We start from the raw sequence: 55,535 nt of genomic DNA on the forward strand, positions 1-55,535 counted from the left end.
GCCGCCGCCCCGCCCCCGCCCCGTACGCTCGTGGTCATGACGACTGACGCACCCCTCCCCTCCCCCGGGCGCGAGATCGAGACTCTCGACGCGCTCACCCCCGAGCAGGCCGACGCCGTCCTCGCCCTCCTCGGCGAGGCCGCCGGGACCGACGGCCGGGAGGCCGTTTCCGAGCAGGGGCGGCTGCAGTTGAGGGGCGGGCACCGTGAGGGCGTGAGGCATTTCCTGCTCATCGCCGATGGTGAGCTGGCCGGTTACGCGCAGCTGGAGGACACCGACCCCGTCGAGGCCCCCGCCGCCGAGCTGGTCGTGGCCCCCGCGCACCGGGGCCGGGGGCACGGCCGGGCCCTGGGTGCCGCTCTTCTCGCCGCGGCCGGGAAGCGGCTGCGGGTCTGGGCGCACGGTGGCAAGTCGGCGGCCCGGCATCTCGCGCAGGTGCTCGGGCTCTCCCTCTTCCGCGAGCTGCGCCAGCTCCGCCGCCCGCTGGACACGCTCGACATCGCCGAGCCGGTGCTGCCGCCCGGTGTCACCGTGCGCGCCTTCGTGCCGGGGCAGGACGACGCGGCCTGGCTCGCCGTGAACAGTGCCGCGTTCGCCCACCACCCCGAGCAGGGCTCCCTCACCCAGCGCGACCTGGACGACCGCAAGGCCGAGCCCTGGTTCGACCCGAAGGGCTTCTTCCTGGCCGAGCGCGACGGCGGGATCATCGGCTTCCACTGGACGAAGGTGCACGCCGAGGACCAGCTCGGGGAGGTCTACGTCGTCGGCGTACTCCCCGACGCGCAGGGCGGCGGCCTCGGCAAGGCGCTCACCGCGATCGGGCTGCGGCATCTGGCCTCCCGGGGACTGCCGACGGCGATGCTCTACGTCGACGCCGACAACCCGGCGGCCCTGTCGGTGTACGAGCGGATGGGCTTCGCCACGCACGAGGTCGACCTGATGTACCGCACGGAGTCCTGACCTCCCTCAACGCACCCGGGGGCGGCGTCGCTTGACGCCGCCCCTTCTTTCCGACACCCTTTCACTACTCAATTAGTGAAAGGGGGTTGCATCATGGCAGAGTCCGCAGCGGTCGAGTTCCGTATCGACCGGCGCAGCGGCGTCGCCACCTATCTCCAGATCGTGCAGCAGACCAAACAGGCCCTGCGCCTCGGTGTGCTGGAGCCGGGCGACCGGCTGCCCACGGCCCGCGAGGTCGTCGAGGCCACGGCGATCAACCCGAACACCGTGCTCAAGGCCTATCGCGAACTGGAGCGCGAGGGCCTCGTCGAGGCACGGCGCGGACTGGGCACCTTCGTCCGCCGCACCCTCGGCAGCGCGGCGGTCACCACGGACGCGCCGCTGCGCGCCGAACTCACCGAGTGGACCCGCAGGGCCCGCACCGCCGGACTGGACAAGGACGACGTGAGCGCGCTCTTCACCGACGTACTCGACAGCACGTTCAAGGGGGATCAGGACTCATGACAGGCGCCGTGATCGAGGCGAACGGCCTCGGTATGACGTACGGACGAAAGCGCGGGTGGGCGCTGCGCGACTGCTCGTTCCGGCTGCCCGCAGGGCGCGTCTGCGCACTCGTCGGGCCCAACGGCGCGGGGAAGTCCACACTGCTCGCCCTCGCCGCCGGCCTGCTCCGGCCGACCGAGGGCTCCCTGCGCGTACTCGGCACCGGTCCGGGAGACGCGCGGCCCCGCATCGCATACGTCTCCCAGGACAAGCCGCTGTACCCGCAGCTCACCGTGGCCGACACCCTGTGGGCGGGCCAGGAGCTCAACCCCGCCACCTGGGACCGGGAGGCCGCCGACCGGGTCGCCGGGCCCCTCCCGCAGGACGCGAAGGTCCGGACGCTCTCCGGCGGGCAGCGCACCCGGCTCGCCCTCGCTCTCGCGCTGGGCAAACGGCCCGAACTGATGCTGCTGGACGAGCCGATGGCCGACCTGGACCCGCTCGCCAGGCACGAGCTGATGGGTCTCCTGATGGTCGAGGCCGCCGAGAACTCCACCACCATCGTGATGTCCTCGCACATCCTCACCGAGCTGGAGGGCTCCTGCGACTACCTCCTGTTCGTCGACAACGGCCGGGTCCGCCTCGGCGGTGAGAGCGACGACATCGTCGCCGCGCACGCCCTGGTCACCGGTCAGGCCCGCGACCTCGCCCCGCACACGGTGGTCGAGTCGCGCACGACAGGGCGTCAGCTCACCGCGCTGGTACGGAAGGAGGGCCCGCTGGACACCTCGGCCTGGGAGGTCACGGAACCCTCCCTGGAGGAGCTCCTGCTCGCCCACCTCCGCTCCCCGGAGGCACCGCCGCTCCTCACCCCCAGCGCGTCCGACGAACCGGCCAGGACGGTGGCAGCAGCATGAGCACCCTCACCCCTCTGCGCGGCCCCGCCCGCGTCGTCGTACGCCAGCACCGCAGCACCCTGCGCGTCGCCGGGCTCCTCGCTCTGGCGGGAGCCGTCGCCGTCATCGGCTTCGCCCTGTGGTCGTCCCATCTGATCGACGGCTTCGAGGCAGGCTCCTGCAAGGCCGCAGGTACTTCGGGGCCCGCGTGCGACCAGCAGCTCGTGGACTTCAACGGGTCGATGTCCCTGTTCAGGGGCGTGCTCTCGTACTCAGGGCTGGTCCTCACGGTCCTGCCCGTGATCGTGAGCGCGTTCGTCGCCGGCCCTCTGATCGCCAGGGAGCTGGAGAGCGGCACCTACCGCATGGCCTGGACCCAGTCGGTGACGCCCGCCCGCTGGCTGGCCTCCAAGCTCGCCGTACCCGCGGTGCTCCTCGTCGCCGGTGTGACCGTGCTGTCCGCGACCCTCACCTGGGCACAGACACAGACGGCCGACGACTTCTCGGTCGACTGGTTCGACCCCCAGTTCTTCGGCACGACCCTCCCCCTGGTCATCGGCTACACCCTGCTCGGCATCGCCGTGGGCGCGCTCACGGGTCTGCTGGTGCACCGCACCGTGGCCGCGATGGCGATCGCCGTGGTCGTCACCGGCACCGTGGTGAAGACCCTCAGCAGCTTCCGGAGCGACCTCTGGCCCCCACGGACCGCGACCGCCGCGGCCCCCGAGAACCTGGGTATTCCCCTCAATTCCTGGGTGCTCGACGGCGGCCGCGTCACCGCGAGCGGCGACCGGGTGCCCGACAACGTGTGCTGGGGGCAGGTGAGCGAGGCCCAGCAGGCCCGGTGCATGGCCGACCACCACATCACCGGCTGGTTCTTCGACTACCACCCGGCCTCCCACCTCTGGCCCCTCCAGCTCGTCGAGACGGGCATCGTGCTCGCACTCGCCGCCCTCGCCGTCACCGTCGCGTTCCGCGCCCTGCGCCGCCGCACGGCCTGAGAGCCGGAGCCGCCCCTGTCCGGGCCCCGGGGCCCGGGCAGGGGTTCACCGACGGTGAGCAGCAAGTACGCACCGCAGCCACACCGCTTCCTGTACGTCATGTCACCGTTACCGGCCATTCAGACGGGCTTGCGACCCTCACGGGATGCAGCCAGCTGTGCCCACCCCCCGCAACGGGAGCGGCCCCGGTCCAGGGGCCATGCCCGCTTCTTCCGCGATCTTTACGGGCTCCGACGCGCCCCACGGGCGGAAGGCGCGGAAGAATAGGTCCATGAGCCAGCAGCCCAGCTCCGAGGTCCCGGTCCAGCCCGCCCAGCCGTCGGTCGGCTCTCTCGCCGCCCACCGGCCCCACGCGGTCGCGGGCGCGATGCCCACGGAGCTGTCCACGGCCGCCGACCTGGACCCCGATCTGGACAACGACCCCGACGCCTACGAGCCCGAGCCGGACGGCGACGAGCTTCCGCAGGGCAGGTTCCTCGACCGGGAGCGCAGTTGGCTCGCGTTCAACGAACGCGTTCTGGAGCTCGCCGAGGACCCCGCCACGCCGCTACTCGAACGGGCCAACTTCCTCGCGATCTTCGCCTCGAACCTGGACGAGTTCTTCATGGTCCGGGTCGCCGGCCTCAAGCGACGTATCGCGACCGGCGTCGCCACCCGGTCCGCGTCCGGACTCCAGCCGCGCGAGGTCCTCGACCTGATCTGGACCCGCTCCCGCGAGCTCATGGCCCGCCACGCCGCCTGCTACCAGCAGGACGTCGCGCCCGCCCTGTCCGACGAGGGCATCCAGCTGGTCCGCTGGCCCGAGCTGACCGAGAAGGAACAGGCCCGGCTGTTCACCTTCTTCCGGCAGCGGGTCTTCCCCGTGCTGACCCCGCTCGCCGTCGACCCGGCGCACCCGTTCCCGTACATCTCCGGGCTCTCGCTGAATCTCGCCGTCGTCGTCCGCAACCCCGTCAGCGGACACCGGCACTTCGCCCGCGTCAAGGTGCCGCCGCTGCTCACCCGCTTCCTTGAGGCGTCACCGCAGCGCTACGTCCCGATAGAGGACATCATCGCGGCCCACCTCGAAGAGCTCTTCCCCGGCATGGAGGTCCTCGCCCACCACATGTTCCGGGTCACCAGGAACGAGGACCTGGAGGTCGAGGAGGACGACGCCGAGAATCTGCTCCAGGCCCTGGAGAAGGAGCTCATGCGGCGCCGGTTCGGCCCGCCGGTCCGCCTGGAGGTCGAGGAGTCCATCGACCCGTACGTGCTGGACCTGCTCGTACGCGAGCTCAAGATCTCCGAGACCGAGCTCTACCCGCTGCCCGGCCCCCTCGACCTCACCGGGCTTTTCGGTATCGCGTCGCTGGACAGGCCGGAGCTGAAGTACCCCAAGTTCATCGCCGGCACCCACCGCGACCTCGCCGAGGTCGAGTCCGCGTCCGCGCCCGACATCTTCGCCGCCCTGCGCGAACGTGATGTGCTGCTGCACCACCCGTACGACTCCTTCTCCACCTCCGTCCAGGCCTTCCTTGAGCAGGCGGCCGGCGACCCGGACGTGCTGGCGATCAAGCAGACGCTGTACCGGACCTCGGGCGACTCACCGATAGTGGACGCCCTGATCGACGCGGCCGAATCCGGCAAGCAGGTCCTCGTCCTCGTCGAGATCAAGGCACGTTTCGACGAGCAGGCCAACATCAAGTGGGCCCGCAAACTGGAGGAGTCCGGCTGCCACGTCGTCTACGGCCTCGTCGGTCTGAAGACCCACTGCAAGCTGTCGCTGGTCGTCCGTCAGGAGGGCGACACGCTGCGCCGCTACTCCCACGTCGGCACCGGCAACTACCACCCCAAGACGGCCAGGCTCTACGAGGACCTCGGCCTGCTGACCGCCGACCCGCAGGTCGGGGCGGACCTCTCCGACCTCTTCAACCGGCTCTCCGGCTACTCCCGCCGCGAGACCTACCGCCGGCTGCTTGTCGCCCCGAAGTCCCTGCGCGACGGGCTGATCGCCCGTATCAACAAGGAGATCACCCACCAGCGGGCGGGCCGCCCCGCCTACGTCCGCATCAAGGTCAACTCGATGGTCGACGAAGCGGTCATCGACGCCTGCTACCGGGCGGGACAGGCCGGGGTGCCGGTCGACATCTGGGTGCGCGGCATCTGCGCGATCCGCCCCGGCGTCAGCGGCCTCTCCGAGAACATCCGGGTCCGCTCGATACTCGGCCGCTTCCTCGAACACTCCCGGGTCTTCGCCTTCGGCAACGGCGGCGAACCCGAAGTGTGGTTCGGGAGCGCCGACATGATGCACCGTAACCTCGACCGCCGGATCGAAGCACTGGTCCGCGTCACCGACCCCGCGCATCGCGCCGCCCTCAGCAGGCTCCTGGAAACAGGCATGTCCGACACCACCTCCTCCTGGCACCTGGGCCCCGACGGAAACTGGACCCGGCACTCCCTGGACGCGGACGGGCAACCGCTGAGGCACGTACAAGAGATGCTCATTGACGCCCGGAGGCGCCGGCGTGCGACGCCCTGACCACCAGACGACGACCGTGCCCGCGGAAGCGGTCCTCGCGCCCTATCTGCGCGAACAGGCCGCCTGCTTCCTGCGGGGCCTGCGGCTGCACCGCGAGCACAGCGCCCCCGCGGACGCCGGCACGCAGGGCGCCGACGAGGCCGCCCGCGCGCTGCGCCACGCGGCGCGCCGGATCAGCGGCACCCTGCACACCTTCCGGGATGCGCTCGACCCGGCCTGGGCCGACCAGCTCCGCACCGAACTGGCCTGGCTCTCCGGCACCCTGGCCCGCGAGCACGCCTACGCCACCCGGCTCGGCCGGCTCCTGGAGGCCCTGCACCAGCTCTCCGGCGCCTCACTGCCGGCGGCCAGGCCGCCCTCGGGAAGCGAGCCCGACACCGGCGACAAGGAGCGGGCCGCGCTCGGCGTCGGCGCGGCAAGGGCCGGGGCCCTGCTGGAGCGCCGGCTGACCCTCGCCAGGACCCGCGCCCACTCGGCGGCGCTCCAGGCGCTGGGCTCCTCCCGCTTCCACGCCGTCGCCGACGCCGTCGCGCTGCTCGCATCGGAGGTTCCCCTGGCGTCATCGGCGGCCGGGCCGGCCCAGGCGGTGCTGCGCGCCCCGGCCGAGCTGGCCGAACAGCTGATGCTGGACGCGGTGGCCGCGCTCCCGCCCGACGAGGCCGTCGAGCCGTACAACGAGGCCCACGACACCCTCTGGCACCAGGCCCGTCTGCTGCTGCGGCTGCACCGGTACGCACACGAGATGCTGCGGGGCGCCCCCGATCCGGCACTCGCGGGCCCTGGGCACGCCCTGGACCTGCACCGGGACGCGGCCGAGGCCGCCGCGGCCGCTTCGGCCGCGGCGCGCACCCCGCGCATCGCCCCGGCGACGGCCTACGCCCTCGGGGTGCTGCACGCCGACCAGCGGCACGAGGTGGAGGCGGCGCGCGCCGTGTTCCGGGAGACCTGGCCGTACGCGGCGGCCGTGACGGCGACATGAGCGGTTCGCCCGTACGGGCCGCGGGGTGCGTCCTGTGGCGGCGCGCCCCGGACGGCGACGGTCTGGAGATCTGTCTGGTCCACCGGCCCCGCTACGACGACTGGTCGCACCCGAAAGGCAAGCTGAAGCGCGGCGAGACGCCCCTGGAGGGCGCCCTGCGCGAGGTTCTGGAGGAGACGGGCCACCGCTGTGTGCCGGGCGCCCCCCTGCCGACGGCCCGGTACGCGGCGAACGGGCGCCCCAAAGAGGTCAGCTACTGGGCGGCGGAGGCGACGGGCGGCGCGTTCGTCCCCAACGACGAGGTCGACCGGCTGGCCTGGCTCTCCCCGGCTTCCGCCCGGACCCGGCTGAGCCGCCACGGCGACCGCGTCCAGCTGGACGCCCTCCTGGAGCACGGCCCGCACGCCTGAGGCGCACCCGAGCCCTGCGCCGTACCCACGGGTGCCCGAAGGCCCCGCGCCGTACCCACGCACGCCTGAGGCATGCCCGAAGGCCCCGCACCGTACCCACGCGTCAGAGGGCCCTGAGCGGCCGGAACCAGCCCGCCCCGCACGGTTCACCTGTCGTTCACTCTGCCCCGTAGGCCGCTTCACCTGTTCTGCCTAATTTCGGACGTGCAAGGTGCACGGCGCCAAGCCACGCACCACTCCTCATCGCACGCCGCCTCGCCCCCACCAGCCGCGGCGGCTCCTGGAAGGAACACCCCGAAAGTGAAGCTTCAGCGCAAGAACCGGCTTCGTGCCACCGCGCTCGGTGCCCTCGCCGTCTCCGGCGCCCTGGTCCTCACGGCGTGCGGTTCGGACGACAACACCGGCGCCGAGAAGGAAGGCAGCGGCAAGACGACCACCGCCGCGTCGGACATCAAGTGCGACGACGCCGAGGGCCAGCTGCGCGCTTCCGGGTCGAGCGCCCAGAAGAACGCGATGGACCTCTGGGTCAAGAACTACATGGCCGCCTGTTCCGGAGTCGAGATCAACTACAGCTCCTCCTCCTCCGGCGAGGGCATCGTCGCCTTCAACCAGGGCACCGTCGGCTTCGCCGGCTCGGACTCGGCCCTGAAGCCCGAAGAGGTCGCCGACTCGAAGAAGATCTGCAAGTCGGGCCAGGGCATCAACCTCCCGATGGTCGGCGGCCCGATCGCGGTCGGCTTCCACCTGGAGGGCGTCGACAGCCTCACGCTGGACGCCTCGACCCTCGCCAAGATCTTCGACACCAAGATCAAGAAGTGGAACGACCCGGCGATCGCCGCGCTCAACGACGGCGTCGACCTCCCGGACAAGGCCATCCAGGCCTTCCACCGCTCCGAGGACTCCGGCACCACCCAGAACCTCGGCAAGTACCTCGGCGCGGCTGCCGCGGACGACTGGAAGTACGAGGCCGAGAAGAACTGGCCCGCCCCCGGCGGCCAGGCCGCGTCCGGCTCCGCCGGCGTCGCCAGCCAGGTGAAGGCCGTCGACGGATCGATCGGCTACTTCGAGCTGTCCTACGCCTCCTCGCAGGACCTCAGCACCGTCGACATCGACACCGGTGGCTCCGCCCCGGTGGAGGCCACGTCGGAGAACGCCTCCAAGGCCATCGCCGCCGCCAAGGTCGAAGGCACCGGCAAGGACCTGGCGCTCGGCCTCGACTACACCACCAAGGCCGACGGCGCCTACCCGCTGGTCCTGGTGACGTACGAGGTCGTCTGCGACACCGGCAACAAGGCCGACACCCTCGGCACGGTCAAGTCCTTCCTGACCTACACCTCATCCGAGGACGGCCAGAAGGTCCTGACCGACGCCGGCTACGCCCCGATCCCCGAGGCGATCAACGCCAAGGTCCGCGAGACCGTCGCCGGCCTGAAGTAGCCGACACCGCACGACACGCACGCGAAGACGGGTCGGTCCGGCGCACCCCTCCGGACCGGCCCCCACCGCCCGACCCATCCGGTGCACCGCCGCCAGGGGAACCCCCGGTTCCCCCACACAGACCGGAAAGACCATGGCATCCACGACACCGCTCGACATCCCACCGGCCCCGCCGGCGCCCAGCGGCCGCCCCAAGTCCAGCGGGCAGGCCGGCGACAAGATATTCCTGGGCCTCTCACGAGGCTCGGGCATCCTGCTGCTCGTGATCATGGCGTCGATCGCCGTGTTCCTCACCTACCGCGCCGTCCTCGCCATCTCGAAGGACGAGGGCAACTTCCTCACCACCCTCGAGTGGAACCCGGCCGGCGACCCGCCGGTCTTCGGCATCGCGGTCCTGCTCTTCGGCACGGTCGTCAGCTCGATCATCGCGATGGTCATCGCGGTTCCGATCGCTGTCGGCATCGCCCTCTTCATCTCGCACTACGCGCCGCGCAAGCTGGCCGCCCCCCTCGCCTACGTGATCGACCTGCTCGCCGCGGTGCCCAGCATCGTCTACGGCATCTGGGGCGCGCTCGTCCTCGTCCCGTACCTGGAAGGCCTGAACCTCTGGCTCGACCGGTTCTTCGGCTGGACGTACGTCTTCGAGAAGACCGAGATCGGCGTCCCCCGGTCGCTCTTCACCGTCGGCATCCTGCTCGCGATCATGATCCTGCCGATCGTGACCAGCGTCAGCCGCGAGGTCTTCCTCCAGGTCCCGAAGATGAACGAGGAGGCGGCACTCGCCCTCGGCGCGACCCGCTGGGAGGTCATCCGCCTCTCGGTGCTGCCCTTCGGCCGCTCCGGCATCATCTCGGCTTCGATGCTCGGCCTCGGCCGCGCGCTCGGCGAGACGATGGCCGTCGCCACAGTCCTGTCGCCGAGCTTCCTCATCTCGCTGCACGTGCTCAACCCGGGCGGCGGGACCTTCGCCCAGAACATCGCGGCGAAGTTCGGCGAGGCCGACGAGTTCGTCGGGCGTGACGCCCTGATCGCCTCGGGCCTCGTCCTCTTCATCCTCACCCTGCTGGTCAACGGCGCGGCCCGGCTCATCATCGCCCGCCGCAAGGAGTACTCGGGGGCCAACGCATGAGCCACGCCACCACCACCGACGTCCAGGACGACCGTCCGCGGGTCTCGCCCGAACCGGGCAGGACACCCCTCAGCAGCCGCAGCCTCCCCCGCTGGTCCCCGCTCGGCTTCGCCGTCGTGGCGATCGTGCTCGGCGTGGGGCTCTCCCTGGCGGCCGGCTGGGAGAGCCGCGTCCAGTGGGGCCTGATCTCCGCCCTGTTCTTCCTGGCCATCTCGTACGTCACGACGACCGTGATCGAGAACCGGCGCCAGGCCAAGGACCGCCTCGCCACCAGCATCGTCTGGGTCTGCTTCCTCGTCGCCGTCGTCCCGCTCGCCTCGCTGCTCTGGACCACGGTCCGCAACGGCTCCGAACGCCTCGACGGCTACTTCCTGACCCACTCGATGGGCGGGGTACTCAGCACCGACACCACCGGCGGCGTCTACCACGCGCTGATCGGCACTCTGGAACAGGTCGGTATCGCCACCCTGATCTCCGTCCCGATCGGCCTGCTGACCGCGGTCTACCTCGTGGAGTACGGCAAGGGCGGACTCGCCAAGGCCGTCACCTTCTTCGTGGACGTCATGACGGGCATCCCGTCCATCGTGGCCGGCCTCTTCATCCTGTCGATCATGCTGATGGCGTCGCTGGAGCCCTCCGGCCTGATGGGCGCGCTGGCCCTGACGATCCTGATGATCCCCGTCGTGGTCCGCTCCACCGAGGAGATGCTCAAGCTCGTCCCCAACGAGCTCCGCGAGGCCTCGCTCGCGCTCGGCATCCCGAAGTGGCGCACCATCCTGAAGGTGGTCCTGCCCACCGCGATCGGCGGCATCACCACCGGCGTCATGCTCGCCATCGCCCGTATCGCGGGAGAGACGGCACCGATCATCCTGCTGGTCTTCGGCAGCCAGCTGATCAACTCGAACCCCTTCGAAGGCGCCCAGTCCTCACTGCCGTTCTACATCTACGAGCAGTACAAGGTCGGCGAGGTCGCGTCCTACGACCGCGCCTGGGCTGCCGCACTGGTGCTGATCGCCTTCGTCATGATCCTCAATCTGGTGGCCCGCGGCATAGCCCGCTGGAAGGCCCCGAAGACCGGCCGCTGAGGCCACCCGGAAAGCAGTTGATTCACATGGCCAAGCGCATCGACATCGGCGGCCTCACCGCCTACTACGGCTCCCACAAGGCCATCGAGGACATCTCGATGACGGTGGAGCCCCGCTCCGTGACCGCCTTCATCGGCCCGTCCGGCTGCGGCAAGTCCACCTTCCTGCGCACCTTGAACCGTATGCACGAGGTCACCCCCGGCGGCCGCGTCGAGGGCAAGGTGCTGCTGGACGACGAGAATCTGTACGGCTCAGGCGTCGACCCGGTCACCGTGCGCCGCACGGTCGGCATGGTCTTCCAGCGCCCGAACCCCTTCCCGACCATGTCGATCTTCGACAACGTCGCTGCGGGCCTGCGGCTGAACGGCTCGTACCGCAAGAGCCAGCTGTCGGACATCGTCGAGAAGTCCCTCAAGGGCGCCAACCTCTGGAACGAGGTCAAGGACCGCCTGAACAAGCCGGGCTCCGGGCTCTCCGGCGGTCAGCAGCAGCGCCTGTGCATCGCCCGGGCGATCGCGGTCGAGCCCGAGGTGCTGCTGATGGACGAGCCGTGCTCGGCGCTCGACCCGATCTCGACCCTCGCCATCGAGGACCTGGTCGGTGAGCTGAAGGAGCGCTTCACGATCGTCATCGTGACGCACAACATGCAGCAGGCGGCTCGCGTCTCCGACCGGACGGCGTTCTTCAACCTCTCGGCGGTCGGCAAGCCCGGCCGGCTGATCGAGATCGACGAGACGGAGCGGATCTTCTCCAACCCGTCCGTGCAGGCGACCGAGGACTACATCTCCGGCCGCTTCGGATAACCCACAGACGGCCTTGGGGTGCTGCATGGCGGTGCCACCACAAGGCAAAAGGGTCCGCCCCCGCTCTCCACACGGGAGCAGGGGCGGACCCATTGAAAGCACAGCCGGTCCACAGCGGATCCGCCGCAGGATTCACAGCCGAATGCACAGGTTCGGGTCTCACGAATCCGGCGAACCGGACAGGCTCACCCGAAGAGCAGTACGACGATCCCGTAGCTCACCGCGGCCACCAGCGCAGCGGCCGGCATCGTGATGAACCACCCCAGGATGATGTTCTTGGCCACCCCCCACCGCACCGCGTTCACCCGCTTCGTGGCGCCGACACCCATGATCGCCGAGGTGATCACATGAGTCGTGGAGATCGGTGCGTGGAACAGGAACGCCGAGCCGAACATGATCGAGGCGCCGGTCGTCTCGGCCGCGAAACCCTGCGGCGGGTCCAGCTCGATGATCTTCCGGCCGAGCGTCCGCATGATCCGCCAGCCACCGGCGTACGTACCCAGCGACAGCATCATCGCGCAGACGAGCTTCACCCAGACCGGGATCTCGTCGTTGGGGCCCTCGACATCGGCGATGACCAGCGCCATCACCACGATGCCCATCGTCTTCTGGGCGTCCTGCAGACCGTGGCCGAGCGCCATGCCCGCCGCCGAGACCGTCTGCGCGATACGGAAGCCGCGCTTGGCCTTGTGCGGGTTGGACTTCCTGAATATCCACATGATCGCGACCATCACGAGATAGCCGACGACCAGGCCGATGACCGGGGACAGGAACATCGGGATGACGATCTTCTCGAGCACCCCGTCCCAGTGCACCATCGTCCCGCCGGCCAGCGCCGCCCCGACCATGCCGCCGAACAGGGCGTGCGAGGACGACGAGGGCAGGCCGTAGTACCAGGTGACCAGATTCCAGATGATCGCGCCGACCAGCGCCGCGAAGAGGATGCCCATCCCCTTCTGGCCTTCGGGCGTCGCGATCAGGCCTTCGCTGACGGTCTTGGCGACCCCCTGGCCCAGGAAGGCGCCTGCGAGGTTCATCACAGCGGCCATCGCCAGAGCCGCACGCGGGGTCAGCGCCCGGGTGGAGACCGAGGTGGCGATGGCGTTCGCCGAGTCATGGAAGCCGTTCGTATACGTGAAGCCGAGCGCGACACCGATGGTCACGATCAGCGCAAAGGTGTCCACGAGGTTCAGGACTCCTTGACCGCGATGGTCTCCACGGTGTTGGCGACGTGTTCGAACGCGTCAGCCGCCTCTTCCAGCACATCGACGATCTGCTTGAGCTTCAGCACGTCCATGGCGTCGTACTTGCCGTTGAAGAGCTGGGCCAGCAGCTTCCGGTGGATCTGGTCGGCCTGGTTCTCCAGGCGGTTGACCTCGATCCAGTACTCGGTGAGGTTGTCCATGGTCCGCAGACCGGGCATGGCCTCAGCCGTCAGCTCCGCCGCCCGGGCCAGCACCTCGATCTGCTGCTCGACGCCCTTCGGCAGCTTCTCGATCTGGTACAGCACGACCAGGTCGACGGCTTCCTCCATGAAGTCCATGATGTCGTCGAGCTGTGAGGCCAGGTTGTAGATGTCCTCGCGGTCGAACGGCGTGATGAAGGAGGAGTTCAGCTGGTGGAAGATCGCGTGGGTGGCGTCATCCCCCGCGTGCTCCGCTGCCCGCATACGCTCCGCGATCTCGACTCGGGAGGCAGAATCCGCCCCGAGCAGTTCCATCAGGAGTTTCGAGCCCGTGACGATGTTGTCCGCGGATGCGGAAAACATGTCGTAGAAGCTCGTCTCCCTGGGGGTCAGACGAAAGCGCACGTGGGGTCCTCGGGGTGCTTTGGATTCGGTCAGGCTGATGCTAGGCGCATCATCCGGCCACGGCTAACCGGCATTCTTCAGTGTCGCGCATCGGGCACAGTGATCCGCACGGCCCCCCGGTCACGTTTCGGCAGGATTCGTTACCATATACCCGGCAGGGGTATACAGACGGCACGGAACGGCACGCAACCGCAGGCCACGAGGACAACGGGAGGACCCCATGACCACCACCGAGGCCACCGACCCAGGCGGTACGGAAGCGGTCGTCACCGACCACGACCGCGGTATCCACGGGTACCACCACCAGAAGGAGGAGCACCTCAAGCGGCTGCGCCGCATCGAGGGCCAGGTCCGCGGCCTCCAGCGGATGGTGGACGAGGACGTCTACTGCATCGACATACTCACCCAGGTCTCGGCGTCCACGAAGGCCCTGCAGTCCTTCGCGCTCCAGCTGCTCGAGGAGCATCTGCGCCACTGCGTCGCGGACGCGGCCGTCAAGGGCGGCGAGGAGATCGACGCGAAGGTCGAGGAGGCCACCAAGGCGATCGCCCGCCTCCTGCGGACATGACCGAGGCCCCGGAGGGCGGAGGCGGTCATCCCCGGTGGCGGCACTGCCGGGGGATCGTCGGCACCGGCTCGGTGCAGGCCGCACCGACGTTGAGCACCTCGTCGATACGGTCGGGACTGAGCCGGTCCTCGTGCGCGTCCGCCGCCGCGATCATGAGCTCGCCGCACAGTTCGATCTCGGCCAGGGCCACACAGTCCTGAGCGTTCGGAGCGCTGAGCGTCACCACCTGCGTCACCTCTCTCTGCCGTCGCCGACTCCTGGCGCACCGACTCCCTAGAGTAGGGAGCGCGACACACACGGCGCATGGCACGGACGGACCATTTCGGCCCCCTCCCTACGGCGTTTCCGGGCCACTTCCGCTCTGCTGGACCCGCCCCGTGTAGATGTCCGCCTCGGGCGGCAGCTCCACGGAGACCCGCGTCCCGAACCCGTACAGCAGCATCGTCGAGACCACGGCCGCCGCCGGTCCCTCCGTCGCGAAGGTGAAGCGGTGGCGCACCTTCCGCAGCAGCCCGTCGTCATCGAGATAGGCGTCGAAGGGCACCGCGTCCGTGCTGAACCCCTTCGCCGCGGCGGCCAGCGCCCCGCGCGCGGACGGCGACGCCTCCCGCGCGGCCTGCCCGAGATCCGCCGTCCCCCGGTAGTGCCGGACCGCCACCCCGGCCAGCTCCGTCCGCCCGACGTACCTCACCTCGTCCGCACCGCGCAGCAGTTCGGCGGCGGCCGCCGGGTCGGTCACACCCCCGGTGACCAGATTGCCGTCCTCAAGGCCCGTCGTGTCGATCCGCACCCACTTGTCGTCGGGCACCCCGGCACCGCGGTTCTTCATGTACAGCGCACCGGGCGCGAGCAGCTCCGTGATCGGCCGGTGCTCCTCGGCGCCTGCGGCGTCCTTCGGCAGGACGACCTTGATCCGGCCCAGCTGCCTGCGGAAGTCGTACGTCCCCTCGCCCCTGATCGTCACCCTCGTGCCGCCGGCCGCGGTCTCCATCGACGTACGCGTCTCGGCGCTGCCCGCGGCGGCCAGCGCGTCGGCCGCCCGTCGCACCACGGCCGCCGAGGTGCCGGTGGGGCCCGCGCGTGCGACGCGCTCACCCGCCCCGTCACCCGGGTCACCGCCGGAGCAGCCGCTACCCATCGTCATCACACCCGCGGCAGTCAGGGCCAACACAGCCAGGGCCCCGCCTCCGCACCTGCGCTGCTGCACCACCATCGCCTGCCAACCCCCAACGACGCACACCTGACCGGGTTCCCGCCCGCCTCGCCTAACGACGGCCGGGGCACCTCGTCACGCCACCGGGTCCCTTCCGGACGCCGATGGGCCCACTCCCTGACGGCTGCACGCCGTCCCCAGTACCGTGGAAGGCGTGCACCAGGACCCCTCGGACTTCCCCGTCCACAGCCCCGCTCCACCGCACACCACCACGACCGTCGAACGGGGCGCGTTCTGTCTGGCCCGCTGTGACTGCGGCTGGTCAGGTCCTGCCCGCCGCGCCCGCGACCGGGCCCGCGCGGACGCGGCCGGGCACCAGGCCGACCCGGACCGCTGAGCCGCGTAGCCGGTACGCGGACCGCACCGGCTACGCGCGCCCGAGCGCCTCACTCAGCCGACGCACGAGCGGGTCGGTGCCGGGCACGACGGAGGGCAGGACCTCCCGCAGCAGCGAGAGGTCTTCCAGCACCTCCCGGATCACGTGCGGCTCCGGTGCACCTCCGAGAAGCACGTCGCACCGAGCGGTGGCACGCTCCCACTCCTGGAGCGCGCAGTGCATGAACAGGACGCATCCGAGCTCCAGAGCCTTCTTGGTGCTGTCCCCTGACCCGTCCGGGAGGAGCAGGCCGATCGCGCGGCGGAAATGCGTCTCGGCCTCCCGCTCGTTCCCCGTCAGACGTGAGGAGAGCGCGTACAGACCCACGTACCAGCCGTCCTCGGAGTCGGTCTCGACAGCCCGCACGCAGTCGGCGAGGGCTTCCTCGTAACGGCCGAGGCGCAGGTGCAGCTGGGCGCGTCCGGCGAACGACCACGCGGCCGGTGCCTCGGCAGCCATGACCTGCCCGTAATCGGCGACCGCGTCCTCGTACCGGCCGGCCCGCCGGTACATCTCCGCACGGTGGGGGACGAGTTCCCCTGGCCGGGGATCGACCTCCAGGGCCAGGGAGTAGTCGTCGGCCGCTTCCGCGTACCGGCCCAGCCGGCGGAACACCAGAGCACGGCTGAGAATGGGGAAGGCGGACCGGGGGTCGACCGCGATGGCCCCGGTGGAGTCGGCCAGCGCTTCCTCGTAACGGCCCAGCTCGAAGTAGGTGTTCGCCCGCCTGGCGAGCGCCCACCCGTGGTCCGGGTCTACCTCGATGGCGCGTGTGTAGTCGGCCAGAGCGTCTCCATGGCGGCCGAGCCTCGCGTAGGTGTCCGCCCGCCTGGCGAGCGCCCATCCGTAGTCCGGGTCTACCTCGACGGCGCGTGTGTAGTCGGCCAGAGCGTCCTCGTCGCGGCCGAGCTTCACGTAGGTGTCCGCCCGGCTGCCAAAGGCCCATCCGTAGTCCGGGTCTACCTCGACGGCGCGTGTGTAGTCCGCGAGAGCAGCCTCGTACTGGCCCATGAAGTGGTGGAACCGGCCGCGGCTGGCGAAGGCCCACGCATACTGCGGGTTGATCTCGACGGCCCGCGTGTAGTCGACGAGAGCCTCGGCGTGCCGGCCCGAGCTCTGGTGGACGAAGGCCCGGCTCCCCAGGGCCCAGGTGTACTCCGGCCTGATCTCGATGGCCCGTGTGTAGTCGGCAACGGCCTCGTCGGGGCGGCCCAACGCCTCGTGGACCTGGGCACGGCTGCCGAACGCCCATGCGTAGCCCGGGTCGAGATCGACGGCACGGTCGAAGTCCGCGAGGGCCTCGTCGTAGCGGCCCAGACTCCGGTAGGCGTCCCCACGGCTGCCGACGGCCCTTGCGTCGAGGGGATCGAGCTCCACAGCACGGGTACAGGCGATGACCGCGTCCTCGTGACGGCCCATCAACCGGTACGTCTCCCCACGGCCCGCGTGGGGGCGCTGGGCGGCCGGATCGATCTCCAGGGCCAGCGCGTAGTCCGCCAGCGCCCTTGCGTGGTCGCCCGCGATCCGGTACTCGCGGGCCCGGACGGAGTACGCCAGAGCGCGCCCGGGCGCGCCGAGTTCGGGCGCGGTCAGCAACAGGCCCAGCACCGCGGTGCTCGCCTCGTCCTGCTCACCGGCGGCTTCCAGGCGCCGGCCCCAGGAACTGAGGCCTGCCGCCTCCGTGTCGTGTCCTGCCTGTCCGATGATCTGTGCCCAGCGCCGCAGCGTGGCGAGGTCGTGATCCATGGCCTCGACGGCCTGGTGGAGAGCGTCGGGCAACGCGGCCCGGTGGTTCGCGCACAGTCGGTGATACGTCTCGTTGAGCCGGTGCTCGCGCCAGACGGAGTCCCCCCAGCATTCGGAGGAGTCGGTTCCGATGTCGGCCTCCGCCGCCAGGCGCCACTGCTCGAAGACATCGGCCAGCCGGGTGTGCGCCTGCTGCCAACGGGCCGGCGACCGACCGCGCTGCAAACGCAGCATCGCCGCCCGCACCACATCGTGATAGCGGCACCTGCCCGCCTGCGTGGAGACGAACGCGAGGCCGCGCAGCCAGGGGTAGCCGTCGGCGGCCTCCGGCGCGGCGGCCCGGAAGACGTCCTCGTCGATCTGCAGCGGAAGCGCACAGGCAAGCGCCGCCTCGCGCCGCCGGGTGTCCGGTTCCCACTTCAGGAACCTCTCGACCGCCGTCTCCGACGGGTCCCCGAAGCTGTCTTCGGCGCTCGCGCCACTGCGGGCCAGCATGTCGACCAGCAGCGGAAGCCGGCCCGACAGGCGCAGGACCAGCTCGACGCTCGGTTCGTCGGTGACCCCGTGGGTGGCGAGCAGCGTGCGGGCCTCCTCCTCGGTGAACACCTCCAGGCAGACGTCGGTGACCTGACCGAGGCGGTCGCCCCAGACCCGGGTGTCCAGGCGCAGCTGTCCGGACAGCACGATCTGCACATTGACCGGCAGCCCGCCGTACTCCTCGCCGAAGACGATGTCGTGCAGCCACCCGTCGAGCACCGGCCCGGTCCGCTCGTACACGTCGAAGAACAGCACCACCCGCTCGCACCGTTCCGCGACCTCGGCCAGGTCGTCGAGGAAGACCGGGGCGAGAACCGCCACCGGATTCATCACCAGCTGGACGTCGTCATGGCTGCGCAGCCGCGTGTTGAGGGCCGTCCGCAGCCGGTCGGCGCCCAGCGCGACCTGCTGCGGATCGACCGCCCCGACGAACGCCCCGACCCCGGGCACCATGCCCAGGCCGACCAGGCCCACCTGGGCCGCGACCGTACCGGCCGGCGAGGCGGCCTGGCCGCCCCCGAGGTCGGGCTGCGGTGCGGGGGCGACACTCTCGGCCTGGTGCCGGCGCTGCCGGTAGGCGGACAGCTGCTTGTCGAACCTCTTCAGCGGGTGGCCCTGCCGGCCCAGCCTGGCACTGACCGCTTCCATCGCCTCGAACACATCGTGCACATCGTCGTCCACGTACGCCGTGACAACGGAGGCCCGCTCGCGCGCCGCGCCCTCCCACTGCCGCACCAGCGTCGACTTCCCCACGCCGCCGTTGCCGCGCACATGGAACAGGAACGGGAAGTCGGGCTCCTCAGGATCCCTGGCGAACGTCTCGCGGAAGACCGCCAGCTCGCCCCGGCGTCCGACGAACTGCGCACCCTCGCGCCGCCGGTTGACCTCCTGCCGCGTCGGCCGCCGTCCGGCACCGGCCACATGAACCACCCCACCCCCGGATCTCCGGCCATGATGCCGCGCCGTCGGGGGATCGGGGAGCGAACACCCGAAGTGATCACCGCTCGATGCTCGGCACGCGTGAGGGGGCGCCCCTCATGGGACGCCCCCTCGAACCGCTGAACTCCTGTCGCCCGCGCCCCTCCGGCTACGCGGCGAGGTCCCTGTCGCCGGGCACACCGCCACGGCCGGACCCGGGGCTCGGCTCGGGGATCCCCCGCGACTCGTCCTGTCCGTCGGCCGGGGCGACGGCCCCGCGTGAACGGACGAGGAAGCCGACCGATCCGGTCCTGGCCACGGCCCCCACCAGGGGCGTCAGCATCATCATGGCGAGCGGGGCGAGCAGCAGAGCGACGGCCGTGCCGAGCGCGAAGCCGCCGATCACGTCGGTCGGATAGTGCACGCCCATGTAGACGCGGCAGAAGCCCTCCAGGAGCGCAAGACCGATGGCCCACAGACCGAACTTCCGGTTGGCCACGAAGAGCCCCACGGCGATGGCCATCGCCATCGTCGCGTGGTCGCTCACGAAGGAGAAGTCCGTCTTGCCCTTCACCAGGACCTCGACGCCCTTGTGGTCCATGAACGGGCGTGGCCGCTCCACGAAACCCCGGATCGGGATGTTGATGAGCAACGCGATCCCGGCGGCCAGCGGTGCCCACACGAGCCCGGCGACCGCCGTGACCGAGTCCTCGGCCGTCCCGCGTCGGCGTACGCTCCACCAGCACCACAGGACCGCCAGGACCATGCCGAACATGATCCCGAATTCACCGACGAATTCCATGACCCGGTCGAACCAGGTCGGAGCGGACTTCGCCAGCCCGTTGATGTCGTAGAGCAGGCTGACATCGGGGTTCGACCCATCGAGTGCGAGTCCAGCCATCTGCCGCGGCCCCTTGCCTTGTCTGCTGCTGCGACGCACGAGGATGTGCGCCGCTGTGGTCTGACCCCCGTGGTCGGTGCGGATTCAGTGCCGCGTCACGCCATGATGCCGTCACGCCGGGACCGGTCTGGTCAGTCACGCATGGTCATGTGCGCATGTTGTCCCAGTCCAGGGAACGGCCTGTCAGCTCTCTGCGTTCCGTTCTCCACCGAATGATCACCATGACGTTATCGAAGAGTGACTCATCGTCGCAGCTCAGGGCCTGGGCTTCACGGAGAGTTCCGGCCACGGCCGACTGCTCGTCAGCCCTCCGGGAGCGTGGTCGGAAGCGCCGCGGCCCCGTCCTTCGTGACTCTTGTCGCACCGAAGTAGTCGGGGGTGTCGATCTTGTCGAACCGGATCACCGCGCCGGTGTACGGGGCGTTGATCATATAACCCCCGCCGACGTAGAGCCCGACGTGGTGGATGGCCCGCGAGTTGTTCAGATCGTCCGAGAAGAACACCAGATCGCCGGGGAGGAGTTCCTCACGGGAGGGGTGCGGCCCGGCGTTGTACTGGTCGTTGGCCACCCGGGGCAGCTCGATGTCGACCGTCCGGTACGCGGCCTGGGTCAGCCCCGAACAGTCGAACCTGCCGCCCTGGTCGGACGTACCGTTCCCGCCCCAGAGGTAGGGGGTGCCGAGCTTCTTCTGAGCGAAGTAGATGGCCGCTGCCGCCTGCTGGGAGGGCTGCACCCGGCCGACCGGCTTGGCGAAGCTCTCCTCCAGGGACCGGATGATCTTTACGTAGTTCTGCGTCTCGCTGATCGCGGGGACCCCGCCGGACTGGATCACCCGGTAGGCGCCGGCGTTGTACGCGGCGAGCATGTTGTCGGTGGCGTCGCCCGACACCTTCTTGACGTACCCGGCGAGTTCGCAGTCGTAGGAGGCGGCGGACGGAATCGCGTCGGCGGGGTCCCATACGTCCCGCTTCCCGTCCTCGTTCCCGTCGATGCCGTGCGAGGCCCAGGTCCCGGGGATGAACTGCGCGATGCCCTGCGCGGCTGCCGGGCTCTGGGCGCGAGGGTTCCAGCCGCTCTCCTGGTACAGCTGCGCGGCCAGGAGGGCGGGGTTGATGGCGGGGCAGAGGTTGCCCCACTTCTCCACGATCGGCTGATACCGCGCGGGCACGGCCCCCTTGGCCAGCCCGACGGCACCGCTCGCCGCCCCGGACATCCCGGCGGCGGCGGAGTACGTCCCGACGAAGAGCAGGGCGATGAAGCACAGGCCGAGCCCGATCCCACCGCCGGCGAACACCCAGTATTTCCGCACACCCCAACCATCCCCCATTCGGGCGCGGTTCAGGGCGCGATTCGCTGGTGTGTACGGGTCGAGGGAGGCATGAGGGGGCGTCAGGGGCGGCCGGGCGGGGTCACGGGGCGCCCGCGGACCGGAAGAGCGAGCGGATGTCGGGGCGGGGGATGGGGCGGACGCCCTCGTAGGACGGGCCGTTCGGCGAGGTGACGGGATCAGCGACCTCGGACTTTTCCACACAGGGGCTGTCCACCTCGAAGAATGCCCGCCGGCACAGGCCCGGCCTCGGGCCGCAACCCTCGCCCCGGAACCCGACCGCGAACGCGACCCGGAACGCGACCCGGAACCGATCGGAGGAGGACACCGTCCATCCCGGCATCCACCGGACCAGCCGAAAGGGCGCCCATGGCCACCGCGACCGCACCCCGTTTCCTCTACGTCGCCCGGCACGGCGAGGCGACCCCCGACGAGACCGGACTGACCGAGCGGGGCCGACGCCAGGCCGCCCTGCTCGGTGAGCGGCTCCGGGGCGTACCCCTGTCCGCCGTCCACCACGGCCCGCTCCCCCGGGCCACGCAGACCGCCCGGCTGGTCCACGAGCGGCTCGGGCGGGACGTCCCCCTCCAGGTCTCGGAGCCGGCCGGGGACTACGTCCCGTACGTCCCGCGCCGGGAGGAGCTCCCCGAGGACTCGGCGGACCGGCTGCTCACGTTCGTGGAGCAGGTCCCCGAGGCCGAACGCAGCCGGGGCCCGGCGCTGGCCGAGGCCGCGATGGCACGGTTCACGGGGCCGGCGGAAGGCGATGAGCCCCGTCATGAGCTGGTCGTCACCCACGCGTTCCTCGCCGCCTGGGTGGTCAGGGACGCTCTGGACGCCCCCGCCTGGCGCTGGCTGGGCCTCAACCACTCCAACGCGGCGCTGACCGTCGTCCGTTACGCCCCCGGGAGGCCCGCGGCCCTGCTCATGGTCAACGACATGGGCCACCTCCCGGCGGACCTCCGCTGGACGGGCTTCCCACCGGAGCTCCATGCCTGAACCCGCACTGTCCGGGGGCCGGATGTCCCCCGGACGGATGGTTTACGGGCCACCACGCTCGCGGCCCCGGGTCAGGCGAGCCGCACTTCGTGATCATGCAAGGCGTGATCTCCGTACACCACAACTCATCGCGCACCCGCCGGTTGTTGACGGCCGCAGGGCTCGTCGCGGCGGCCCTGGCCGCAACACTGCCCGGCGGTACATCCGCACGGGCCGCCGGCTCCGCATCCGTGCCGGCGCCCCCGCCGAAGGCGCCTCAGGCTCAGGCGCCCCGGGCGGCCACCCCCGCGGAGGCCCGCACCGCCGCCTGGCTGAACGCTCACCCCAAGGACGCCGCCCGCTTCTTCAAGGACCTGCCCAAGGGGGGTGACCTGCACAATCACCTGTCCGGAGCGGTACGGACCGAGTACCTCATCCAGCTCGCGGCCGACGACGGCCTCTGCATCGACGCCACGATGACCGCCGTCGCACCGCCGTGCGGTACCGGCACCCGTCCCGCCGCCGACGCCCTCACGGACGCCGGCTTCCGGCAGAAGATCGTCCGGGCCTGGTCCATGCAGGACTTCCCCGAGGGCGAGTCGGGCCACGACCACTTCTTCGACACGTTCGGGAAGTTCGGCGCCGCGACGTCGCACCGGGGGAAGATGCTGGCCGATGTGGCGGGCACCGCGGCGGCACAGAACCAGACGTATCTGGAGACCATGGTCAGCCCCGCATCCGACGGCGCCAAGAAGCTGGCCGCTGACGTCGGCTGGGACGCCGACCTGGCCGCGATGCACCGCAAGCTGCTCGCAGGCGGCCGGCTGGACCAGCTGGTGACCGCCTCCAAGCAGGAGGCCGACGCCTCCGACGCCGAGTTCCGCGACACCGCGCACTGCGCGACCGCCACCCCCGGCCCGGCCTGCCGCGTCACGGTGCGCTGGGTCTCCCAGGTGTCGCGCAACAGCGCACCTGAGCGCGTCTTCACCCAGATCGCCCTGGGTCTGCGCCTGGCCGAACGCGACCAGCGGTTCGTCGCGGTGAACCTGGTCCAGCCCGAGGACGGCGAGATCTCCGTCCGCGACTACCGCCTGCACATGCGCATGCTCAACTACCTGCACACGGTCTATCCCCGCGCCCACATCACCCTGCACGCCGGTGAGCTCGTCGCAGGCCTGGTGAAGCCCGAGGACCTCACCTTCCACATCGACGACGCCGTACGCACCGGCCAGGCCGAGCGCATCGGCCACGGCGTCGACCTCGTGCAGGAGGACGACTGGCAGCGCCTCGCCCGCGACATGGCGCGCCGCCAGATCGCCGTCGAGGTGCCGCTCACCAGCAACGCCCAGATCCTCCAGGTCGAGGGCGACGAACACCCCTTCCCGGTGTACCGGAAGTACGGGGTGCCCGTCGTCCTGTCCACGGACGACCCAGGCGTCTCACGCGGTGACATCGGCCAGGAGTACCGCCGGGCCGCCCGTACGTACGCACTCGGCTACCCGGAGCTGAAGGACCTGGCCCGCGCGTCCCTGGAGTACAGCTTCCTGCCGGGCCGCAGCCTGTGGCGCTCCGACCCGGTCCGCCAGGGCTTCCGCCCGGTCGAGGAGTGCCAGGTCCCGCAGTCCGCGCGCTGCGCCCGGTTCACCGCCCAGAACCCGAAGGCCCAGCTGGAACGGCGCCAGGAGGCGTCCTTCCGCACGTTCGAGATCCGGTACGGCGGCTGACCTGCGTACGGGGCCGGCCTCCGTACGGCGCTGACCTCCGTACGGAAGCCGGCCTCACCCGCCCTCGGCCGCGTCAGTGGTCGAGGGCCAGGTGACGACGGCAGCCATCGAGATCGGCCCGCCCGCCCGGCACCGGCTTCGGCGGACCGTAGCCCACGCTCGCCCTCGGCGCCGGGCCCGCCGACGTCGGCCAGACCGGCGCCGAGAGCTGGCATGTCCTGGCCGACCCGGAAGGCAACGAGTTCAGCCTGCCGCGCGCCCCGGGTCGTGCCCCTCTGACCGGATCAGGTGGTGCAGTAAGGCGCGAGGTCGCGGGCCTCGTCGCGATGCACCCGCTCGATGTTCGCCAGCGCGGCACGGAAGCAGCGGACAACGGTGTCACGTGTCTGGGCAGCGCTGTGGGGCGTCGCGACGACATTGGGCGCCGTGAGGAGCGGGTCCGAGGGACTCACCGGCTCCTGAGCCCAGACGTCGACTCCCGCACCGCCGAGGTGCCCGCTCTCCAGGTGTTGCCGTAGCGCTGCTTCGTCGACGACTCCTGAACGGGAGACACTCACCAGTACCGACCCGCGCTTCATCGCCGCCAGCTCCTCGTGCGAGATCAGCATGGAGGTCTCCGTGGTGAGGGGCACGTGCACACTGACCACATCGGCCTGCGTCAGCAGCTCACGGAACGGTGTGTAGACGGCCCCTGTCTCGGTCTCCACCTGCGAGGAAGCACGGGCGACGTCGAAGTACCTGACAGTCATGCCGAAAGCGCGAGCGCGTCGTGCGACCTCACGTCCGATGCTGCCGAACCCGATGACGCCGAAGGTCTTGCCGCTGAGCTCGAAAGTCGACGAGAGCTGCTCGTTGGGTGCCCAACGGCCGTCGATCATGTTGGCGTGCAGAGCGCACAGATGGCGCGCGGACGCGAGAGCCAGAAGCATCGTGTGCTCGGCGACAGCGACGGAGTTCAGCGCGGGGAGGTTGGCGACACCGATGCCGAGCTCGCGCGCGGTCTCCGTGTCCACACCGTCGAGCCCCGCGCCCAACCGCTGCACCAGCTTCAGTTTCGGTGCCGACCTCAGCTCCTCCGCCCGGACGCTTCCGGAGCCGTTCAGGATGTACGCGGCCTTCTCGAGGTCTTCCCTCGCGGGGGTCTCGCCGTCAGGAATCAGCAACTCGAACCCGCTGGGGATCTCGCTCCGGAGGATCGCAAGGACGCTCTCGTCCTTTTCGCCGATCCAGAGAATGGTTTCGGGCACGGTTATTCCTTTTCCTTGAGCAGTGCTACGCGGTTCGCGGGAAGGCCGGGGCCCGACGGAGTACGCACGAACAGCACGAGCACGGCCGAGACAAGTGCCACGCATGACAGCGCCAGGAGCGAGGCCGTGACGGAGCCGGTGGCGTCGAGCAAGTAGCCGAAGAGGGTGGGGCCGACGAACCCGCCCAGTGCGGCGACGGCGTTGACGAAGGCGAGCCCGCCCGCTCCGGCCGCCGTCGTCCCGAGGTAGGACGAGGCGAGGGACCAGAAGGTGGACATCGTCCCGTAGCCGAAGAAGGCCAGACAGAGGGCGAGGAAGCCGATCACGGGGCTGACGACCGCGCCGACACCGAGCCCGAGGGCGATACACGCGCAGCCGAGCAGCACGTGGAGCTGATGTCGCCCGCGCCGGTCCGACGACCTGCCGAGGACGAACAGCCCGATGATCTGGAAGGCGTACGGAGTGACCGACAAGGAGGTGACCTGGAAGGTGGACAGGCCACCGATCCTCTCCGTCACCGACGGAAGCCAGAACACGAGGCCGGCGTTGGTGATCTGGGTGCAGGCGTAGACGGCGGCGAGGAGCAGCACCTTGGGCCGGCGCAGGGCCTGGAGCAGGCTCTCCTGGCGCGATTCGCCGGTGTCTCTGTCCTTCTCGATGCGCGTGGTGAGTTCTTCACGCTCGTCAGGGGTGAGCCATTTCGCGTCCGCGGGCCGGTCGGTGAGGACGAACCAGGCGACGACACCGACGACGATGGTCGCCGCGCCCTCGAGAAGGAAGAGCCACTGCCAGCCGTGGAGGCCGCCGGAGCCGTCGAATCCGAGGATCAGCCCCGAGGACGGGCCGGCGAGTAGGTACGCGGCCGGGCCGGCCGCGCTGAGGAGTGCCAGCGCTTTCCCACGCTCATGCGCGGGAAGCCAGAGAGCGATGTAGTAGACGGCCCCGGGGAAGAACCCCGCCTCGGCCGCACCGAGAAGAAACCTCAGAAGATAGAACGTGTATTCGCCCTGCGCGAGCGTCATGAGGGCGGTGACGACTCCCCAGGACACCATGATCCTCGCCAGCCACCGCCTGGCCCCCACCTTGTACAGAATGAGATTGCTGGGCACTTCGAAGATGAAGTAGCCGATGAAGAAGATGCCTGCCCCGAGCCCGAAGGCCGCGTTGCTCAGCCCGAGGTCGACAGAGATGGTCTTCTGCGCGAAGGCGAGGTTTCCTCGGTCGAACTGGTTGAGGAGGTACATGAGGGTGACGAACGAGATGATCCGTATCGTCACCTTCACGGTGATACTGCGACCCTGCGCCGCTTTTGTCATGAGCATCTGGGGGCTCCCTTGGCTGCTGCCGGGGTGCGTCGACACCGCCGAGCCCGAGTTATGTAAGCATCCTTTATGAGCCCAGTAAACCTATGTAAGCATCTTTTTAATTGTCGTGACCCTCGCCGGTACCGGCTACCGAACAGCGCCTCCGAAGGTCCTGGGCTCACGGGCCCATGCCTCTGCCGTCTCGGAGAAGACCGCACTGACCAGCTGGTTCGCGGCGGCGCGAGCCTCCTCCGGGCGCCGCCCCTGGATGGCGTCGGCAAGACTCACATGCAGCTGGAGGGACTCCTCGTCGGGGAGGTGAGGCAGCAACCCGAGATCGCTGCGCCCGGAGACGGTGTTCCCCACGGCGCTCTGAAGCTGCGCGAACATCTCGTTACCGGACGCCACAAGTACGACATTGTGGAAGGTCACGTCGATCTCGACGAAGCCGGCGATGTCCTGCGCCCGGACCACCGCACGCATCTCGGCGGCGAGTGACAGCAGCCTGCTGGACAGGTCCTCGGGGGCGTAGCGCGCAGCCAGCTCCGCCGCTGCGGGCTCGATCGCGCCGCGGAGCTCGTTGAGTGAGCGGAGCTGGGCCGGGTAGCCGTCGCTCTCGAGGCGCCAGCGCATGACCAGCGGATCGAAGTAGTTCCACGACGTTGACGGCAGAACCCGGACACCGACCCGTTTGACACTGCTGACGAGGCCGATGGTATGCAGCACCCGCACCGCTTCCTTGACGACGGAACGGGAGACACCGAAGTCCGCTTCGAGGTCTTGTGTGGGGACGACGTACCCCTCCGGCAGCTGACCGGTCACGATGGCGCTACCGAGCGAATCAAGAGTCTGCTGCAAGAGGGATTTCGGCATACCGATCAGACTAATCCGCAGGGTACGAACGATGCCCCCGCACTCCTGGCAGCAGCAGAGGGCTTCGTCCGAGGGATGCGGTCAGCTCTGTGCGGCGACCCTTCTTCCGATCTCCTTGAGCACGAGGTCCGGGCTGTCCTTCGGAACGTCGTGGGAGCTGCCCACGGTGCGGTTGACGCGCCTGGGCAGCCCTCCTCAGCGCCGTCCAAAGCGACCGAGGTCACCTCGTACGCCGCAAGCCCCGCCGGAAGCCCCGGGTCCAACTGCGGACGCGACCGCCTGATCGTCCCCGCGTGCTTGCCACCGCGCGTACGCGACATCACGAGGCGGCCTCCCAGGATCTGCGCGCGGGCCTGTCTCCCCTTCGAGCCGCACAGCGACCACGCGCAGAGTCAGCCCGCGCATTCGACCCACAGCACCTTGCCGCCCTGACCGGGCAGCCCGCCCCGGATCGGGTAGGCACCCCAGCTCTCCGCGCATTCGCGTACGAGGTGGAGCCCACGCCCTCGCTCGGCCAGGGCGCACGGCTCGGCCGGGGCGCCGCCGGCGAACGGAGCCGGGATCTCCGGATTGCTGTCCCACACCCCGACCCGCACCCGGTTCCGGCCCGCCCCGCGCAGCCGTAGCGAGTACGAACCCGAGGAGTGCCGGTAGGCGTTGGTGACCAGCTCGCTCGCCAGGAGTTCGGCGGTGTCGATGAGATCCCGCATCCCGTGCACGAGGAGCACGGTCCGCAGCGTCGCCCGGGCGATCCCGGGCCCACGGGGATCCTGCGGAAGTTGGAGGGTGTACGCCCAAGGCGGCATTACGGTGGCCATAGCCATGGAAGTCTCCGTTCAAGGAGGAGCGTTGGGGTGTGCGTCTCGCATGGCCCGGTGACCAGGTCGCTCCGTCGAGCGGGGTGCTTCCGGGCCGGTGGCCTGAGCTCCAAGGTAGCCAGTTGCGGCTAATGTATTAACCGAAAGATGGGTAATGAGTGAACTGCCACCCGTTCGGGTGATGAGGCGTTCAAGGAGGCGAACCGGTCAGTGAGGACCAACCCGACGGGTCGCCAGCTCCGCCTCGGCGGTGAGCTGCGCAAGCTCCGGGAGCGCGCCGGGCTCACCGCGACACAGGCCGGCCAACTCCTGGGCGTGAAGCAGAACCAGATCAGCAACATGGAAGCCGGCCGAGTGGGCGTGAGCCCGGACAGGGTCCGCACGCTGGCCGGCCACTACCGGTACGCGGACAAGGATGTTGTCGACGCCCTCTGCGACATGACAACGGACCGCGCGCGCGGCTGGTGGGAGGAATACCGGGAGATTCTTCCCGCGCCCCTCCTGGATCTCGCCGAAGTCGAGCACCATGCGCGGCGATTGCGTACGGCCGTCACCGTCCACATCCCCGGGCTCCTCCAGACCCCGGAGCACGCCCGCGAGATCTTCCGGCAGGACGCGCCGGAGCTGTCGCCGCCCGAAATCGAGCACCGCATCTCATTCCGCATCAAGCGTCAGGCCGTACTCTTCCGCGATCCGCCGACCTCTCAGCATGTGGTCATCCACGAAGCGGCCCTCCGCATGCAGTTCGGCGGCCCGAAGGTGACCTGCCGACAGCTGGAACACCTGGTGGAGATCAGCGACCGCTCTCATGTCGTGCTTCAGGTCATCCCGTTCTCCGCCGGAGCGTTCGCCGGGTCGGGGCAGTCGATCTACTACATCCACGGCGCAGTGCCGCAGCTCGACAGCGTCAACCTCGATCAGTCGCACGGCCCGGTTTTCCTCGACACGGAAGCGCAGTTGCAGAAGTACCGCGTACTGCTGAGCCGCATCGAGGCCATCGCGCTCACACCCACGGAGTCGCGCGACTTCGTGCACACCATCGCCCGGAATCTGTGAGGGGACCCGACATGACCGCACTCGACTGGCAGAAGTCGTCCTACTGCGCCCAGGGCAACTCGTGCATACACATCGCCGCCGACCACGGATCCGTCGCCCTCACCGAGAGCGGCGACCCCACCGGCGCGATACTCCGGACCAGCCCCTCCGCCTGGGCCGCCCTCATCCGTACCGTCAAGGAGTCCCACAGTCGTGGCTGACACCCCGCCGGATCTCACCTGGACTCGCGCCGCCCCGGAGGACGCGCAGGGTTCCGGGCCCTGGATCGAGATCGCGTTCGGCGCCGGAGAGCTCGTGTACCTCCGTGGGACCGGCGACCCCGGCACGGTCGTCACCACCACCGTGGAGAAGTGGGAGGCCTTCGCCAAGGGCGTCGTGGCCGGCGAGTTCGACCACTTCGCCGGGGACGACGCCCCGACTGCGGACGGCTGACCACGCTCGCAGACCCCGTCAGGCGGCGCGTGTTCGGGCCCACCTACACGCCCTCGCATAGGCTGGCCGCCGCCTTCCGACGCACCGTGACGAGGAATCAGTCCATGCCCAGCAGCAGCACCACCAGGATCCGCCTGATCGAGCCCGCAGATGCCGCCCCGATCGCCGCGCACCGGGTGCGGGACTTCGAGGCCTTCCGGCCGTGGGAGCCGGCCCAGCCGGCCGCCTTCCTCACTCCGGAGGGCCAGGAGGAGCGGATCGGCGCACTGCTGGCCGGACACCGGGCCGGTACGGTCTGGCCCGGTGTGGTTCTCGCCGACGACCGGGTGATCGGGCAGGTCACCATCGGAGGCATCCTGCCGCAGCCGCACCTGCTCCGCGGCTCCGTCGGATACTGGATCACCGGCGTCGCCCAGAACCAGGGGCACGCGGGGCGCGCCGTCGGGCTCGCGCTCCGGACCATGACGGACGAGCTCGGGTTGCACCGCGCCGAGGCGTCCACCCAACTGGAGAACCTCCAGTCACAGCGGGTACTACGCCGCAACGGCTTCACCCCGTACGGCGTCGCCCACAACGCGATCCACCTGGACGGCGCCTGGCGCGACACCTTGCTGTGGGAACGAACGCTGCCCGCGCCGGGGGATGTTAAGGACGCTCAGAGCAGCGTTTAGGGGCCGTTTGATGTCCTGAACCTCCCCCGTGGTGACGTGATCGTGATCAGTCACGTGAGCCCATGTCGTGAACCCTCAACTACCCGACGCGTAACGCCGCAGATAGACGTTCGCGGACGATCCTGTTCCGGAAACGTGCACCTCTTTTTCGTCCCCCTTGCCGCATACCGAAATCTCGAACGACTTCGACCCGACGTTGCCGTAGAGCTGGGCGCACTGCCCGTCCGCCGCGTTGTCCCGCACCCAGCCGTCCAGGTGGATCTTCCCACCGGAGCACCACAGGGAAGCGCCGGCGCGGGCTCCGGAGATCTGGATGTCGTAGTCGTAGCCGCACCCACCCTGAACGGTGTACGCCCCCGCCCGGTCGGCGGCGCTCCGGTCGGCCGCGATCGCGGCCGCGGATCCTGCTGCGGAAATACAGAGGGCCGTACATACGGCCACAGCGATTCGCTTCATTTCTCCCCCGAGAGCAGAACTGGCAATTCCCGCTGCACGCTAGAAGGCGAATGCGTCATTCAGTAGGACAGAACAAGCCATACCTCACCCGGGGATTCTCCGCCTGACGCTTGCCTTCCCCACCCGCTACTGTCTGCGGGTGACCGAACCAGAGACCCTGCCTGCCACCCGTGAGTCCTACGACGCCGTCGCACCCACCTACGCGGAGATGTTCCACGACTCCCTGCGCGACCGACCCCTGGAGCGCGCCCTCCTGGGCGCCTTCGCCGAGCTGGTACGGGCGGCGCACGGTGACGGCGGCGAGGTCGCGGACCTCGGCTGCGGGCCCGGCTACGTCACCGCCCACCTGCGCGGGCTGGGCCTGAACGCCTTCGGCGTCGACGCCTCCCCCGTGATGGTCGAGCTCGCCCGCGCGGCGCACCCCGCGCTCCGGTTCGAGGTCGGCTCGTTGGCCGCGCTGGACATCGAGGACGGTGCGCTGGGCGGGGTGCTCGCTCGGTGGTCCGTCATCCACACCCCGCCGCAGGAGCTGCCCGCCGTCCTGGCCGGGATCGCCCGGGTTCTGGCACCCGGCGGGTACCTGCTGATCGACTTCCCGGCCACCGACGGCCCCCACATCGACACGCAGGCCTACGACCACGCGGTGGTGACGGCCTACCGCTGGTCCCCCGGCCGTCTCGCCGCGCTCCTGCGCGACCACGGACTGGCCGAGACGGCCCGCACGGTGATCGAGCCGGCCCCCACCGACAAGCGGCAGTTCCAGGAGGTCCAGCTCCTCGCCCGCAAGGCGTAGCCCGGACCGACCGGGCCGACAACCGTCCCGGCCGTTGACATCGGTGAGTCGCCGTTGCTTGTCTGGGGCGTGGGAGCAACAAGCGCTTACGGGCCGGATTCACGGACCCGCGGAGTTACGTACCTACGGACTTTGGGAGCGTACTGGTGGAGTTCTCGCGTCGTTCCGCACTGTCCGTGATCCCCGCCGCCACGCTCTGGGCACTGTCCGGCACCCTGCGGGCGCAGGCCGCGCCCCGGCGTGACCGGGCCGCCGTACCCACCGGCACCGCCGCCGTACTCACCAACGCCACCGCCGTGTTCGCCGGTACGTCCGAGTCCAACGCCCGCCCCGAGGTCGCCCCCAAACTCGCCTCCCTGCGGGCGACGGCGCAGGCCCGGCTCGACGCGATGGACGGCGCCGGGCAGGACGAGCTCTTCGAGGGCCTACCGCTCGGCACCAGCGATCCCCACCTGAGCACGTCGTACCAGTACCTCTACGAGATCGCCCTCGCCACCTGCCTCCCCGGAGCCGCGGCAGTCGGCCTGTCGAACGACACCGCCGTCCGCCGCCGGGCCATCGACGGGCTCGGCCGGCTCCACGACGAATGGTTCGGCGACCAGTCGAAGGGCTACTACGGCAACTGGTTCACCTGGGAGATAGGGATCCCGGCCTACGTGACCAAGACCCTGGTCCTCCTCAGGGACGAACTCGCGGCATACCGGCCGGACCTCACAGCGACCTACATCGCCTCCATGGACGCCTACCTCCGCAACGGCAAGGACGGCGACGTCGATCTCGACTCACGCTTCCACACCGGCGCGAACCTCGCCGACATCACCACCAACCGGATCCTCCAGGGCGCCCTGCTGGGCGACGAGGCCCGCATCACCAAGGCCATCGCCGACCAGCTGACCGTCTTCTCGGCCGTCGACCCCTATCAGCCGCGCCACGGGGTCACCGACGGCTTCTACGCGGACGGTTCTTTCGTTCAGCACGCGTCCGTCGCCTACACCGGCTCCTACGGCACGGGGCTGCTCACCCGGAGCGTCCAGACCATCAAGGTCCTCGACTCCACCGGCTATCTCCCCGACGAGGGTCTGGTCGGCGTCGTACAGGGCTGGGTCGCGGGCGGCTTCGCTCCGCTGATCTTCGAGGGCTGGATGATGGAGATCGTCAAGGGACGGGCTGTCTCACGGGCGGCCGGCACGGGATACGCGGACGTCATCGCCGTCGTGGAGGCCGTCGTCGGCCTCTCCGCGTACGCGTCCGGCAGCGACGCCGAGGCCCTCGGCGGTTACGTCAAATTCGTCCGGCAGACCTCGAAGGCGAGCCTCGACACCACGTCGTTCGTCTCCCCCGTGAGCATCGCCCGTTACGCCGACATCCTGGACTCACCCGCGCCCGCCCGGGATCTCGTCCCCGTCGCATCCCACTCCGCGTTCAACGCGATGGACCGGACCGTCCACCGCAGGCCCGGTTACGCCTTCGCCCTCGCCCGCAGCTCCGACCGCATCAGCAAGTACGAGTACATGAGCGGCGAGAACCTGATGCCCTGGTTCCAGGGCGACGGCGCCCACTACCTGTATCTGTCCGGCGCGGACCAGCGGCAGGCGTTCGGCGTCGACTACTTCACCGCTGTGCCGCCCCACCGCCTCGCGGGGGTCACCGCCCCCGTCGAGACGCGCCGCAGTGTCCCCGAGCTCTACGGCACCCTCTGGTACGACAACCCCGAGCGCGGCTTCACCTCGTCATCCGAGTCCCAGAACACGTACGTCTACTTCCCCCGTGGCACCCGCTCGTTCTCCGGCGGCACCCGCCTCGGCGGCTACGGCGTGGCCGGTCTCGTGCAGTCCGACGACGCCGCGTACGCCGCCCGGCGGGCCGGCACGCTGCCCGAGGACTTCGTGGCCTACCGGTCGGCCGGTGCCACCAGGTCCTGGTTCATGTTCGACGACGAGATCCTCGTGCTCTCGGCGGATGTGACCGGCCTGTCGGGCCGTGCGGTGACCACGACTGTCGACAGCCGCATCGCCGATCCCACATCGACCGTCACCCTCACCGGCGGCCTCCGCGACGGATCGCCCTGGTCCCCCGGGCAGGGGGCCGGGGCGGCGGCCGCGCCTCCCGCCTGGCTGCGGTACGCCGACGAAGGGCAGCGGACTGCGGTCGGCTACGTCTTCCTGTCCGGCCCGCCGCCGGTCGCCGCACTCGACACGGTCACACGCAGCCGGCGGCTCGTACGTCTCGACAACGAGGACGTGAAGGTGACCAAGCAGCTCTTCACACTGTCCTACGAGCAAGCTGCCGAAGAGCGCTCCTCCGCCATGGCGCACGCCCTCGTCCCGAACGCCTCCGCACGGCAGTTGGCGGCCTACGCCGCACACGGCCCACGCTCCGTGCTCTCCGTACTGTCCAACACGGTCCGCCTCCAGGCCGCCGCGCACACCCGTCTCAGCATCACCGCCGCCAACGCCTTCACCCCGGGGACGCACCGGGTGGGGCGCCTCTCGATCGACGGTCCGGCGTCGGTCATGCTGCGCCGCACCGGAGACGGCAGGTACGCCATCGCCGTCTCCGACCCCACCACGACGCGGGCCACCGTGTCGGTCACCCTTCACGGCCTGGCCCTGCGGCGCGTCTCGGCGGACACCGGGGTCCACGTCCGCCAAGTCCCCGGCGGCACCCGCATCGACGTCACGACCCACCACACCTACGGGCGCAGCTTCACGGCGACGCTGGCCGAGAGGCCCTGACCGCCTGCGCGAGTCGGCTGAGAGCACCTTGAGCACGCCCTTGAGTTCGGCGGCGAACTACGGACCTCCTCCTGGCCGAGGCGGCCCGCCGGCCGTACAGCGATGCACCGTCGGGAAGCAGATCGACGAAGGCCGCGATGTGCCGCTCGCGCACCGGAAGCAGTGCGAAGTCATCGGTGCGGCACGGGCCTTCAGATCTGCTCAAGCCTGCGGGAGCGTGTTCCAGTCCGGCAGTTGCATGGGCGCGCCCACCGCCGTGTCGTCGCCGTAGTTGGCGCCGTCGAGCTTGATCCTCAGGTACTCCCTGCCGGAGAACACCCAGACCTCGTCCGTGAAACCCGGGACGATCATGGCCGCGTCGATCTTCGTACTGAAATTCTCGTATTTCGCGAGGCTGCCCGACCAGTTACTGAGCTGCTTCCGCTCGACGTCGCACGAACCGCCGGGGCCCGTGTCGTCGAGCTTCATCCTGATGTAGTGGTTCCCGGCGAAGACCCAGGCCGTTTGCGTGTGTTCCGGCTTCGGGGCCGGCAGCACCGCGTCGATGCCGTCCGTGAAGTCGGACGCGCCGCAGAACGCTTCGTTCCAGTCGTCGAGCGGGGCGGGGCCGGACACCAGGCTGTCGGTGAAGTTGGCACTGAGGTGCACCCGGATGTATTGCTTTCCGGAGAACACCCAGTAGTCGCCGGAGTGGCCCGGGACAGGAAGCACCGCGTCGATATGGTCGCGGAATCCGGGAAGGTCCTTGAAGGTACCGTCCCAGTGCGTCAGGGAGCGAGGGGTGTTTTCCTTCCTCGTCACCAGCTCGCCCGTGTCCGACTCGGAGATGCTTGCGCGCATGTACTGGTTACCCGAGAACAGCCAGACCCGGGGTGAGTCCCTTTCCTGGACCATCACGGCGCCGATCTCCGTCGGCCCCGCCTTGAGCCCATCGCTCCGGCCCGGATCGCTCTTGGCCGAATCACTCGGGCCCGGTTGCACGCTCGGCTTGGCATCGGACTTGTCCTGCTGCGACTCCGATGCGTGGTTGATCAGCAGCCCGGTGACGACACCGCCGACGACCAGCACCGCTGCCGCCACGAGCCACCCGGCCCTCACCCTGATGTGGCGTCGGTCCTTCTCCCGAGACGGCGTTTCGCTGGGCATGGGGGGCTTCTCCGATGGTTGGGTGGGAACGATTACCGCGGGCGGCGGCCGAAGCGAGGCAACACTCTCGTCAGGGGGAGGTGCAGGCATCGCCGCCAACGGCCGCAGCGCCGCGGCGATCTCGTCAGGGGACGGCCGGGCGGCGGGATCCTTGGCCAGCATCGCCGCGAGGATGGGACGCAGGGGGCCGGCCGCCTCGGGCAGGAGCGGAGGATCGCTGACCACGGCGTAGATCGTCGCTGCGGGGTTCGCCCTGGCGAACGGCGAACGGCCGGTGAACAGCGCACACAGGGTGCCGCCCAGAGAGAACAGGTCGCTGGGGACCCCGGCATGCCGGCCCTCGATACGCTCCGGAGCGAGGTAGTCCACAGTCCCGACCACCCCTCCGGCGGCGGTGAGCGCCAGGGTGTCCTCCAGCATGACGATTCCGAAGTCGCAGAGCACCACCCGGCCGTCGGAGCGCAGCAGGACGTTCGCCGGCTTCACGTCCCGGTGCAGAACACCCACGGAGTGCACCATGTTGAGGGCGGCCACAAGCTCGAGTCCGATCTCGGCGACCCGCTGCACACTCAGGGGACCCTGCCTGGTGACGTGTTCCGCCAGCGACGGCCCCCGCACCAACTCCATGACCAGCCACAACCGTTCGTCGTGGATGACCAGGTCATGGATGTTGATGACGTTGGGATGGGAAACCCTGGCGATGGCGCGCGCCTCTCGGTGCGCCCGGTGCAGCCGCCGGGACAGGCCCTCTCCGTCGCCGTGCAGGTGCACCTCCTTGACCGCGACAGAGCGCTCCAGCAACCGGTCGGTAGCACGCCACACCGTGCCCATACCGCCACTGGCGAGACGCTCGACCAAGAGGTAACGGCCGCCGATCTCCTCCACACCATTGCTAGTCACGCGCACAATCTACCGACCCCTGCTGGTCAGGGACGGCGGGATTATCCGCCCAACTCCCTTGTGTTTCAGCCGACTTACTCTGTCCCAGATCCATCACGCACTCCCACCCGTCAAGCTGACCGGTCACCCCGATCAACGACGACGCGACGCATCGGTATCGGCGCCTCCGAAGAAATCGGATGCGCCCTCGCCAGCAGAAACGATTACCGCCTCGGCCTCCGGCACCTGCCCCCTACCGCTCTTCGCCATCACCGGAGGGGGCGCGCGGGGAACGCGCGGGGAACGCGCGGGGAACGCGCCACCAGGGGCTCGCGCCTACCGACCGCCCCCGGCACCGGCAGCCCTGACCACCTCATGGAGAACGCACCCCCGGCCCCCTCGGCTCCCCCGAGGACCTGCCCCCTCGCACCATGAAGCGCTCCGCTCCGTGAGTGAGGACAGCACCGGGCCCACCACGGCGAGGACATCGACGTGGCCGACCACGAGCTGGACATCACCGTGGCGGCGGACCGCAGCCGGCGATGGAAGGACGAGCGGTCGTTCGCCGAGAAGACCGGGCACCCGGCGTACTGGTCGGCACGGCAGGCGGCGGCGATCCGGGCGGAGGGCCAACGCCCGGCCCGTCTCGCCGAGTCGAGGGCATTCCCGTTCGACGGTTCCTGGTGCGACTTCAGGCCACCTTCCCACTGGACGACACCGGCCCGGGGGCCCGCACCGGTACGCACCGCGCTCTGACCGCGAGGGCGTGGGAGGGGTGAGGGTGCGAGGGCGAGAGGTCTTCCCCGTACGGGCCCTGACGATGCATCGACCGGAAGCCACCGGCGCACGCACGGCTCTCGAACAGCGCGTACGAATACCTCGCGTCCCGTGAACGCATCAACCGCACCTTGTTCCATGACGGCCCGTCGTTGCTAGCCGTCACTGAGCGTGATACACAGAGTAACGATACATATGCGGACGGATCCCTATGCGAGCCGCAGGTCAGGGCGGCTCCTCCGGTCAAACGTGCGAGATCCGGGTAAAGAGACCCGGGAAGGCGTCGTGCGATGCCGGTTTCATCAGCGAAGATAGAGGTTGACCCGTGTCGCACGGCACGGGCTGCGAACTACCCAACAGGGGCGGTGACTTACATGATCCTGGCAGCTGAGAAGGGCGACATCACCACCATCATCGGCGGAATCGCCCCGAACTGGGGGCCGTTCGGGACCCTGGGCAACGAGGCGCGCATCATGATCGAGGTGGTGATGGCGGTCGCCATCCTGCTCTGTCTCGGGATCGCGATCTGGGGTGCGGCGAAGCAACGCATCGGCGCGACGGCGCTGCGCGACACCTTCAGCGCGGAACAGGGCAAGGGCCTGATCGTGGCGGGGCTGACCGGGGTCTTCATCATCGGGTCCCTGGGCACGCTGTTCACCATTGTGTACGGCATGGCTGTCTGACCAGCTGTCAGTCGGCCGCCCTGCCCGGACCCGTCCCCGTCCCGCCCCGTCCGCCCCCACCATCCGTCCGTCGTGCCCACCGGCAGAGGTTGCGTCTCCTGATGTCGAGTCACCACACCGCGTCCACGCGGAAACCAGCACCGCCACCGTCGCACTACGCGGAACCGCACACGGCTGAGGGGGCGTACGCGGCATGAGCCAGGGCGACGAGCGCGGTTACGGCGGCAGCGAGCCGGGCGGCCGTACTGACGACGCGTACAGCACCCTCGGCGGGACGCGCCAGACACGGACCCGCCTCCCCGGCGGTGACGACGGCGACGGCCACGGACGCAGGCCGGCCCGGAGCTCCCGCTCGCTGATCATGGCGGTGGGCGTGGTGGTCCTGCTGATCGCGGCGATCGCGTTCGCGAACCAGGGCGGGGGCGGCGGGTCGGACGGCGGCAGCGCGAAGAAGTCCGACGGGGCGGGGGCGGGAGCGGGGCCCACGGCCGCGACGGGCACGAAGCCGGTCCAGGGCAAGAACGGCACGATCGCCTCGGGCTTCGCGCATGACGAGCAGGGGGCGCAGAGCGCGGCGGCGAATTACGCGGTGGCGCTGGGGTCCGCGGACATGTTCGACAAGACGAAGCGGGACGGCATCCTGGAGGCCACCCACGACCCAGCCGTCGTGGCAGCTCTCAAGGCCGACACAGGCAAGGCGTACTCCGCCGGGTTCCTCACAAACGTCGGGCTGAACGAAGACGGCAGCACGCCCAGCGGCCTGACGTTCGTCTCCAGGACCATCCCGGCCGGGACCAGGACGACTGCCCAGGGCGAGGACACCGCAACCGTGGAGGTCTGGTGCACCGGCCTCGTCGGCATGGCAGGCCAGGGCTCCACCAAGCCCGTCAGCGCGTCCTGGTTCACCATCACGGAGAAACTCAAGTGGGTCGCCGGCGACTGGAAGATCGAATCGTCGAGTCAGGCCGAGGGCCCCACCCCCGTCAACGGCGACAACCGGGCCTCGACCGCAGACGAAATCGCCGGTGCGGTCGAGGGATACGGAGGCTTCACCTATGCCCGATAACCGCCGGTTCCGCGCCTTCTCTCTCGCCGGAATCCTGGGAATCCTTCCGCCGGCGATCATCCTCCTGGCGTCCCGCGCCCACGCCGCGCCCACACCGACCCCGTCACCGAGTACCAGCGAGAGCGCCTGCGATCTCATCGTCGGGCAAGCCAGGGACTACTGCGAGGAGGACGGAGCCGGAGCGGGCGCCCGCAGCACGCCCCCCATCGGCGACGACGCCACCGACCCCCTCACCTCCCTCGCCCGCGGCTGCGCGGACGCCGCCGCCTATCTCGTGGGCAAGCTGAGCGAAGCCGTGGAGAGCACGGCGACCGTCGACTTCACCAACTCCACCTTCCGCACCCAGTACGCCGTCGTCTTCGCCGCCTCCACCGTCCTCACCCTGGTCCTGTGGCTGTTCGCCGTGGCCAAGCGCGCCATCAGGGGCGTGCCGTTCACCACCGCCATGTCCGAGGCCGTCGGCTTCCTCTGGCTGACGGTCCTGGCCTCGGCCTTCACCCCGCTCATCCTGTACGTGGTCGTCTCGGCCACCGACGGCGTCACCCAGGTCATCTCCTCGGCGACAGGCGGGCAGAACGACGTCTTCTTCGGGTCGTTCGCCGAAGCCCTCAAGAAGGGCAACGACATCGGCGGCGGGCCGATCATGCTGATCGTCGTCTCGCTCGTGTCGATCCTCGCCGCCGGCATCCTGTGGCTTGAGCTCGTGATCCGGGCCGCCCTGCTCTATGTGGGCGCCCTGCTCGGTGTCGTCGTGTACTCCGGGCTCGTCGACAAGAACATGTGGGGCCATGTCCGCCGCTGGGCGGGCATCATGATCGCCGTGATCATGGTGAAACCGGTCATCGTCATCGTGCTCGGGCTCGCCGGGGCGCTCTCCGCTGACGACGGGCCGAACGCCTTCTCGGCCGTCGTGTCCGGCCTCGCCATCATCCTGCTGGCGATCTTCGCCTCCGCCATGATCTACCGCTTCGTCCCCGGTTTCGGCGACGAGATCCAGGGCGCCCGCACCAACCGCAAGCAGGCCACCGACGGTTCCCAGGCCGCCGCGCTGATCAGCTCGCCCGCCGCGCTCGTCTCCCAGGGCATCAAGACCCACAGCGGCCGCGGCGGCGGTGAGGGCGGAGGCGGTGGCGGAGGAGCCCGGCCCTCCAACCCGGCCAGCGGCGGTGTCGCCGCCCACAGCTCCCGTAACCCAGGCGGCGGAGGCGGCGGCTCCGCCGCGCCCTCGCCACGCAGCGGGTCCGGGCCCACCTCCGGCACCCCCCACGGCAGCCGCACCCCACGAGGCGGTTCAGGCAGCACAGGTAACACGAGCACAGGAGGGGGAGGGCGTTGACGACCCAGTCCCACACCATCGCGCCCCGCCGCACGTATCTCATCGGCCGCGCCAGGCCGAACGCGATCGTCGGCAAGAACCGTGAGACGGGCGAGATCGCGCTGATCATCGCCGGAGCGTTCCTCGGCATGATGAGCGGGCTCCTCGTCCCGGTGCTCTCCCTGCGGATCGTGACGCTCATGGGCTTCCCCCTGCTGGCCCTGGCCGTCGTGTACGTCCCCTACAAGGGCCGCACCTTCTACAAATGGTTCGAGATCAACCGCAGTTTCAAGCGAACCCTGCGCCGCGGCACGGCGTACCGTTCCTCCGCGATGGAGGCCGGTGTCAGCGCCGACGGGCGTGAGGTGGAGATCGGGCCACCGCCCGGCATCGGCCGGATCAGCTGGCTCGCCGCCCCCTTCGGGCCCGACGAGATCGCCGTACTGCTGCACGCCGACCGGCGCACGGTCACGGCCGCCATCGAGATCGAGGGCCCCGGTGTCGGGCTGCGTGACAGCGAGGACCAGGAAGCCCTGGTCGACCGCTTCGGCACCCTGCTCAAGCACGTGGCCAACGGCGACGGCTTCGTGACGCGCCTCCAGATGCTGGCCCGTACGCTGCCCGCCGACCCCGACGCGCACGCCAAGGACGTCGCCCAGCGCGGCGACCGCGCCGCGCCGGGCTGGCTCCAGGAGTCCTACGACCAGCTCCAGTCGATGGTCTCGACCTCCAGCGAGCAGCACCGCGCCTACCTCGTCGCCTGCATGCACTTCAGCCGTGACCTGGCGGCCGAGGCCAACGCCATGGCCCGCGCCGCCCGGCCCAAGGGCGGCCGCAGGGTCGACCGCGACGCCGGGCTCGCGGTCGTCATGGCCCGTGAGCTGACCGACATCTGCGCACGGCTCGCCGAGGCCGACATCCGGGTCCGCCAGCCGCTCGGCCAGAGCCGGCTGGCCTCCCTCGTCCACTCGATGTACGACCCGGACCACCCCATCGACCACATCCAGGCGATGACGAAGCGCAACGCCTGGCCGGCCGAACTGGACGCGGTCGAACCGACCTTCCTCCAGGCCAAGACCCGCGAGTCGACGACGCGCGCCCCCTGGTGCCACTCGACGGCCTGGGTGAAGGAGTGGCCGATGACGCCGGTCGGCGTGAACTTCCTGGCCCCGCTTCTCGTCCACACACCGGACGTGATCCGTACGGTCGCCGTCACCATGGACCTCGAACCCACCGAGATCGCCATCGAGCGGATGCTCACGGAGAAGACCAACGACGACGCCGAAGCCAGCCGCCAGGCCAAGATGAACCGCACGGTCGACCCCCGCGACATCGCCGCCCACGGCAGGCTCGACCAACGGGGTGAGGATCTCGCGAGCGGCGCCGCCGGGGTGAACCTGGTGGGGTACATCACCGTGTCGTCCCGCTCCCCCGAGGCGCTCGCCCGCGACAAGCGGACGATCCGGGCCTCGGCCGGCAAGTCGTACCTCAAGCTGGAGTGGTGCGACCGGGAGCACCACCGCGCCTTTGTGAACACCTTGCCGTTCGCCACCGGCATCCGTCGCTAACGAGAGGGCAGTCACGCCATGCGAGATCCGCTGTCCGCGTTGTCGGATGCCTTCACCTCCTTCCTCTTCGGGAGCGTGGAGACGACCCGGCTCCCCGTGCGTACGTCGACGGGCCAGGCCCAGGCCGTCTATCTGCCGACCGCAGCTCCCGGCCTCGGAGACTCCGGCGTGATCATCGGGCGTGAGGTGTATTCGGGCAAGGGCTACATCTACGACCCGTTCCAGCTGTACGGGCAGCAGCTCCCCGCCCCGCACTGGCTGGTGCTCGGCGAGTCCGGCAACGGCAAGTCGGCGCTGGAGAAGACCTATGTGCTCCGCCAGCTCCGCTTCCGCGACCGCCAGGTCGTCGTCCTGGACGCCCAGGGCGAGGACGGCGTCGGCGAGTGGAACCTCATCGCCGAGGAGCTGGGCATCACGCCCATCCGGCTCGACCCGACGGCCGCGCTGAACGACGGGATCCGGCTCAACCCGCTCGATCCGTCGATCACCACGACCGGGCAGCTGGCCCTGCTCCGTACGATCATCGAGGTCGCCATGGGGCATGGCCTCGACGAGCGGTCCGGCTTCGCGCTCAAGGTCGCGCACGCCTACGTCAACGACACCATCACCGAACGCCAGCCGGTCCTCATGGACATCGTGGAGCAGCTGCGCCACCCGAAGCCCGAGTCCGCCGAAGCGATGAACGTGGACCTGGACGACGTACGGGCCTGGGGCCTGGACGTGGCCCTCGTCCTGGACCGGCTCGTCGACGGTGACCTGCGCGGCATGTTCGACGGCCCGACCACGATCGGCATCGACCTCGATGCCCCGCTGATCGTCTTCGACCTCTCGCACATCGACCGCAACTCCATCGCGATGCCGATCCTCATGGCCATCGTCGGTGTGTGGCTTGAGCACACCTGGATCAGGCCCGACAGGAAGAAACGCATCTTCCTGGTCGAGGAGGCCTGGCACATCATCAACTCCCCGTTCGTCGCACAGCTCTTCCAGCGTCTGCTGAAATTCGGGCGTCGCCTCGGGCTGTCCTTCGTCGCGGTCGTCCACCACCTCAGCGACGTCGTCGACGGAGCCGCGGCGAAGGAAGCGGCGGCCATCCTGAAGATGGCCTCCACCCGCACGATCTACGCCCAGAAGGCGGACGAGGCCAGAGCGACGGGCAAGGTCATCGGTCTGCCCAGATGGGCGGTCGAGATCATCCCGACGCTCACCCCCGGTATCGCCGTATGGGACGTCAACGGCAATGTGCAGGTCGTCAAACACCTGATCACCGAGGCGGAACGGCCCCTGGTCTTCACCGACCGTGCGATGACCGAGGGCTCCGCACAGGACCTGCTCCCCGAGGACGTACGGGCCGCGGAGCTGGAGGCGGAGCAGCGGGCGGCGCGGATCGAGCACCAGCAACGGCTCAACGAGTCGTCCGAGTCAACGGTGGCATGACATGGCACGCCAGGCACCATCCGGTCCGGGGCGCGGCGGCGAGGGCCAGGGCGGCGGCGTCCCGGACGGGCTGCTGATCGGGCTCCTGGTCTTCCTCTTCGGGCTGACGGTCCTGGCGTGGACGGCCACGGGCCTGGCCGGGCTGTTCGCCCACGGCGGCTGGCCGGACGGCGTCAGCTTCACGCGGACCCCGCTGGCCCTGCGCGCCCTCGCCGGCGACCCGACTGATCTGCCGGGCGCCTGGCCTGACAGCCCGCCGGCCGAGCTCTCCGGGTACGGGCTGTTCTGGGGCCTGTTCATCGGCGAAGTGATGGTGCTGCTGGTCCTCACGGTGTTCGTGGTGGGTGTGGTGACGCGCTGGCGTCTGGTCCGGAAGCAGAAGAGCGCGGCGCCGGCACCTATGCCGCCCCCGGCACCGTACGCAGCCGAGCGCGACGCCGTACACACCCGGCCCGCGCCCCCGGACGGGCAGGACCCCGCCCGGGAAGCAGCACCGCCCGCCGGGGCGCCCGCTCCGGCATCCAGCCCCGAGGCCGCCCGGACCCCGTTGCCCGTGGAGGCCGCCGCAGCACGGTCCGCGGCACTGTCCGCAGCACCAGGCGCCGAGGGCGTACGGGAGCCCGCCACCGCCACCGGGCATGCACAAGCCCCCGGCGCCACACCCACCGAGCACGCGCACGCCCCCGGCGCCACACCCACCGAGCACGCGCACGTCCCCGGCGCCACACCCACCGAGCACGCGCACGTCCCCGGCGCCACCGCCGCCCCGTACGCACCGGAGCCGGCCACCGTCACGCCCCTCGTCGCGTACGCGCACGCGACCGCCCCGCTGGTCCCCACGCCCCGTATCCCCCACGTCCTCTACGGCGCATCGGCCACCCGTCGCCCCGCCGTCGTCCAGGCCATCCGGGACGCCGACGGCTCCGCCCTCGTCGTGACCTCGGACCCCAGCGTCTGGGCCGAGACGAAGGACGCCCGCAGCAAGCTCGGCCCGGTCCTCGTCTACGACCCCGGCCACCTCTGCGACACCCCGGCCCGCCTCCACTGGTCGCCCGTCGCCGGCTGCGACGACCCCGCCATCGCGGGCTCCCGCGCCGCCGCGCTCCTCGCCCCGGTCCGCCCCCTGGCCAGGGCGGACACGGCCGTCGCCGACACCGCCGAGACACTGCTCCGGTGCTGGCTGCACGCCGCCGCCGTGGACGGCCGGCCCTTCCGCCAGGTCCACCGCTGGGCCTCCGGCTCGGGCGGCCAGGACCCGGTCCGGGTGCTCCGCACCCATCCCAAGGCGGCCTCCGGGCTCGCCGGACTCCTGGAATCCGCGCTCACCGCCTACCCCGAACGCCGGGAGGTGGCCCAGGAACTGACCGTACGAGCCTTCGAGGCCCTCTCCTCGGTCCACATCCGCGAAGCGTGCACACCCAACCGAGCCGATGCGCTCGTGCTGGATTCTTTCGCTCGCGAAGGGGGAACGCTCTATGTGGTCGGCGAGCCCATCGAGGATCCTCGCCACCGCCCCGGTGCGATGCCCCTGCTCACCGCACTCGCCTCGCACGTGGTCGAGCACGGCCGCCGCATGGCCGCACGGTCAACCGACGGTCGGCTCGACCCACCAATGACGCTCGTCCTCGACGATGTCGCCGCCGTGGCCCCGCTTCCCCAGCTGCCGGAGCTGCTGTCGGCCGGCCAGGGCCAGGGGATGCCCACGCTGGCGCTGCTCCGCTCCGAGGAGCAGGCCCGTGCCCGCTGGCGGGAACGCCTGCCGGCGCCCGGCCCGAGCTGACCACCTGGCCCGAGCTGACCACCCGTCGAGCCGTCCCCCGTCCGGCATGCCCCGCAGCCGGTCCCTCACCGACAAGGCCGGACCGGCTGCCGATCAGGCCGGCCGCTCAGGCCGGAACCGTCTACCTGTGGTCGCGGAGGAAGGCCGGGATGCCGGCCCGGGTCGGGCGGTCGGGCAGAGGCGCGGGCTTGTCCTGGAGGAATGCGGTGATGACGGCTGCGGCTCGTCGGTCGTTGTCGTCCAGGCCGTTCCACATGTGGTGGCCGACGCCCGGCATGTACTGGGTGCGCTGGACGGCGGGGTCGTTCGCAAGGATGGTCGTCCCCCACCGGCGGACCTGGGAGGAGCACTCGGCGATCATCAGCATCGCGGGGGTCCGGGAGCGCCTCAGCTGCGGGGCGATGGAGGGGGAGTCTTTGATCGTCTGCTGGATGCGGAGGCTGGCGGCGGCGCTGAAGGAGAAGGTTCGCTCCGTGTCCTCGACCGGGATGCGGTGCGCGTCTTTCGCGCAGTAGGCGGACGCGGTGTCGCTGCCGAGATCGGCGGCGGTGAAGGCATTGACGCCTTCCGCCTGCCCCACCAACCCGGTGGCCGGACTGAGCAGTCCGAGCCGCATGAGGCCGAACGCGACCGCGTACCGCGGGATGTGTGTGGAGCGCGGTCCGGCCGTGGCCGGTGCGATGCCGCGGGCGGACGGCCGCCCCTTCCGCCCGGTCATCCCGGCGGTGGGGCCGTCCATCGGACCCGGCTCGGCGATGACCGCCCGATGCAGGTGGGCGGCGGTGGCCCGGTCGGCCAGCGCACGGGTGAGCACGGCCGCCCCCGAGGAGAATCCCAGCACGTCGACGCGGCCCCTGCCGAGCTTGCCGGCGAAGGCGCCGAGGTCATGGACGGACCGGGTGATCGAGTACCGGTCCATGGGCAGCAGGTCGCTGCGTCCACCGCCGGCCTGCTCGTAGGCGTACACGTCATAGCCCTGTCCTGCGAGCCTCTGCAGGAAGTGGTGGTCGAGCACCGAGATGCCGCGCACCGGCCCGCCGTGGAGATAGACGAGCGGAACACGATGCCGGGGGCTGTTGCCAGTGGGCGGGTAGTGGTAGACCGCGACCCGGCTGCCGGTGGACAGGCGCCAGTGCTCGGTGGTCACGAACGTCAGGGCGGGCGGGGGGCGATACGCCGTGGGGACGGTGGGAACGCACACCGACAACGTCAGGGTCACCGCGACGAGCACCGGCAGGAAGGGAACCAGCCGCCCTCGCCAGGACCGGCGGCGACCCCGCCACAGTGCCGCGACGACCGCGACCCCGGCCGTCGCGGACCATGCGGGGAACCCTGATGCCGCCCCGTCGGTGGCGACGACAAGGGCCAGGAAGAAGGCGACCAGCCCCACCACTGCGGCGGTAGCCGCCAGGAGGCGGCCGACGAGGCGTAAAGGACGTATGACGGACGGTGGCACGGTGATCTCTCCCCAGGTTTTGACACGTCGTTTTGAAACACTGTTCTGAAATGACGTTACCAGCCCGGGTAAGCTGTTCCGCGTGGGAAGGCCGAGAACGAACGACGCCGCCGTCAGAGAACGTCTCGTGGCATGCGCGACCGAGATGTTCGCCACCCGCCCCCAGGAGTCGGTCAGCGTCCGCGCCCTGGCTACCGCTGCCGGGACGTCGACGGCGGCGGTGTACACGTTGTTCCAGGGCAAGGACGGGCTGATCCGTGAGGTGCGCGACCAAGCGGTCGCCGGCCTGTTCCAGGACCTGACGGCCGTCCCTGACGCGGAGTCCGCCCTGGAGGACCTGTACGCGTTGGCCGCGGCGTATCGCCGCTGGGGACGCGAACACCGGCACCTGTACACGGTGTTGTTCGGTGGCGCGCAGTCCTTCGTCCCGTCGGCGCGGGTCGGCGACCGCGACCCGGTGCGGCCGCTTGTCGCGGCGGTCGACCGCGCCGTGGCGGGCCGCATCCTCGCGGGGGACACCACACTCATCGCCGTCTCGTTGTGGGTCGCCCTGCACGGGCTCGTGACCCTCGAACTCGCCGGCGGCCTCAGCGGCACCGCAGCCGAGACCGCGTTCCGGTCAACGATCGACGCCGTACTGCGCGGCTGGGCGACCCCCACCGCCTTCTCCGGCATCCGGCGCACCCACCCGGCGCCGTGAAGTCCGTGCGGTCGCACAGAAGCGGGCAGCCTCGTTCGCCGAGGCCTTGCCACCAGTACCTCGAGCGCAAGTCTCCCCGCAGAGAGCTGCTGGTCACTCAGCGGTGGCTTCAAGAGCCCAGGGCGCCCTAACGGCGGATCTCGAACTCCAGCTCCAGGGACGTCGGATCGCCCTCCATCGGAATGCTCCGCCCGCTCGGGGCGAAGCCCATCCGGCGATACGAGGCCGCGGCACGCGCGTTGTCCTGATGGACGTACAGCCGCACCCGCTGAAGCGGCCGTCCGGTGAGCGACCAGGACCAGTCGATCGCCTCACGGAACAGCGCGTCCACCACTCCCCGCCCGCGGTGCCCGGGCCGGACGAACACTCCGACCAGGTGTGCCTGGTCGGTCTCGGCCGCCTCCCCGAAGCCCGGTTCACCCCCCGGGCGCTCGACCAGCACCGACACCGTGCCCGCCCACTGCCCGTCGGGCGCCTCGGCGACGAACTGACGGCTGTGCCCACCCGTGGCGGCTCCCGCCGTCCGCTCCTGCCAGAACACATCAAGCTTGGCCAGCGCCTGCTCGTACGTCTCCAGGAAGGCGATCGGGGCAGCCGGATCCCGCAGCGCCACCAGCCGGATCTCCTTGGCCCGCGCCCACTCCTCTGCCCGCACCGCACGCACGACGTAGTCCATCCACCGATGGTGCCCGGCAGCCCCCATCACGGCAAACGAGATACGCGTGGCGCTGCCGCGCCTCTCAGCCGTCCAGCGACAGGGCGTTCTTGGCGTGCGCGACGGACGCCTCGGCCGCGGGCCCGCCGGGATTCTCTGTCGCCAGCGCCTGGTTCAGGGCGACGAAGTCGCGCATCCGCTCCTCGTAGCGGTCGTAGGCGGCCGTGTGGTCGCTGGCTGCCCGGGCTGCCAGGGAGTCGGCCAGCACGTACGCGCCGACGAGCGACAGGCTGGTGCCCTGGCCCGAGAGCGGTGACGGGCAGGAGGCGGCGTCACCGAGCAGCGCCACCCGGCCGTGCGACCAGCGGTCCATCCGGATCTGCGCCATGGCGTCGCAGTAGAAGTCGGGGGCGTCGCGCGCGGCCTCGGCCAGACGCGGTCCCTCCCACCGCAGGGCCGCGAGCCTCTCCATGATCATGCGGCGCAGGGCCTCGGCGTCGCGGGCCAGCGGACCCGACTCGAAGCCGAACGCGACCCTCAGCTCGGTGTTGTCGCGCACCGGCATGATGCCGAAGCCGACACCGCCGTCGTTCAGCCATACCTGCCAGTCCTCGAGAGCGAGGAAGTTCTCCGCGCTGAACACCGACAGGTAGCTGCCGAGATGGTGCACGAAACGCTCCTCGGGCCCGAACGCCAGCCGTCGCACCGTCGAGTGCAGTCCGTCGGCTCCGATGACGAGGTCGAAGGTGCGGGATGCGGCACGGGCGAAGTCCACCCGCACTCCGGTCGTGTCCTCGTCGAGCGCGGTGACGGTGTCCCCGAAGAGGTACTCCACGTCCGCGCGCGTCCGCTCGTACACCAGCCGCACCAGGTCCTCGCGCAGCAGCTCGATGTCGGGGCTGTCCAGCCGGCCGCTGCTCAGGGTCGCCTCGGTGGAACGGTGGATCTCCTTTCCGTCGGGATCGATGACCGACATGCCCCGCATCCGGGTACGGACCCGGCGAGCCGGCTCCAGCAGGCCCATCCGCTCGATCACGTCGAGCGCGACACCCCGGACGTCGATGGCCTGCCCGCCGGGCCGCACCCCCGCCCCTCGTTCGACGACGGTCACCGCGAAGCCGTGGTGGTGCAGCCAATGGGCGAGCGCGGGTCCGGCGACACCTCCGCCGGAGATGAGAACGGTGCGCATCAGAAGCTCCTCTCGTACGCTGTGTCCAGCTGAACGTACGGTGTACGCACGACCCTCGCCACCAGGAACAATTCCGCTCTGCACTAGGACAGATGAGCCGTGACACACAGAACACCCGCTAGGGTCTGCACTAGTACAGGAGGGAAAGGAGACGGCACGTGACGGACATCACGGGGCACGCGGACGAGCCGCCCTATCTGCGTATCGCCACCGAGATCCGCCGGCGCATCGGCGAGGGCGAACTGGCCCCGGGGGACCGCGTCCCCTCCACCCGTCGCATCGCCGAGGAATGGGGCGTGGCCCTCGCCACCGCGACCAAGGCCCTGACGCACCTGCGCCTGGAGGGGACCGTGGAGACACAGCCACGCGTCGGCACGGTCGTCGCGACCCCGGCCCCGCCCGGCACCGCACCCCGCAGGCGGCGGCCCCCGCCGCCCTCGGGCGCGGGGACCGGGTCCTCCGCCACTGCCGCTCCCGCTGAACAGGAACTGACCCTGAACCGGATCGTGGGCACCGCCATCGACATCGCGGACACCGAGGGGCTCGGGGCCCTCTCCATGCGCGGGGTCGCCGGACGGCTCGGCGTCGCCCCCATGTCGCCCTACCGGTACGTCACCGGCAAGGACGATCTCATCCTGCTGATGGCGGACAGCGCGTTCGGCGAGCAGACCTACCCCGCCACAGCCCCGGACGGCTGGCGTGCCCGCGTGGAGCTGGGCGCACGAACGCTGTGGACCCTGCACCGGAAGCACCCCTGGCTCGCCCAGCTCTCACCCCTCACCCGCCCCCTGCTCCTCCCCAACCTGATCGTCCACGGCGAATGGACGCTCGGCGCGCTGGACGGGCACGGCCTGGACACCACCACGCTGTTCGACATCCACGTACTGCTCTACAGCCACGTGCAGGGACTGGCGATCCATCTCGAAGGGGAGGCGCACGCCGAGGCGACCACCGGGCAGTCCGACGACCAGTGGATGGACAGCCGCGCCCATGCGCTCCGGAGCCTGACCGACTCCGGACGCTTCCCCACCTTCACGAAGATCATCGGCTCGTTCGACGACGGCTACGACCTCCGCATCGACACACTCTTCGAGCTCGGCCTCAAGGCCCTGCTCGACGGGCTGACCCCTGTCATCGAGGGCCGGAACACGCCCTGAAGCGCTGTGTCCGTATGCCTTGGCCAAGGACCTTTGTGTGTGGCCCTAGCCGAGGATCTTGCGGTCGTACGCCACCGCGACCGCCGCCGCCCGGTCCTTGACGCCCAACTTGGCATAGAGGTGGGTGAGATGGGTCTTGACCGTGGCCTCGCTGATGAACAGCTCGCGGGCGATCTCCCGGTTCGACGTGCCGCGCGCGACGAGGACGAGGACCTCCCGCTCCCGGGCCGAGAGGGTGGCCCCGGCCGGGGCCGGGGGCGTACGCACAGCGGTGACCAGGCGCGACGCGACCGCCGGGGAGAGCACGGTGCGGCCCTCGGATGCGGCGCGCACCGCCGTGAAGAGCTCCTCGCGGGGCGCGTCCTTGAGGAGGTAGCCGGTGGCGCCCGCCTCGATCGCGGGCAGCGTGTCGGAGTCGGTGTCGTACGTGGTGAGGACCAGGACGCGGGCACGGGCGCCGCGCCGGGACAGCTCCCTGATGGCGTCGACCCCACCGCCGCCCGGCATCCGCAGATCCATGAGGACGACGTCGGGATCGAGGGCGAGGGCTCGGGCGACGCCCTCGACTCCGTCGGAGGCCTCACCGAGAACCGTGAAGCCGTCGACCGACTCGAACATGCCGCGCAGACCGTCCCTGACCACCGGGTGGTCGTCGACGATCAGCAACGTGACGGGAGAGGGCTCACTGCTCATGGCGGACCAACGGTACGCGAGCGGAGATCGCCGTGCCGCCGTCCTGCTCGGACTCGACGGTGACCGTGCCCGCGATGCGTTCGGCCCGGGCCCGCATACCGTCCAGGCCGAAGCCGCCGCTGCCCGTGTGGGCGGGCAACGCCTTCGGGTCGAAGCCGCGGCCGTCGTCGCGTACGTCGAGGGTGACCTCGCCCGCCATGAACGAGAGGGTGACACCCAGACGGGAGGCACGGGCGTGCCGGGCGGTGTTCGACAGCGCCTCCTGCGTGATGCGCAGCAGCGTCGCCTCGATCTCTTCGTGCAGGTGCTCCGCCGCACCGGTGAGGATGAACTCGGCGCGCACCCCCGTACGCGCCGACCACTCCTCGACGGTCTCGTGCAGCGCCTCGGCGAGCGTGGCGTCGGTGAGCGCGACCGGGGACAGGTTGTGCACGGACCGACGGGCCTCGCCCAGGCTGCGGCGGGCAAGGTCGGAGGCCCGGCCGAGGTGCTCGCGGGCCAGGTCGTGGTCCGGGGTGTTCGCGACGACCTGGAGCTGGGCGATGATCCCGGTCAGGCCCTGCGCGATGGTGTCGTGGATCTCGGCGGCCAGACGCCTGCGCTCGTCGGCGACCCCGGCCTCACGGGCCTGGACGAGGAGCTGGGCATGAAGAGCGGCGTTCTCGTCGAGGGCGTCGTGCAGAGCCTGATTGGTGCGTTCCAGCTCGGCGATGGTCGCGACCTGGGCCCGGACCCGCTCCTCGTCCTTGGCGTCGAGCTGGATCATCACACCGACCACCGCCATGTTCCCCGCCAGCAGCACGCCGAACAGCGCCCAGGCTCCCCCGCTGCCCGGCGGCAGCCCACCGGCCTGGGCTCCGGCCAGGATCACCGCAGTGCCGGCGAGGCCGGGCCTGACCAGGCGCGGGACCAGGAGCCGGGTGGCGCCGAAGTACCCGAGGCAGCCGTAGAACGCGAAGAACGGGCTGCAGACGGCCAGCATGAAGGCGACGGCCCAGCGCACCAGGTAGTAGAGGGTACCGATGGCGGACGGCCCCCGGCGGGCCACGCCGAACCAGATGCACCACCCCTCCAGGACAACCGCCACCACGACCAGAACGGCCATCAGGACCCAGGCGGCGTGCTCGACCCCGATCACGCCGCCGGTCGGAACGGCCAGCAGCACGCTGAAGGCGAGCAGGGAGAACGGGGCGTACCGCTGGAAGGCCCGCCACCGGTCCTCGACGGCTGCCGTGGCGGCGGCGTGGCCGGGCTGCGCATCCGGTCGGTCCATTGCTCCAGTGTGCCGGGAACCGCCCGGCACGCCTTGCGTGTCCATGCTCACCACCGCCTCACCGCCTCCGCCTCACCCGCCGCCGCCCCACCGCCTCCACCTCACCCCCCACGCCACTCCTACGTCACTCCCGCGTCACTCCCAGCGGAACCAGCGCGCCGCCCCGCCCGTCAGCACCACGGCCCACAGCACGAGCACACCGAGGTGGGACCAGGCCGGCCAGTCCCCCGCTGCGGCCTGGTTCAGGGCCTGCGCGGCAGCGCCGAACGGCGTGCACTCGACAATGCTCCCCAGCACGTCCGGCATCGCCTGCACCGGGATCCACACGCCCGCGCAGAACATCGACGGGAAGAAGATCACGGAGCCGATGGCGCTCGCGACCTTCGTGGTACCGGCGAGGGCGCAGACAAGGGCGCCGAGCGCCAGCGCGACGACGATCGACAGGACGAGCGCGAGCAGATAGCCGACGAGCCGGCCTGGCAGCGGCACATCGAAGGCGATGCGGCCCACGACGAGCACGAGCACGGACGAGACCAACGCGGACGCCCCGTGGATGGCCATCTGCGCCCCGAGCAACGCGGAGGGACGCACCGGCGTCGTCGACATCCGGCGCAGGATGCCGCGCTCGCGGTACCCGGTGACGACGGGCGGCATCGCCTGGAGCCCCGCGACGATCATGCCGAGGAGCACGGCGATGGGGACGTACACATCGATGGTGCGCAGCCCGCCGAAGTCGGCGCTCGGCTCACGGAACGACGGAATGGACCCGAGGATCACGAGCAGGGCCGTCGGGAAACCGAGGATCCAGAAAACGCTGCCGGGCTCGCGGCGGAACAGCCGGAACTCGGCCTTCAGCACCGGTGCGCTGGTGACGGTACTCATGACTGGCCGGCTCCCGTGAGGTCGAGAAAAGCGTCGTCCAACGTGGCATCGGACACGCGGAGTTGGTGGGCGGTGACGTGCTGGCGGGCCAGCAGTGTGATGACGGCGTTGACCGTGTCGTCGGTGCCGGTCAGCGTCACCCGGGAATCCTTGTGCTCGATGCCCACGAGCCCCGGCAGCAGGCTCAGCTCACGCTCGTCGAGGGGCGAGGACGGCGTGAACGAGATGACGGTCGCGCCGGCCGCCTGGCTGATCAGCCCCGCCGGCGAGTCGAGGGCCGCGACCCGCCCCTTGTCGATCACGGCGATCCGGTCGCACAGCCGCTGCGCCTCCTCCATGAAGTGCGTGACGAGCAGCACGGTGACCCCGCGGTCCCGCACGTCCTCGATGAGCTCCCAGGTGTCGCGGCGGGAGCGCGGGTCGAGTCCGGTGGTCAGCTCGTCGAGGACGACGACCCTGGGATCCCCGATGAGGGCGAGCGCGATGAAGAGGCGCTGCTTCTGACCGCCGCTCAGCTTCGCGAACCGGGTGGTGAGCTTGTCGGTCAGCCGCAGCCGTTCGGCGAGCGGCTGCCAGTCGAGCGGGGCGGCGTAGAACGCCGAATACAGCTCCAGCGCCTCCCGCACGGTGAGCTTCGGCTGGATCTCGCTCTCCTGGAGCTGGGCGCCGAGGATACGGGTGACCTGGTCGTGGTCGCGTACGGGGTCGTGGCCCGCGACGCGCACCTGCCCCCCGTCGGGCACGCGCAGCCCCTCGACGCACTCGACGGTGGTGGTCTTGCCCGCACCGTTCGGCCCGAGGATCCCGAAGATCTCGCCCTCCTCGACGGCGAACGAGACCCCGTCGACGACGGTCCGCCCGGCATACGCCTTGCGCAGCCCGGCGACCTCGATGAGTGGTGTGGTGGTGGTCATGGCACCAGCGTCGCCGAGCGGGCCCGCCCGCGGTATCGCCCATCGCGCCAGAAGCGACATCAACCGATCGGCTGACCGCCCCTACGACCCCTACGGGACCCAGAAGCCCGCGCCATGACACACAGCCCGCGCTTCGGCGGGGGCCGCCTTCCGCTACCCACTCGCTCCGTACTCAGGCCGCGTCTTCCGCCGTACGGCACCCGCAGGGTGAACCCGCGCTATCCACTACGGGCACCCGCCGTGGTGCCCGAGGTGAGGGCCCCACGGCCGCACCAGGTGAGGACCGCCGTCGCGATCAGCACCAGGAGCGGGACGGCAAAGCCGGCTCGTGCGCCGCCCGGCCCGTCCACGAGCCTGCCCACCGTGGCAGCAGAGACGGCGATGCCCGCCGCGCTCGCGGAGTTGGTCCAGGTGAAGGCCTGGGTCAGGACCGACCGGTCCATGACCGACTCCACAAGCACCGAGGAGACGACGATGCACGGAGCGACGCCCGCGCCGGGAAGCAACAGGGCAACACCTAGCTGCCAGGGGCTGCCGGCCAGCAGGGGCAGCAGCGACGCGCAGGCCAGGAAGGTCAGGATCAGCGGCAGTTGAGCGGCAGGCGGCAAGTTCGGCCGGTACCGCCCGTACGCCAGCCCGGCCAGCAGGCTCGCCGCGCTCATCAGCCCGTACAGGGACCCTGCGGCCGAGGAGGCACGGTGGACATCGGCGAACGCGCTCACCGAGACCTGCATCGAGCCGAAGAAGACGCCCAGGGCCAGGTTGACCACCAGCAGAGTGGAGAAGTTACGGCTCCACAGCACCCCGTTCCGTGGGGCCCCCGGCGTCCGTAACGTCCCCACGGCGGCCTCACGCCCCTCGGGCGCCGGGGCCGTGCGACGCAGTGCGGCGAAGGCGAGTCCGGCGCCGACGACGAGCACGCCCGCCAGCACCGTCCCTGCGGCGGGATGCCACCGAGTGGCCGCCAGCACAGCGAGGGTGGGGCCGATGAGGAAGGCGACATCGTTACTGATCGCTTCGAGCGCGAAGGCCGGCGTCAGCTCGGCCCTGTCATGCCTGTCATGCCTGTCATGCAGCAACGCCGACCAACGTGCCGCGGACAGCGCACCGAACTGCGGGACAGTCGCACCCATGACGAGGCCGACCACCATCAGCAACACGGTGGGTGCCGCCGTGAGGACCAGCACGACCAGGGCCGTCACCGCTCCCGCGTGGGCACACAGAAGGGGAAAGAGGACACGCGGCTGTCCGACACGGTCCATAAGGCGGGCCGTCTGAGGACCCACCAGGGTCTCCGCCACGGCGAACGACGCAGTGACCAGACCGGCCGCCCCGAAGGACCCTGTCTCGGCACGGACCAGCCAGACCATCCCCAGGCCCGACATGGCCACCCCGACCCGGGCTGGAGCCACGGCCAGAAAGAAGGCCGCCGCCCCTGGGATCTGCAGAGCCGAACGGTAGGCACCGGCTCCTGTACGAGCCGGTGCGGTACGACGAAACCAGTGCCGCGGCGTCACAGCGAACCTTCCGCTGCGCGGTGGGACGGCCTGGGATACGACCGCCAGGAGTCGTCCAGGGGCTCCAGCGCCGGCAGAAACGTTGAGTACTGAGATCGAGAAGAATCATGGTAGCTGTAGAACGCAGAAAAGCCCCGTGCCACAAGGGCACGGGGCTTTCCCGGAATAATTGTTCGGCGGCGTCCTACTCTCCCACAGGGTCCCCCCTGCAGTACCATCGGCGCTGAAAGGCTTAGCTTCCGGGTTCGGAATGTAACCGGGCG

51 protein-coding genes, 1 rRNA gene and 1 pseudogene are annotated in these 55,535 nt (G+C 70.2%); 31 read left to right on the forward strand and 22 right to left on the reverse strand.

Annotation, left to right across the window (positions count from 1 at the left end):
* Positions 1 to 36: 36 nt before the first annotated feature.
* From mshD to pstB, 11 genes are all read left to right on the forward strand, one after another.
* Positions 37 to 960, forward strand: a complete 924-nt coding sequence (gene mshD, locus AB0C75_RS30060; protein ID WP_362894896.1) for a mycothiol synthase — start codon at positions 37 to 39, stop codon at positions 958 to 960.
* A 93-nt stretch (positions 961 to 1,053) separates the two neighbouring features.
* Positions 1,054 to 1,464 (forward strand): GntR family transcriptional regulator, encoded by a 411-nt coding sequence (locus tag AB0C75_RS30065; protein WP_362894897.1) that lies wholly within the window; start codon positions 1,054 to 1,056, stop codon positions 1,462 to 1,464.
* The gene (locus tag AB0C75_RS30070; RefSeq protein ID WP_362894898.1) at positions 1,461 to 2,360 is read left to right on the forward strand and encodes an ABC transporter ATP-binding protein; all 900 of its coding nucleotides are present in this window, start codon (positions 1,461 to 1,463) and stop codon (positions 2,358 to 2,360) included. The genes AB0C75_RS30065 and AB0C75_RS30070 overlap by 4 nt, the downstream gene beginning before the upstream one ends.
* Positions 2,357 to 3,340: a hypothetical protein gene (locus AB0C75_RS30075; protein WP_362894899.1), complete on the forward strand. Its 984-nt coding sequence runs from the start codon at positions 2,357 to 2,359 to the stop codon at positions 3,338 to 3,340. Before AB0C75_RS30070 ends, AB0C75_RS30075 begins: the two co-directional genes overlap by 4 nt.
* 271 nt (positions 3,341 to 3,611) lie before the next feature.
* Positions 3,612 to 5,858, forward strand: coding sequence for an RNA degradosome polyphosphate kinase (locus AB0C75_RS30080; RefSeq protein ID WP_362894900.1), 2,247 nt, complete (start codon positions 3,612 to 3,614; stop codon positions 5,856 to 5,858).
* Complete coding sequence (locus AB0C75_RS30085) at positions 5,845 to 6,837, forward strand: CHAD domain-containing protein (protein ID WP_362894901.1); 993 nt, start codon at positions 5,845 to 5,847, stop codon at positions 6,835 to 6,837. The genes AB0C75_RS30080 and AB0C75_RS30085 overlap by 14 nt, the downstream gene beginning before the upstream one ends.
* On the forward strand, positions 6,834 to 7,247 hold the full coding sequence (locus tag AB0C75_RS30090) for an NUDIX hydrolase (RefSeq protein WP_362894902.1): 414 nt from the start codon (positions 6,834 to 6,836) through the stop codon (positions 7,245 to 7,247). The genes AB0C75_RS30085 and AB0C75_RS30090 overlap by 4 nt, the downstream gene beginning before the upstream one ends.
* 300 nt (positions 7,248 to 7,547) lie before the next feature.
* On the forward strand, positions 7,548 to 8,684 hold the full coding sequence (gene pstS / locus AB0C75_RS30095; RefSeq protein WP_362894903.1) for a phosphate ABC transporter substrate-binding protein PstS: 1,137 nt from the start codon (positions 7,548 to 7,550) through the stop codon (positions 8,682 to 8,684).
* Positions 8,685 to 8,817: 133 nt separating this feature from the next.
* Positions 8,818 to 9,813: a phosphate ABC transporter permease subunit PstC gene (pstC, locus tag AB0C75_RS30100; RefSeq protein WP_362894904.1), complete on the forward strand. Its 996-nt coding sequence runs from the start codon at positions 8,818 to 8,820 to the stop codon at positions 9,811 to 9,813.
* Positions 9,810 to 10,898 (forward strand): phosphate ABC transporter permease PstA, encoded by a 1,089-nt coding sequence (gene pstA / locus AB0C75_RS30105; protein WP_362894905.1) that lies wholly within the window; start codon positions 9,810 to 9,812, stop codon positions 10,896 to 10,898. Before pstC ends, pstA begins: the two co-directional genes overlap by 4 nt.
* A gap of 26 nt (positions 10,899 to 10,924) precedes the next feature.
* A complete protein-coding gene (pstB, locus tag AB0C75_RS30110) occupies positions 10,925 to 11,701 on the forward strand; it encodes a phosphate ABC transporter ATP-binding protein PstB (protein ID WP_362894906.1) in 777 nt (258 codons plus the stop codon).
* A 185-nt stretch (positions 11,702 to 11,886) separates the two neighbouring features.
* On the opposite strand, the gene AB0C75_RS30115 is transcribed toward pstB, so the two are convergent.
* A complete protein-coding gene (locus tag AB0C75_RS30115; protein WP_362894907.1) occupies positions 11,887 to 12,885 on the reverse strand; it encodes an inorganic phosphate transporter in 999 nt (332 codons plus the stop codon).
* Positions 12,886 to 12,890: 5 nt separating this feature from the next.
* Entirely contained in the window at positions 12,891 to 13,511 is a 621-nt protein-coding gene (locus tag AB0C75_RS30120) for a DUF47 family protein (protein ID WP_362894908.1), read from the reverse strand.
* 220 nt (positions 13,512 to 13,731) lie between these two features.
* On the opposite strand from AB0C75_RS30120, the gene AB0C75_RS30125 reads away from it, so the two are divergent.
* A complete protein-coding gene (locus tag AB0C75_RS30125) occupies positions 13,732 to 14,079 on the forward strand; it encodes a metal-sensitive transcriptional regulator (protein WP_362894909.1) in 348 nt (115 codons plus the stop codon).
* A gap of 25 nt (positions 14,080 to 14,104) precedes the next feature.
* Here the strand turns inward: AB0C75_RS30125 and AB0C75_RS30130 are convergent, their stop codons facing one another.
* The gene (locus tag AB0C75_RS30130) at positions 14,105 to 14,314 is read right to left on the reverse strand and encodes a hypothetical protein (RefSeq protein ID WP_362894910.1); all 210 of its coding nucleotides are present in this window, start codon (positions 14,312 to 14,314) and stop codon (positions 14,105 to 14,107) included.
* 99 nt (positions 14,315 to 14,413) lie between these two features.
* The gene (locus AB0C75_RS30135) at positions 14,414 to 15,292 is read right to left on the reverse strand and encodes a hypothetical protein (protein ID WP_362894911.1); all 879 of its coding nucleotides are present in this window, start codon (positions 15,290 to 15,292) and stop codon (positions 14,414 to 14,416) included.
* A gap of 154 nt (positions 15,293 to 15,446) precedes the next feature.
* Here AB0C75_RS30135 and AB0C75_RS30140 point away from each other — a divergent pair, with 154 nt between their 5' ends.
* Entirely contained in the window at positions 15,447 to 15,629 is a 183-nt protein-coding gene (locus AB0C75_RS30140; RefSeq protein WP_362894912.1) for a hypothetical protein, read from the forward strand.
* Positions 15,630 to 15,659: 30 nt separating this feature from the next.
* Here the strand turns inward: AB0C75_RS30140 and AB0C75_RS30145 are convergent, their stop codons facing one another.
* From AB0C75_RS30145 to AB0C75_RS30155, 3 genes are all read right to left on the reverse strand, one after another.
* Positions 15,660 to 18,872 (reverse strand): tetratricopeptide repeat protein, encoded by a 3,213-nt coding sequence (locus AB0C75_RS30145; RefSeq protein WP_362894913.1) that lies wholly within the window; start codon positions 18,870 to 18,872, stop codon positions 15,660 to 15,662.
* 166 nt (positions 18,873 to 19,038) lie between these two features.
* Complete coding sequence (locus AB0C75_RS30150; protein WP_362894914.1) at positions 19,039 to 19,770, reverse strand: phosphatase PAP2 family protein; 732 nt, start codon at positions 19,768 to 19,770, stop codon at positions 19,039 to 19,041.
* Positions 19,771 to 20,072: 302 nt separating this feature from the next.
* Positions 20,073 to 21,065: a bifunctional lytic transglycosylase/C40 family peptidase gene (locus tag AB0C75_RS30155; RefSeq protein WP_362894945.1), complete on the reverse strand. Its 993-nt coding sequence runs from the start codon at positions 21,063 to 21,065 to the stop codon at positions 20,073 to 20,075.
* A 402-nt stretch (positions 21,066 to 21,467) separates the two neighbouring features.
* Between AB0C75_RS30155 and AB0C75_RS30160 the strand changes: the two genes are divergently transcribed.
* The 3 genes and pseudogenes from AB0C75_RS30160 to AB0C75_RS30170 all read left to right on the forward strand — a co-directional run.
* A complete protein-coding gene (locus AB0C75_RS30160) occupies positions 21,468 to 22,097 on the forward strand; it encodes a histidine phosphatase family protein (protein ID WP_362894915.1) in 630 nt (209 codons plus the stop codon).
* A 95-nt stretch (positions 22,098 to 22,192) separates the two neighbouring features.
* On the forward strand, positions 22,193 to 23,800 hold the full coding sequence (locus tag AB0C75_RS30165) for an adenosine deaminase (RefSeq protein WP_362894946.1): 1,608 nt from the start codon (positions 22,193 to 22,195) through the stop codon (positions 23,798 to 23,800).
* A 158-nt stretch (positions 23,801 to 23,958) separates the two neighbouring features.
* Positions 23,959 to 24,060 (forward strand): annotated as a pseudogene (locus AB0C75_RS30170) (VOC family protein); the annotation flags it as partial.
* A gap of 24 nt (positions 24,061 to 24,084) precedes the next feature.
* Here AB0C75_RS30170 and AB0C75_RS30175 read toward each other — a convergent pair.
* From AB0C75_RS30175 to AB0C75_RS30190, 4 genes are all read right to left on the reverse strand, one after another.
* On the reverse strand, positions 24,085 to 25,047 hold the full coding sequence (locus AB0C75_RS30175; protein ID WP_362894916.1) for a 2-hydroxyacid dehydrogenase: 963 nt from the start codon (positions 25,045 to 25,047) through the stop codon (positions 24,085 to 24,087).
* Between the two features lie 2 nt (positions 25,048 to 25,049).
* Positions 25,050 to 26,324 (reverse strand): MFS transporter, encoded by a 1,275-nt coding sequence (locus AB0C75_RS30180; protein ID WP_362894917.1) that lies wholly within the window; start codon positions 26,322 to 26,324, stop codon positions 25,050 to 25,052.
* Positions 26,325 to 26,498: 174 nt separating this feature from the next.
* On the reverse strand, positions 26,499 to 27,224 hold the full coding sequence (locus AB0C75_RS30185) for an FCD domain-containing protein (RefSeq protein WP_362894918.1): 726 nt from the start codon (positions 27,222 to 27,224) through the stop codon (positions 26,499 to 26,501).
* Positions 27,225 to 27,616: 392 nt separating this feature from the next.
* Positions 27,617 to 28,048: an ATP-binding protein gene (locus AB0C75_RS30190; RefSeq protein WP_362894919.1), complete on the reverse strand. Its 432-nt coding sequence runs from the start codon at positions 28,046 to 28,048 to the stop codon at positions 27,617 to 27,619.
* Between the two features lie 204 nt (positions 28,049 to 28,252).
* Between AB0C75_RS30190 and AB0C75_RS30195 the strand changes: the two genes are divergently transcribed.
* The 4 genes from AB0C75_RS30195 (at position 28,253) to AB0C75_RS30210 (ending at position 30,201) form a co-directional block, all read left to right on the forward strand.
* Positions 28,253 to 29,098 (forward strand): helix-turn-helix transcriptional regulator, encoded by an 846-nt coding sequence (locus tag AB0C75_RS30195; protein ID WP_362894920.1) that lies wholly within the window; start codon positions 28,253 to 28,255, stop codon positions 29,096 to 29,098.
* Positions 29,099 to 29,109: 11 nt separating this feature from the next.
* Entirely contained in the window at positions 29,110 to 29,298 is a 189-nt protein-coding gene (locus AB0C75_RS30200) for a DUF397 domain-containing protein (RefSeq protein ID WP_362894921.1), read from the forward strand.
* Complete coding sequence (locus AB0C75_RS30205; RefSeq protein WP_362894922.1) at positions 29,291 to 29,530, forward strand: DUF397 domain-containing protein; 240 nt, start codon at positions 29,291 to 29,293, stop codon at positions 29,528 to 29,530. Before AB0C75_RS30200 ends, AB0C75_RS30205 begins: the two co-directional genes overlap by 8 nt.
* A 104-nt stretch (positions 29,531 to 29,634) precedes the next feature.
* Positions 29,635 to 30,201, forward strand: a complete 567-nt coding sequence (locus AB0C75_RS30210; protein ID WP_362894923.1) for a GNAT family protein — start codon at positions 29,635 to 29,637, stop codon at positions 30,199 to 30,201.
* 75 nt (positions 30,202 to 30,276) lie between these two features.
* Here AB0C75_RS30210 and AB0C75_RS30215 read toward each other — a convergent pair whose 3' ends face one another.
* Positions 30,277 to 30,657 carry a hypothetical protein gene (locus AB0C75_RS30215; RefSeq protein WP_362894924.1) on the reverse strand — a complete coding sequence of 127 codons (381 nt, stop codon included), beginning with the start codon at positions 30,655 to 30,657 and terminating at the stop codon, positions 30,277 to 30,279.
* 139 nt (positions 30,658 to 30,796) lie between these two features.
* Between AB0C75_RS30215 and AB0C75_RS30220 the strand changes: the two genes are divergently transcribed.
* Together AB0C75_RS30220 and AB0C75_RS30225 are read left to right on the forward strand one after the other, a co-directional pair.
* A complete protein-coding gene (locus tag AB0C75_RS30220; protein ID WP_362894925.1) occupies positions 30,797 to 31,450 on the forward strand; it encodes a class I SAM-dependent methyltransferase in 654 nt (217 codons plus the stop codon).
* A gap of 146 nt (positions 31,451 to 31,596) precedes the next feature.
* Positions 31,597 to 34,185, forward strand: a complete 2,589-nt coding sequence (locus AB0C75_RS30225; protein WP_362894926.1) for a polysaccharide lyase family 8 super-sandwich domain-containing protein — start codon at positions 31,597 to 31,599, stop codon at positions 34,183 to 34,185.
* Between the two features lie 201 nt (positions 34,186 to 34,386).
* On the opposite strand, the gene AB0C75_RS30230 is transcribed toward AB0C75_RS30225, so the two are convergent.
* Positions 34,387 to 36,231, reverse strand: coding sequence for a protein kinase (locus AB0C75_RS30230; RefSeq protein WP_362894927.1), 1,845 nt, complete (start codon positions 36,229 to 36,231; stop codon positions 34,387 to 34,389).
* Between the two features lie 471 nt (positions 36,232 to 36,702).
* Here AB0C75_RS30230 and AB0C75_RS30235 point away from each other — a divergent pair, with 471 nt between their 5' ends.
* The 7 genes from AB0C75_RS30235 (at position 36,703) to AB0C75_RS30265 (ending at position 44,836) form a co-directional block, all read left to right on the forward strand.
* Positions 36,703 to 36,966 carry a hypothetical protein gene (locus tag AB0C75_RS30235; protein ID WP_362894928.1) on the forward strand — a complete coding sequence of 88 codons (264 nt, stop codon included), beginning with the start codon at positions 36,703 to 36,705 and terminating at the stop codon, positions 36,964 to 36,966.
* A gap of 395 nt (positions 36,967 to 37,361) precedes the next feature.
* Positions 37,362 to 37,670 carry a hypothetical protein gene (locus AB0C75_RS30240; protein WP_014047394.1) on the forward strand — a complete coding sequence of 103 codons (309 nt, stop codon included), beginning with the start codon at positions 37,362 to 37,364 and terminating at the stop codon, positions 37,668 to 37,670.
* 193 nt (positions 37,671 to 37,863) lie between these two features.
* A complete protein-coding gene (locus AB0C75_RS30245; RefSeq protein WP_362894929.1) occupies positions 37,864 to 38,736 on the forward strand; it encodes a hypothetical protein in 873 nt (290 codons plus the stop codon).
* Complete coding sequence (locus AB0C75_RS30250; RefSeq protein WP_362894930.1) at positions 38,726 to 40,072, forward strand: hypothetical protein; 1,347 nt, start codon at positions 38,726 to 38,728, stop codon at positions 40,070 to 40,072. The genes AB0C75_RS30245 and AB0C75_RS30250 overlap by 11 nt, the downstream gene beginning before the upstream one ends.
* Entirely contained in the window at positions 40,069 to 41,619 is a 1,551-nt protein-coding gene (locus AB0C75_RS30255; RefSeq protein WP_362894931.1) for an SCO6880 family protein, read from the forward strand. Before AB0C75_RS30250 ends, AB0C75_RS30255 begins: the two co-directional genes overlap by 4 nt.
* A gap of 18 nt (positions 41,620 to 41,637) precedes the next feature.
* Positions 41,638 to 43,056, forward strand: a complete 1,419-nt coding sequence (locus AB0C75_RS30260) for an ATP-binding protein (protein ID WP_362894932.1) — start codon at positions 41,638 to 41,640, stop codon at positions 43,054 to 43,056.
* Position 43,057: 1 nt separating this feature from the next.
* Positions 43,058 to 44,836: a type VI secretion protein gene (locus AB0C75_RS30265; RefSeq protein WP_362894933.1), complete on the forward strand. Its 1,779-nt coding sequence runs from the start codon at positions 43,058 to 43,060 to the stop codon at positions 44,834 to 44,836.
* 121 nt (positions 44,837 to 44,957) lie between these two features.
* Here the strand turns inward: AB0C75_RS30265 and AB0C75_RS30270 are convergent, their stop codons facing one another.
* Positions 44,958 to 46,292: an alpha/beta hydrolase gene (locus AB0C75_RS30270; RefSeq protein ID WP_362894934.1), complete on the reverse strand. Its 1,335-nt coding sequence runs from the start codon at positions 46,290 to 46,292 to the stop codon at positions 44,958 to 44,960.
* 82 nt (positions 46,293 to 46,374) lie between these two features.
* Between AB0C75_RS30270 and AB0C75_RS30275 the strand changes: the two genes are divergently transcribed.
* Positions 46,375 to 46,992, forward strand: coding sequence for a TetR-like C-terminal domain-containing protein (locus AB0C75_RS30275; RefSeq protein WP_362894935.1), 618 nt, complete (start codon positions 46,375 to 46,377; stop codon positions 46,990 to 46,992).
* 127 nt (positions 46,993 to 47,119) lie between these two features.
* Here AB0C75_RS30275 and AB0C75_RS30280 read toward each other — a convergent pair whose 3' ends face one another.
* Together AB0C75_RS30280 and AB0C75_RS30285 are read right to left on the reverse strand one after the other, a co-directional pair.
* A complete protein-coding gene (locus AB0C75_RS30280) occupies positions 47,120 to 47,668 on the reverse strand; it encodes a GNAT family N-acetyltransferase (protein ID WP_362894936.1) in 549 nt (182 codons plus the stop codon).
* Between the two features lie 64 nt (positions 47,669 to 47,732).
* On the reverse strand, positions 47,733 to 48,836 hold the full coding sequence (locus AB0C75_RS30285) for an FAD-dependent monooxygenase (RefSeq protein ID WP_362894937.1): 1,104 nt from the start codon (positions 48,834 to 48,836) through the stop codon (positions 47,733 to 47,735).
* Positions 48,837 to 48,994: 158 nt separating this feature from the next.
* On the opposite strand from AB0C75_RS30285, the gene AB0C75_RS30290 reads away from it, so the two are divergent.
* On the forward strand, positions 48,995 to 49,993 hold the full coding sequence (locus AB0C75_RS30290; RefSeq protein ID WP_362894938.1) for a GntR family transcriptional regulator: 999 nt from the start codon (positions 48,995 to 48,997) through the stop codon (positions 49,991 to 49,993).
* Positions 49,994 to 50,038: 45 nt separating this feature from the next.
* On the opposite strand, the gene AB0C75_RS30295 is transcribed toward AB0C75_RS30290, so the two are convergent.
* From AB0C75_RS30295 to rrf, 6 genes are all read right to left on the reverse strand, one after another.
* Entirely contained in the window at positions 50,039 to 50,686 is a 648-nt protein-coding gene (locus AB0C75_RS30295; protein ID WP_362894939.1) for a response regulator transcription factor, read from the reverse strand.
* A complete protein-coding gene (locus AB0C75_RS30300; RefSeq protein ID WP_362894940.1) occupies positions 50,676 to 51,959 on the reverse strand; it encodes a sensor histidine kinase in 1,284 nt (427 codons plus the stop codon). Before AB0C75_RS30300 ends, AB0C75_RS30295 begins: the two co-directional genes overlap by 11 nt.
* Positions 51,960 to 52,094: 135 nt before the next feature.
* Positions 52,095 to 52,841 (reverse strand): ABC transporter permease, encoded by a 747-nt coding sequence (locus AB0C75_RS30305; RefSeq protein ID WP_362894941.1) that lies wholly within the window; start codon positions 52,839 to 52,841, stop codon positions 52,095 to 52,097.
* The gene (locus AB0C75_RS30310) at positions 52,838 to 53,755 is read right to left on the reverse strand and encodes an ABC transporter ATP-binding protein (RefSeq protein WP_362894942.1); all 918 of its coding nucleotides are present in this window, start codon (positions 53,753 to 53,755) and stop codon (positions 52,838 to 52,840) included. Before AB0C75_RS30310 ends, AB0C75_RS30305 begins: the two co-directional genes overlap by 4 nt.
* Positions 53,756 to 53,973: 218 nt before the next feature.
* A complete protein-coding gene (locus tag AB0C75_RS30315) occupies positions 53,974 to 55,167 on the reverse strand; it encodes an MFS transporter (protein WP_362894943.1) in 1,194 nt (397 codons plus the stop codon).
* A gap of 276 nt (positions 55,168 to 55,443) precedes the next feature.
* Positions 55,444 to 55,535, reverse strand: a 5S ribosomal RNA gene (gene rrf / locus AB0C75_RS30320); the annotation flags it as partial.

It is taken from the genome of Streptomyces sp. NPDC048565 (genome assembly GCF_040650935.1).
Classification (GTDB): Bacteria; Actinomycetota; Actinomycetes; order Streptomycetales; family Streptomycetaceae; genus Streptomyces.

Coding starts and splice junctions, on each gene's coding strand:
- mshD (WP_362894896.1), top strand. CDS start 37: ATGACGACTGACGCACCCCTCCCCTCCCCCGGGCGCGAGATCGAGACT.
- AB0C75_RS30065 (WP_362894897.1), top strand. CDS start 1,054: ATGGCAGAGTCCGCAGCGGTCGAGTTCCGTATCGACCGGCGCAGCGGC.
- AB0C75_RS30070 (WP_362894898.1), top strand. CDS start 1,461: ATGACAGGCGCCGTGATCGAGGCGAACGGCCTCGGTATGACGTACGGA.
- AB0C75_RS30075 (WP_362894899.1), top strand. CDS start 2,357: ATGAGCACCCTCACCCCTCTGCGCGGCCCCGCCCGCGTCGTCGTACGC.
- AB0C75_RS30080 (WP_362894900.1), top strand. CDS start 3,612: ATGAGCCAGCAGCCCAGCTCCGAGGTCCCGGTCCAGCCCGCCCAGCCG.
- AB0C75_RS30090 (WP_362894902.1), top strand. CDS start 6,834: ATGAGCGGTTCGCCCGTACGGGCCGCGGGGTGCGTCCTGTGGCGGCGC.
- pstC (WP_362894904.1), top strand. CDS start 8,818: ATGGCATCCACGACACCGCTCGACATCCCACCGGCCCCGCCGGCGCCC.
- pstA (WP_362894905.1), top strand. CDS start 9,810: ATGAGCCACGCCACCACCACCGACGTCCAGGACGACCGTCCGCGGGTC.
- pstB (WP_362894906.1), top strand. CDS start 10,925: ATGGCCAAGCGCATCGACATCGGCGGCCTCACCGCCTACTACGGCTCC.
- AB0C75_RS30125 (WP_362894909.1), top strand. CDS start 13,732: ATGACCACCACCGAGGCCACCGACCCAGGCGGTACGGAAGCGGTCGTC.
- AB0C75_RS30135 (WP_362894911.1), bottom strand. CDS start 15,292: ATGGTGGTGCAGCAGCGCAGGTGCGGAGGCGGGGCCCTGGCTGTGTTG.
- AB0C75_RS30150 (WP_362894914.1), bottom strand. CDS start 19,770: ATGGCTGGACTCGCACTCGATGGGTCGAACCCCGATGTCAGCCTGCTC.
- AB0C75_RS30160 (WP_362894915.1), top strand. CDS start 21,468: ATGGCCACCGCGACCGCACCCCGTTTCCTCTACGTCGCCCGGCACGGC.
- AB0C75_RS30165 (WP_362894946.1), top strand. CDS start 22,193: ATGCAAGGCGTGATCTCCGTACACCACAACTCATCGCGCACCCGCCGG.
- AB0C75_RS30185 (WP_362894918.1), bottom strand. CDS start 27,224: ATGCCGAAATCCCTCTTGCAGCAGACTCTTGATTCGCTCGGTAGCGCC.
- AB0C75_RS30190 (WP_362894919.1), bottom strand. CDS start 28,048: ATGGCTATGGCCACCGTAATGCCGCCTTGGGCGTACACCCTCCAACTT.
- AB0C75_RS30200 (WP_362894921.1), top strand. CDS start 29,110: ATGACCGCACTCGACTGGCAGAAGTCGTCCTACTGCGCCCAGGGCAAC.
- AB0C75_RS30210 (WP_362894923.1), top strand. CDS start 29,635: ATGCCCAGCAGCAGCACCACCAGGATCCGCCTGATCGAGCCCGCAGAT.
- AB0C75_RS30215 (WP_362894924.1), bottom strand. CDS start 30,657: ATGAAGCGAATCGCTGTGGCCGTATGTACGGCCCTCTGTATTTCCGCA.
- AB0C75_RS30240 (WP_014047394.1), top strand. CDS start 37,362: ATGATCCTGGCAGCTGAGAAGGGCGACATCACCACCATCATCGGCGGA.
- AB0C75_RS30245 (WP_362894929.1), top strand. CDS start 37,864: ATGAGCCAGGGCGACGAGCGCGGTTACGGCGGCAGCGAGCCGGGCGGC.
- AB0C75_RS30250 (WP_362894930.1), top strand. CDS start 38,726: ATGCCCGATAACCGCCGGTTCCGCGCCTTCTCTCTCGCCGGAATCCTG.
- AB0C75_RS30260 (WP_362894932.1), top strand. CDS start 41,638: ATGCGAGATCCGCTGTCCGCGTTGTCGGATGCCTTCACCTCCTTCCTC.
- AB0C75_RS30265 (WP_362894933.1), top strand. CDS start 43,058: ATGGCACGCCAGGCACCATCCGGTCCGGGGCGCGGCGGCGAGGGCCAG.
- AB0C75_RS30280 (WP_362894936.1), bottom strand. CDS start 47,668: ATGGACTACGTCGTGCGTGCGGTGCGGGCAGAGGAGTGGGCGCGGGCC.
- AB0C75_RS30285 (WP_362894937.1), bottom strand. CDS start 48,836: ATGCGCACCGTTCTCATCTCCGGCGGAGGTGTCGCCGGACCCGCGCTC.
- AB0C75_RS30295 (WP_362894939.1), bottom strand. CDS start 50,686: ATGAGCAGTGAGCCCTCTCCCGTCACGTTGCTGATCGTCGACGACCAC.
- AB0C75_RS30300 (WP_362894940.1), bottom strand. CDS start 51,959: ATGGACCGACCGGATGCGCAGCCCGGCCACGCCGCCGCCACGGCAGCC.
- AB0C75_RS30305 (WP_362894941.1), bottom strand. CDS start 52,841: ATGAGTACCGTCACCAGCGCACCGGTGCTGAAGGCCGAGTTCCGGCTG.
- AB0C75_RS30310 (WP_362894942.1), bottom strand. CDS start 53,755: ATGACCACCACCACACCACTCATCGAGGTCGCCGGGCTGCGCAAGGCG.